Source organism: Natronomonas sp., from assembly GCF_046483325.1.
GTDB lineage: Archaea > Halobacteriota > Halobacteria > Halobacteriales > Haloarculaceae > Natronomonas.
Genome location: NZ_JAWODL010000043.1, coordinates 1 through 56,424, shown reverse-complemented (window position 1 = coordinate 56,424; position 56,424 = coordinate 1). Strand labels below are relative to the sequence as shown.

Below are 56,424 nucleotides of genomic sequence, written 5' to 3'. Positions count from 1 at the left end.
GTCGATAACGCTCATCCCGACCGCCAACGCGATGACGAACGTGCCGTCGACGAGTCGCTCGCCGAACTCCGTCTCCGCCGCGTACGGCTCGTTGAAATGCATCGGATTGAGGTTCATCGTCAAATTGGTGAACCAGACGTTGTCCGTCTCCGTCACCGTCCGACCGTACGGGTGTTTGTACACGTCCCCGACCTCGAAATCCTCGTAGTACCGACCCTCCCAACCGCCGACGATACGCCGCTCGTGATCTGTCTTCGTCATACGGTAAAACCAACGCCCGAGACCGTTCTAAACCTTTCGTGGCGCGCTTCGAACGCCGCTATATCGACCGTGGCTGCTCACGGTTCCTCGGAGACCAACACGCCGCGTTCGATCAGTGATTCGATCTCCTCGTCCGAGTAGCCGTGTTCTTCGAGGATCTCGCGGTTGTGCTGGCCGAGCAGCGGGGCCGGTCGCTCGATCGACGGATCGGATTTCGACATCCGAATCGGCGTATCGGTGAGCGTGAGGTCGCCGTATCGCGGATGCTCGACGTCGACGAAGACGTCCCGCGCTGCGACCTGTTCGAGTTCCGCCGCTTCCTTGACCGAGTTGTGGCGGGCCGCCGGGATGCCGTGATCGAGGAGAACCTCGATGGCCTCATCGGCCGGCTGTGTCGCCAACCATTCCTCGAAGAGGCCGGTCAGATACTCGGCGTCCTCGACCCGTGCGCCATCATCTTGATACTCCGGCTTCCCGTAGAGGTCCGGCCGATTGAGGATGCGACAGAGTCCCTCCCAGACGCGATCCGAGTACAAAAGCAAGGCGACGCAGATCCACTCATCGTCGGCTTTGGCCGCACCGTAGAGCATGTCCGGGTTGAAAAACCCGTTTCGACCGCCTTTGACCGGTTCCTCGCCGAGGTTCGTGTAGTACTCGAACGCGCCGTCCATGTTGTGCATCATCGATTCCAACAGCGAGATGTCGATCTTCTGGCCGCCGTTACCCTTGTCGCGGTAGCGGATCGCACCCATCGTCGCAATGGTCGCGTTGTAGCCGGCGTAGAAATCGGCGAGCGACGACTGCGAACGGATCGGCGGCCGATCGTCGTCGTACCCCAAGAGACTCGAAAAGCCCGAGAGGTGTTGAATGATCGCATCCATCGCCGGCTTGCGTGCGTCGGGGCCCGTCTCTCCGTAGCCCGTCACGTGCACGTAAATGAGTTCCTCCTTATACTCCGTCAACGTCTCGTAGTCGGCGCCCAACTTCTCGGCGACGCCGGGGGGCCAATTCTGCAGGACGACGTCAGCCTTCGAGACGAGATCGTAGAGGAGTTCCCTCCCGTCGTCGGATTTAAGATCGAGGCCGAGCGCTCGCTTGTTCCGGTTGTACAGTTCGAAGGGCGGGTTGAACGGTTTTCCATTGAACTCGCGTCGGTTGATCCGGTAAACGTCACCCGAGGGTCGCTCGATCTTGACCACGTCAGCCCCGAGATCCGCCATGAACGTCGCGCAGATCGGTCCGGCAACGGCCTGGCTCAAATCGACAACACTGATGTCCGACAGAGGCATTGGTCATATCTCCTTTCCGTCCGCTAATAACGTTGTTGATGATTTGAGGTCGTTTTCGGCCTCAGACGCCCTCGACCTCGACCCACCCGTCCCCGTCCACCGACTCGTACGCCGCATCGAGCACCGACAGGACGCGGACCGCATCGTGGATGTCGGCCGGAATCGCCCCGGACTCGCGCCCGTCGAAGTAGTCAGCGAAGAACTTCCAGACGTAGTCACCCCACGCCGGGAACCGCTCGTAGCCGTACTCGAACTCGGTTCGCCGTTTCGGGGCCGTCACCCACCCGTCGCCGTCCGAAACGATGTCGAGCGGGACCGTCGATCGGCGAGAGCGGTTGTGGTGGAGAGGCGTGTCCGCAGTCGCGTTCTCGCCGTAGACGGCAAAGCGCGTGTCCTTTTCGGGCTCACCGAGATAGTAGCCCGTCTGGAAGGTACCCATGATCCCCGAATCGGTCTCGAACTGGACGATGATCCCCTCGTCGATGTCGCCGTCCGAGGGCGTTCTCGACCGTGCACACACCGACGCGATCGGCTCTCCCAACACGTACATGAACAGGTCGATCCAGTGGATGCCGATCCACTGCAGCGAGCCGCCGCGGCTGATCGCGTCGTCGTAAATGTAGTGTGATCGGTTTCGGTAGTCGAGTTTGCTCCCGATGTATCGCCCGTCGACGGACCAGATATCTCCGAAGAACCCGCCGTCTACCCGCTCTTTGAGGGCCTGAGAGGCGGCCGTGTAGCGGTAGATGTAGTTGACGCCGACCGTCACGTCGGCCTCGTCGGCGCGTTCGGCGAGCGGCCGGAGGTCTGCCGCGGTTCGGGCCAGCGGTTTCTCACAGATCACGTCGACGCCGTGCTCGATCGCCGAGTCGATGAATCCCGGCACCTCGTCGTTTCGGTAGGTCACCCAAATGACGTCCACGTCGGCGTCGGCGATCAGTTCCGTCGGATCGGCGTAGATCTCCGCTCGCTCCGCGATCGCGCCGATGTCCGCTCCGTCGGTGGCGATCTCGTCGGGTCGATCGGTGTGCGGTCGGATGTCCGCCGCCGTGTACTCCTTACCCGGCTCACAGAGGGCGACCATCTCCACCGGGAGCTTGGCCGACAGCTGGAGGTACGGATCCCGGTGGTGGTGATCGACGCCGATGTAGCCGACTTTCGTTTGGGACATGGTAGCTCGTCTTCGGCGTCGAAAATAAATCCACCTGTCGGTCGCTCCGAACGTCGGCTTTCCACACCACGCTCGCGTCGTGAGCGCCTCCGACAGTAATCGCTATGATCCTCTGGACCCCACCGAAACATATGTCACTACTCGACCAGTCGTTCGACCTCCGCGGTCCGGAAGCGCTCCGATTCGGCCGCGGACGGGTCGCAGAAGCCGGCGAATGCGCCGCACAGTTCGGTGACCGAGCCTTGCTCGTAACCGACTCCGGCGTTCGAGCCGCGGGACTGGCAGAGCCGGTCGTCGACTCGCTCGAAACCGCGGGGATCGAGGTCGAGATCTTCGACGGGATCGAGTCCGATCCAGCGGTTTCGGTCGCTCAGGCCGCCGCCGAAGCGGCAGACGATCAAGACGCGCTCGTCGGGTTGGGCGGTGGGAGCCCCATGGACGTGACGAAAGCGGCGGCGGCCGTCGTCGGTTCCGGCCGATCGCTCGTCGGGTTGCTCGAATCGGCCGACCCGCTCGTCGACAGCGCGCCGACGATCCTCCTGCCGACGACGTCGGGGACCGGCAGCGAGGTGTCGCCCGCTGCCGTCCTGTTCGACGACGACGGCGAAAAGCGCGGACTCATCGATCCAGCGCTGTTCGCGGACGTCGCGCTCGTCGACCCCGACCTCTCGATGCACCTACCGCCTCGGTTGACGGCCGGTACCGGCCTCGACGCCTTCGCCCACGCGGTCGGATCGTACATCTCGACCGATTCGAACGAACTCGCCGACGCGCTCTGTCTGCGGGCGATGGAACTGGTCGAGACTCATCTCCGGGACGCCACCTTCCGCGGCGACGACGCGCCGGAGGCACGCGTCGGGATGTCGATGGCCGCGACGCTGGCGATGTTGGGTCGCGTCAACGGCGGGAAGTCGGCGATTCACTCGGTCGCCTACGGCGTCGGCGCGACGTGTCACGTCCCGCACGCCGAAGCCATTGCTACCGTCATGCCGGCGGTGCTCGAGTACAACGCGCCCGCGGCGCTCGATCGGTTCGCATCCCTCGGCGACCGGCTGTACGACGCGTCCGGCTCCAGGCGACACCGCGCCGCGACGTTCGTCGCCGGCGTCCGATCACTGCGCGACGATGTCGGCTTCGACGGCGACCTCACGGCGTTCGGCGCGACGGTCGCCGATCTCGACGAACTCGCCGAAGCCTCGCTGGCCTCCCAGCGGCATCTCCGCGCCAACCCTCGTTCCATGGACGCCGACGACGCCCGCGAACTGCTCTCCGATCTGCTCTGATCTCTCGACCTGCTCGGGCTCCGCCGAGTTGCAGGCGAACGTTTATCATCGACGGTGAGCAATCGAGGCCATGTCAGAACTGACCGTTGGAGTCGTCGGTCTGGGTCGGATGGGCGGTGGGATGGCCGGCCATCTCGTCGAATCGGGGGTCGACGTTCGCGGATACGACGTCGTTCCCGAAGCCCGCGAGGGGGCCGCCGAGCGGGGCGTCACGATCGACGGGAGCGCCGCCGAACTCGCGGGCCAAAGCGACGTCGTTGTCACGTCGCTGCCGAACTCCGAGATCGTCCGCGAAAGCTACCTCGGCGAGGGCGGAATCGCGGCGGGAGCCGACGACCTCGTGGCGATCGAGGCCAGCACGATCGATCCGGCGACGACGGAAGCGCTCGCCGAGGAGGTCGCGACGCTGGGGGTGACGCTGGTCGACGCGCCGGTTTCGGGTGGCCCAGAGGGTGCTGCGTCGGGGACGCTAACGCTTTTCATCGGCGGTGACGCGAGCGTGATCGACTCGCCGCCGGCGAGACCGGTGCTCGACGCCATCTCGAAGAAATCGTTTCACGTCGGCGACGTTGGTGCCGGGCACACCACGAAACTGCTCAACAACACGATGTCGATGGGGAACCTCCTGTTGGCGATGGAGGCGGCGTCGCTCGGCGCGGCGCGCGGCCTCGAAGGCGACCGAATCTTCGAGGCGCTCCGGAACGCCGGCGGGTCGTCGAACCAGTTCGAAAAGCGGATGCCGTGTGTGTTGAATCGGAACTTCGAGCCCCGCTTTACCGTCTCCTTCGCGCGAAAGGACCTCGGGTTGGCCCTCGAGGCCGGTTCCGACATCGACCACTCGATGCCGGTCACGGCGCTTATCCACCAGTTGTACACGAAGGCGGTCTCCGAGGGATACGGCGAGGAGGACGCCGTCGCCGTCGCGAAACTCTTTGAACGCGACCAGTTGATCGAAGCCGACGAGCACGTCGACGAGTCCTACGAGGGGTATTGATCGGCGACCTCGACCAATCACGGGTCGTCGACGAAAAGGGTTTTGTCCCCGCACGGAAAGTATCGGGACGTATGCAGATCGCAGTTCTCGGTGCCGGGACCATGGGTCACGGCATCGGCCAAGTCAGCGCGATGGCCGGCCACGAGGTCGTTCTCTACGACATCGAATCCGAATTCGTCGAGAACGGACTCGAACAGATCGAGGCGAACCTCGAGGCTGGGCTCGAACACGGCGTCGAGCAGGAGACGGTGGAGGCAACGCTCGACCGGCTTTCGGGCACGACGGACCTCGAAGAAGCCTGTGGCGGTGCGGACCTCGTCATCGAGGCCGTCCCCGAACGGATGGAACTCAAACGCGACACGTTCTCCGACGTGGAGGCGATCGTCGACGACGACGCGATAATCGCGACGAACACGTCGTCGCTTTCGGTGACCGAGATCGCGTCGGTACTCGATCGCCCCGAGCGCGCCCTCGGTATCCACTTTTTCAATCCCGTCCACATCATGCCTCTCGTCGAGCTCGTCGTCGCGGCCCAAACCGACGACGAAACGCTCGCGACCGCGACGGCGTTCATCGAGGAGATGGACAAAGAGTCGGCCGTCGTCCGCGACTTCCCAGGCTTCGCGTCGTCGCGACTCGGCGTCACGCTCGGCGTCGAGGCGATGCGGATGGTCGAACAGGGCGTCGCCTCGCCCGAGGCCATCGACACCGTGATGGAAATCGGCTACAACCACCCGGTGGGACCGCTGAAGCTCACCGACGTGGTCGGGTTGGACGTTCGACTCGACATCCTCGAGTACCTCTCCGAGGAACTCGGCGATCGGTTCCGGCCGCCGCAGATACTCAAACAGAAGGTTCGAGCCGGCGAGACCGGCAAGAAGTCCGGCGAGGGATTCTACGTCTGGGAGGGCGGCGAGGCCGTCGGCGTGAGCGAGCTCTGGAGCGACGAGTGACGAATCGGGATTTCGATCGGTTTACTCCCCGGCGATCGACTCGAGCGCGGGCAGCAGGTACTTCCGGAACTCCGCGGGGTTTTCGACCATCGGAAAGTGACCCAGTCCGTCCATGATCTCGACGGCCGCGCCGTCGATTTTCTCGCCGATTGATCGGGTGTCTTCCGGGAGCGCGGAGTAGTCGTACTCCCCGGTGAGCAGGTGTACCGAACAGGTGTCGGTGTCGATCTCGGTGATCTTCTCGCGGCCGTCCCAGTCGGTCGCATAGAAGTGAAGATCACCCGTGTAGACGCCCGGGCCGCCCTGTGCGTACACCCACCAACTCTCCCGTGTGAACCGATCAGGGCTGTTCGGGGCCTGTAGACCCTCCGCCCACTCGCCGCGGACCACCTCGGCGTTGATCGAAGGATCGCCGAGATACCCCAGATCGCGCTTCGGGGCGAACGCGGTCGACTCGACGCCGACGACGCCACGGAACCGATCGGCGTGCGCGTAGGCGAGTTCGAGTACGATCGCCCCGCCCATCGAACAGCCGAGGACCACCGGGTCCGGTTCCTCGATACCGAGCGTTCCGACGACGGCGACGATGTGGTCGGCGTACGCCTCCGTCGTCAGCCGGTACGTGTCGTCGCGCCAGTCCGTTTCCTCGTCCATCGGCGGGAACGACCGCCCGTGCCACGGGAGGTCGAACGCGTAGACCGTGAACCGATCCAAAATCTCGGGATCGTTCAGGACGTGTCGCCACTGTCTGGAATCGGCACCCGCGGTGTGCAGACAGACGAGCGGCCGATCACCGGATCCCGCCCGTTCGTAGTAGATGCGGTGAGGGCTGTCGTCCACGTCGATCCAGACGTATCCCCCTTCGATCGGCTCTTCGGTCCCGTGTTCGCGGATCGCGCCGGGATCGTGATCGCTCATCAGTTCTCGACCTCCCCGAAGACAGCGAACACCCGCTTCAGCGGGCGAAGGTGTCGCATCGCGAGCCGAAGGTCCCCTTCGATGACCAGATCCGCCTGCAGCCACGCGCCGATCAGGTCGTGGTGTCTCGGCGGCGGCGTCTCCGCGAGCATCTTTCGCCACGTCCCCTCGGGTGCGCGCATCGCGATGTCCCACGTCTCGTACTCGGGGTCGCCGAGGACGGTCATCTGACCGTCGGAGAACGTCGCGGCCGTGTCCGCACCGTTGACGCCGAACACGATCGTCGCTTCGAACGCGTCGGAGATGCGTCCGAACCCGCTGCTGTCGTTGACCCGCGGTGCCGCGGCCCGTAACCACTCTTCGGATAGTGCCGTCGCCATATCGTCGTCTCGCCGCCCCACGTAATACCTCTTTGGCCGCACGAATGACGGCGTCGGAGGAAGGTTTATCTGCCGTCCAGAACGTCGTTAGGGTATGTCACAGTGGTACGATCTCTCACAGGACTTCTACGAGGGGATGCCGCACTCGGTCGTTCACCCCTCGCCGGCGTTCGAGACGCTCAGCTGCGTCGAGGAGGACACGTTCAACGTCACGCAGTTCACCGCGGTCACCCACGTCGGGACACACATAGACGCGCCGAAACACTTCGTTCCCGGGGGAAAGACGATCGACGAACTGCCGCTGGAGACGTTCGCGGGCGAGGGTGTGGTCGTCGACGTCTCCCGCGAGCACCCGACCGAGATCACGCTGGAGCAGTTCAAAACGGCTCCCGGCGATGTCGAGCACGGAGACATAGTCCTCGTCTACACCGGCTGGTGTCACAAGTACGGCGACGACGACTACGACCCCCATCCGTGGCTGTCGACGGAGGCTGCGGAGTACCTCGTCGAGCGCGACGTCGAGTTGATGGGCCTCGATACGATCACGCCCGATCTCGCCAGCCCGTTCCGCGAGGAGGGGTGGACGGCGTATCCGGTCCACCGGACGCTGCTCGAAAACGACGTGTTGATCGCCGAACACCTCGGCGGCCTCGACGCCGTCGCGGGCGAGCGACTCGAGATCTACGCCTTCCCACTGAAGATCAGAAACGGCGACGGGGCGCAAGCACGATTCGTCGGTCGATTGTAGGCGCTACGCCCGGTCCGGCTCCGGGACGACCAACGCCAACCCGACGCCGAGGACGGCCAACCCGAACGCGTAGCCGAAGGTCGGCAGGTACGCCCCCGTCCGTTCGATGAGCCAGCCGGCGATCGCCGGCGCGCTGAACCCGCCTGTGAACGACGCCATGGTCAGCACGGCGATGGCGCTCCCGGCGACGAAGTCATCGACGAGTTCCCGAACGTGGGTGTAAAAGAGACCGATCCCGAGTTGGACGAAGTACCCCGAAAGCACCATGAGCGCAGCTAGCACGGGCGGGGTTTGGGCAACCGAGACGACGACGACGAGCACCACCGTCACGAGGAACGCTCCGAGCGGAACGGGCCGTCGTCGGCCGTTGAGCCACCGATCGGAGATGACGCCGCCGCTCGTCCGCGCCAACACGCCCATCGCTGGGAACAGGGCGACGAGAACGCCGGATTCCGCGATACTGAAGCCGAGCTCGGCCGAGAGATACGTCGGCATCCAACTGTTGAAAAAGAGGTTCAACGAGTAGGCGACGAAGGACATGAGCGCGACGATCCACACGCCGCGGTGGGTGAAGACGTGTCTGAAATCACTGAGACGCGGTGTGGCTCCGGCTTCCGCAACCGACGCGGTCCGGTACCCAACGATCCCGAAGAGGGCGAACGACGCAGCCACCGCGACGGCGAACAGCCCGAAGTTCGCCTCCCAGTTCCAGTACTCGGCGACGAACGGCGGGACCGCTTGCCCGACGACGTACCCGAGCGGCGCGCTCGCGGTGTAAATCCCGGTCGCCGTCGCAGCGCGCCCCCCGGCGAACGCTCCACTGACGATGGTCGCACCCGCAGTCCACGTCATGGCGATCCCGACGCCGGTCAGCAGCCGGGAGGCCAACAGTTCGGTGTAGGCGCCGCTGAGTGCCGTCTGCCAGCTCCAGATGCCAGACACGGCGACGAGCACCGTTCCGATCAGTAGGATCACGCGGTTGTCCAGCCGGTCGAGCGAGAGTCCGACCGGCAACGCCATGATCGCAGGCGAAAGCAACGTGAGACTCACGAGCCAACTGGCCCGTGTCGGACCGATCCCGAGATCGTCCATAATGAGCGTCAGCACGCTCGCCGGCATGATCTGCAGTGACGACACGAATAGTGACAGGAGAAACGTTCCGAGCAAGACCCCGTGCGGCCCGCCGATCGCGCCGAAACGAGTCCGAGCGCTACCGCTCACGACGTCCCCCCGTCCGTCGGTTCCGGTTCACCGTTCGGTCACTCTCCGACGAACTCCGCCTCGCGCTTCTCGTCGAACGCCTGAATCCCCTCGTGGTGGTCGCGCGTCTCGTGGCAGATCCGTTCGCCGTCGATCGCGTGCGCGAGCGCCGTCTCGATCGACACCTCGAAGGACTCGTTTATCATCCGCTTTGCGGTGCCGATGGCGACGGTCGGGCCCTCGGCGAGGCGTTCTGCGAACTCGAGCGCGGCGGACAGCACCGCTTCGTCGTCGCCGTCGATCGCCTCACGCGCCAATCCGAGTTCCGCCGCCTCCTCGCCGCCGATCGGATCGCCGGTCATGATCAGCTCCTTGGCGCGCGCCTCGCCGATCAACCGGGGCAGGAGATAACAGCCGGCGTCGGGGACCAACCCGACGTTGACGTACTGTTGGGCGAGTTGGGCGTCCCGGCCGACGACCCGGAAGTCACAGGCCAAGGCGAGATCCATCCCGCCGCCGAAGGCGTATCCGGAGACGGCGGCGACGACCGGTAGCTCGACCGCACGAATCGTCTTCACGATCCGGTGGGTCTCGTGGGTCGATTCAAGCAGCGTGTCGACCGAGCCGACCCCCTCCTCGTCGCTCAACTCGAGGTACGTCTCGATGTCCATCCCCGCACAGAAGGCGCGCTCGCCCGTGCCGGCGAACACCGCCGCCCTGGTGTTCGAGTCGGCGTCGAGATCGTCGAAGAGGTCGGCGATCGCCGCCGCCATGGAGGGTGAATACGCGTTGAGCCGATCCGGTCGATCGATCGTCACGATCGCGACGGAGCCGCGATGTTCCAGATCGACGTACGGTGTGTCGGATTTTACCATAACCGCGCTTCCGTCCGGGGGCTATTAAATTCGGCCCTCACACGCCTCCCGGATGGACACCCATCCAAAGGATCATACGATCCCCTGACGTTGGTGTGGTATGGTTTCAGTCGGCTTTATCGGACTCGGAAACATGGGCGGACCGATGGCGAACCACCTGCTGGACGCGGGCCACGATCTGACGGTTTACGACCTCGATCCGGACGCTCGCGCGGCCCTCGAAGACGCCGGGGCTGCCGTCGGGGAGGGTCCGGCGGACGTGGCGACTCACAGCGAGGTCGTCTTCCTCTCGTTACCGACGCCGGAGATCGTGCGGGCGGTCGTGCTGGGCGACGACGGCGTCGAGGCCGGAATCAAGGCCGGAGCAATTCTCGTCGACACGACCACCTCGACGCCGGGGACGACCGAGGACATCGCGGCAACGCTCGCAGATCGGGAGGTAACTGTCCTCGGTGCGCCCGTCTCCGGCGGTGCTTCGGGAGCGCGAGACGGAACGCTCACGACGATGGTCGGCGGCGATCCCGCAGCCTACGAGGCGTGCGAGGAGTTGTTCTCGGCGTACGCCCCCAATCGGTACCACGTGGGTGATTCACCGGGCGACGGTAACGTCGTGAAACTCCTGAACAACTACCTCTCGTTTCTCGGTATGGTCGGCGCGTCCGAGGCGGTCGCGCTGGGCGAGCGCGCGGGGCTCGATCCAGAGACGATGGTCGACATCTTCAGCCGATCGACCGGCCGAAACGCCGCCGTCGAGGACAAGTTCCCGAACCAGATTATTCCCGGTCGCTACGATCTCGGCTTCTCGATGGCCCTCATGCACAAGGACATCCGGCTGTTCTCGCAGTTTGCCGCCGAATCGGACGCCCCCGTCTTACTCGGCGACACCGTCGCGAATATGATCAGCTACGCCAAGGCCGACCTGGGCGGAGACGCCGATATGAGCGAGGTCTACAAGTTCGTACAGCAGTGGATCGAACCGTCTGACGACTGATCGATCCGAGTCATACCGCGTCGAGAACATCCGAAACGCTCCCGCCGTCCGCGAGTCCCTCGATCGCCGCCGCCAACGGCTCGGCGTCGACGTTCGTCGGCGCGACGCAGCTTTCGAACTTGTCCCTGAGTCGCGACTCGCTCGCGGGGTTTTCTGGGCTTCCGGGGGCGGCGGCGGCCGCCTCGAACGTCTCGCCGTCGGTCGTCTCGACGGTCACCCGACCGCCGTACCGCCCGAGCCCCTCGACCGCCGTCTCGTCGTAGACCGCGTCGACGGTTTCCATCGCGTCTCGCGTCTCGGGGTCCGTGACGTACCCGTCGGTGAACTCCCCGAGCCCGGCCTGTCCGGACCGTAACACGGCGGCGAGACAGAACTCGATGGAGAACTTCGCCTCGAGCGCGTCGCCCGGGTCGCTGTGGATCAACACCTCGCGGCCGCCCGGGTGCATCGTCGCGGTCATCGACACGACGCTCTCGGGCGTCAATCCCTCGCGTTCGCGCAACCGCCGCAGCGCCTCCATCGAGCCGTGCGTGATATGCGCAGAGGCGAAGAGCTTCAACGCGATGTCGGGGACGCCGGACAACTCGTCGCCTTCGAGTTCGGACGGATCGAACGCCTCGCCGGCCATCGCCTCCCCATAGCCGCTTTGGCCCCCGAGCGCGTTCGGGTGTGCCGTCGCGCCCTTGCGCGCGAGTAACACGGCCCTGAGCCCGGCACTCGCGGCGAAGCCCGCGTGTAGCGGCTTCGTCGTCGTTCCGAAGTTCTTCCGCAGTCCCCCAGCCGAGGAGGCCGCGATTCCGATCGCGTTCCGGAGCTCGCCGTCGTCGAGACCGAAGACGACTGCTGCCGCTGCCGCCGCGCCGATCGGTCCGACCGCCGCGGTGCTGTGAAATCCCCGGCCGTACTGCGTCGGAAAGACGCTCTTGCCGACGCGGTACAGCACCTCGACGCCGACCGCGTACCCGCGGAGGAACGTCTCGCCGTCGGCGTCGGTCAGTTCACCGGCCGACAGCGCCGCCGGAGCGACGACCGTCGTCGGATGGAGCGGGAACGTCGAGAACGTGTCGTCGAAATCGAGCGTGTGGCCGAACGCGCCGTTGAGCAGACACGCGCGCTCGGGACCCGCGACCGTCCCATCGAACGTCGTTGCGCTTCCGTCGGCGGGCGACGACGCCGAATACGCCCGTAAAACATCCCCCGTGTCGCCGTCCGAGCCGCGGGTCGCGACGCCGATCCAATCGCGCACGGCGCGGATCGATCGCTCCGTGAGCTCCGAGTCGAGATCGTCGGTCGAGACGACGAGGTCGACCAGATCGTCTGTTTCAGTCATCGACCGTGTGTTTTCGGCGCACGGGCTTAAATACGGAGGATCATCAATACTCGGATTCCCACGCAGTCGATCGAAACCGAGCCGTCGCGATTACCCGCCGCCGATCATGCGGTCCTCGTCGTCCCACTCGCGCTGTCTCAGGACGTGTTTTTGCACTTTTCCGGTCGCCGTCGTCGGCAGTTCGTCGACGAACTCGATCGCGGTGGGCGCTTTGTAGCTCGCGAGCACCGACTTACAGTGGGCGATCACGTCCTTTTCTGTCAGTTCGGCTCCCGGCTGGAGGACGACGAGCGCCTTCGGCGTCTCTCCCCACTCGTCGTGCGGGACAGGAATGACTGTCGCCTTCGAGACGCCGTCGAGATCGTAGATCGCGTCCTCGATCTCGATCGAGGAGATGTTCTCGCCGCCGGAGATGATAACGTCCTTCTTGCGGTCTTTGATGGTCACGAAGCCGTTCTCGTCGACCGTGCCGAGATCGCCGCTGTGGAACCACCCCTCGACTCGCTCGGAGAACGCCTGCTCGGTCTCCTCGGGTTTGTTCCAGTAGCGATCGAAAACGAGGTTACCCTTCAGGATGACTTCACCCATCGTTTCGTCGTCGCGGGGGACGTCCTCGCCACTTTCGTCGACGACGCGCATGTAGTTGCCCATGGCCGGGATCCCCTGTTTCGGTTTGATTTTCATTCGGCCCTTCTCGGCGATCCGTCTGGGCGAGTGGCTCGTCGTGTACGGCCCCGATTCCGTGTGGCCGAAGAAGTGGAACAGTTCCCAGCCGAAGTCGTCCTCGACGGCCTCGATAGTCGCGGCCGGCGGGGGTGCACCCGCGGTCGAGATCGTCACCGGGTTCGCACCCGACGTGATCAGATCGTCCCTCTCGCGGTTGTATTCGAGCAACCGATTCAGCACAGTCGGCGCGCCCGACAGATACGAGACGTCGTATTCCCGGATTCGATCGAAGGCTTTCTCCGCGGAGAAACTCCGCAGACAGACGTGGGTCCCGCCCGTACCGGTGACCATATACAGCGCACCCCAGCCGTGGACGTGGAACATCGGGAGCGTCCAGAGGTACACGCCGTCGTCCTTGAAATCGGCGTTGTACGCGTGGTTGACGGCGTTCAGGAAGTCGGTCCGATGCGACCGAACGACCCCCTTCGGATCGCCGGTCGTCCCCGAGGTGTAGTTGATCGCCGCCGGGTCGGTCTCCTCGATGTCGGGGCGGTCGGGCTGCTCCGGATCGTGCTCTGCGAGAAGCGTCTCGTAGTCGAGCCACTCGCCCTCCGCTCGGTCCGCCTCGTAGCAGACGAAGGCGTCGGTCGGCACGTCCTCGCGGATGTCAGCGATCAGGTCGGCGTACTCGTAATCCACCACGGCGACCGTCGCGCCGCTATCGGAGAGCAGGTACTCGTAGTCGTCCGGGACGAGTCGGTAGTTCAGCGGTGCGACGATGGCGCCGAGCTGTTGGGTCGCGAACACCGTCTCGATGTACCAGTGGGTGTTCGGGCTGACCGCCGCGACCCGGTCGCCCTGCTCGACGCCCAACTCGGCGAGGGCGTTCGAGAGACGATCGACGCGCTCCGTGAGTTCGCCGTAGGTGTACTCGGTGCCGTCGTCGGCCACGACGCCGATCACGTCCGAGTAGTACTCCTCCGCGCGGTCCAGACAGGACGGGGTGACGTTGGGGACGTTCATGTGCGGGTGTGTGTCTGTGTATGGTGATATGTTCGTACTTGACTATTCCGATGGTCGAATCCGGGCGCAGTCGCCGGGTTACTCCCCATCGTAGGCCCACTCGGGATCGCGCTTTTCGAGTTGCGCCTCGACGCCCTCGCGCATCCACGGCCCATCGCCGGTCTCGTGGGCGACGCGTTCGGCGTGGGTCAGCGCGGCCGACGGCGACATCTCCGTGCCCTGGTAGACGACGGATTTGATCCGCGAGAGGATCTCCGGACTGTGTGATTTCAGCACCGAGAGCACTGACTCGACCTCCTCGTCGAGGTCGTCGGCCGGGACGGCGCGGGCGACGAGTCCGAGTTCGGCGGCCCGCTTTCCGGTGATCGGTTCCCCGGTTAAAAGCAGATCGAGCGTCTTGTTCAGCCCGACGGTTCCCGGCAGCAAGGCGGGGCTGAAGTGGTTGACAATGCCGAGGTTGACCTCGGGCTGGCCGATCTGTGCCTCCTCAGCCGCAACGACTATATCCGTGTGCAAGATGAGATCGAAGCCGCCGCCGAAGGTGAATCCGTCGACCTTGGCGACCGTCGGCGTATCGAGGGTGACCATTCGCGTGAACAATCGATCCCAACTCTCGGTGAACGGTTCGAGTTCGTACTCGAGATCCACGACTTCCTTGAGATCGCCGCCCGCCGTGAACGCTCGGTCGCCAGCGGTTTCGAAGAGGACCGCCCGCACGTCCTCGTCGTCCTCGTAGTCGGACAGGGTCTCGATGATCGCCTCCTTCGTCTCGAGGTCGATCGAGTTGAGCGCTTCCTCGCGTTCGATCAGAACGCGTCCGATACCGTCTGCGACGCTGAATGTGGCGTTAACCATACCCAGGGGTTAGCCGGCGACGATAAAAAGCCACCTCTACCGCTCTCGTCCGTCGGTCTCCCGCGCCGAATCGGCTATTGATCCGGCTCGGTCGTCACGCCGTCTTCGAACATCGACTCGATCGTCTCGCCGTCGATGTCCAACTCCGCGAGCAGCTCCGCCGACTGTTCGCCCAGTCCCGGGTGCTCCGAGCGAACGTAGTCGTAGTCGCCCTCGGGCCGGATCGGCGTGTTGACGACCGGGACCGACCCGTCCTCGGTATCCATCTGCGTCACCATCTCGCGGTGTCGGATCTGTGGGTCCTCCCAGACCTCGCCGACGTCGTTCACCGGGGCGACCGGGATCGCCTCGGGGTCGAGCCGATCGAGCCACTCCTCGCGGCTCCGTTCGGCGAACGTCTCGGCCAACGTCGAGCGAATCTCGGCGCTCCGCTTCCCCTCGGGGAAGTGGTCGTCGGGGTTCGCGTACTCGTCTAATCCGAGTTCCTCGCAGGTTGCCTCCCAGAACTTGTACTCCATCGCGCCGAGCGTGACGTGACCACCATCGGCGGTCGCGTACACGGCGTAGCAGGGGTACTTTCCGGCTGGCATCGTCCCGCCTCGCTCGGGCGGCGTGGAAGCGTCGTCGAAGACGTGGGGGGCGTACAGCGTGAGCCACGAGACGATGATGTCGGTCATGGCGAGGTCGAAGTACTCGCCCTCCCCGGTCGCCTCGGCGCTTCGAAGCCCGACCATGGCGGCGATCGTCGTCATCATCCCGCCCGCGAAGTCGGCCACCGGCATGCCGGGGATGACCGGATCCTCGTCGGGTTCGCCGGTCATGTGGAGCAACCCGCCGATCCCGATGTAGTTCACGTCGTGGCCGGCCCACTGTTCGTAGGGGCCGTTCTGTCCGTACCCAGATAGCGAGCAGTAGACGATCGATTCGTTGCGCTCGCTGACGGACTCGTAGTCGATGTTCAGTCGACCAACGACCCCCGGTCGGAACCCCTCGACGATCACGTCGGCGGTCTCGGCGAGTTGCATGAACGCCTCGTGGCCGCGCTCGTCCTTCAGATCGAGCGCGAGGCTTCGTTTGTTGCGGTTGAGCATCGCGAAGATTCGGCTGTTGCCGTCGGCGAGTTTCGGCTCCTCCTCGCGGTAGTAATCGCCCATTCGGGGCTCTTCGATCTTGATCACGTCCGCGCCGAGATCGCCGAGAAGTTGGGTCGCGTACGGACCGGGCAGCAACCGCGTGAGATCCAACACGCGAACGCCCTCCAATGGTAGTCGTGTCATCGATCGCCTCTTTTGTGCGATGGGTAATTAAGACCTCGCTAGGCCGGACGTTGTCGATCCCTGTGAGCTGTCCGCGAGCGAGACGTTCGCCGGTAGGAACGTCTCACGAGTCCGTATGTGCCTCAAAACCACTGATGAATACGTTTTCTACTCACGCGACGCAAACGGTACTCACTTAAATCAACCCCCGCTATTGTGGGATATGACGACGGCAGATCGGCTCGTTTATCGTGGCTGCACGCCGGTTCTCGACATGGAGTACGGCGAAGCGGACAACCGACCGCCATCGGAGGTCATCGTCGACGCGGTCGCAACCGCCGCCGGTGTCGATCCGCTCGACCTTCCGCCGCTGTACGAGTTCGTCGACCCCGACGCGCTCAACAATCTCTTCGGTACCCACGACGGGGCTACGGACGTAGTTCTCGGTTTTACGATGGACAGGTGGAAGGTTTTCGTTCGCGGCGACGGGAGGATCCGCGTCTGCGATTCGACCCGACGTACCGATCCGGAGCCGATCTTCGACGGCACCCCGCTCTGAGCGGTCTCACGAATCACCGATGTCGTTTCTTCGCGAAAAGCGGCGAGAGCGTCCCTACTTCAGACTGAAGCCGCCGTCGATCAGCAGCGTCTCGCCTGTGATGAACGATGCGGCCGGCGAGACCAGATACAACGCGCTCACGGCGACCTCGTCGAGGTTCGCATAGCGTGACAGCGGCGTCCGACCGTGGATCGCCGCTTTGGTGTCGGGGTCGTTCAGCGCCTCCTCGTTCTGTCGGGTCTCGACGTAACCGGGACCGATCGCGTTCACGCGGATGTCGTCACCTGCGTACTCGAGCGCGAAGTTCTGCGTGAGCCCCTTCACCCCGAACTTGCTCGCGACGTACGCCGTCAGTCCCTTTACCGCTTGGTCCCCGTTCATCGAACTGATGTTCAAGATCGCGCGGTTGCCCTCGTCGGGCATGTACTCGGGAATCAACTGCGAGCCGACGAACACGCCGTAGAGGTTCGTATCGAGGATCAGTTCCCACTCCTCGTCAGTGAGGGCCGAAACCGGCTGGGCCTCCTGAATGACGCCCGCGCTGTTGATCAAAATATTGATCGGGCCGACTTCGCCCTCGACGCGCTCGAAGAACTCCTCGACGCTCTCTCTGTCGGTCACGTCCGTCGGGCAGACGACGTCACAGTCGACGGCTTCGGCGGCCTCGCGGACGCTCGATTCCGTTCGACTCGTCGGGACGACGTCGGCACCGGCCTCCGAGAGCGCCTCCGATATCGCCCGCCCGATACCGGTTGTGCCGCCGACGACCGCCGCGACCTGTCCGTTCAGATCGGCCGTGATTCCGAGATCCGCGATCGTCATCGCTTCCCCCCCTCCTCGTCATCGGTCGGACCCGTCGATACCGCCTCGGTCGCTGATCGGATGGACATGGCCGAGGCTACTCCATGGAATCTCATATAACCCGATGCTCGGTCGCCGAAAACGGGTCGACTCGTGATCCCGTCGGTCCGCTCAATCGAGCACTTTGTCCGCGAGGATGTTCCGCTGGATCTCGCTCGTTCCCTCGTAGATCTCGAGTCCCTTGGCGTCGCGGTACAGCATCTCTACGGGAAAATCGCGCGTGTAGCCGTAGCCACCGTGGACCTGGACCGCCTGGTTCGATACTCTGCGGGCCGCCTCGGAGGTGTACAGTTTCGCCATCGACGCCTCGGTCTCGCAGGGCTCACCAGCGTCGCACAGTCGCGCGGCGTTGTAGACGAGGTGTTTGCAGTTCTCGACTTCGAGTGCCATGTCTGCGATCTTGTGGCGGATGGCCTGGAACTCGGAGATCTTCTGCCCGAACTGCTCACGCTCGTCGACGTACCGTTTCGCCGCCTCGAAGGCACCGGCCGCGACGCCGAGTCCGCGTGCGGCGACGGCGATCCGGTTCTCCTCGAGCATCTCCATGGTGTGATAGAATCCCCTGTTCTCCTCCCCCAAGAGGTTCTCCTCGGGGACGAACACGTCGTTCAACACGACCTCGTGGGTGTTCGACGCCCGATACCCCATCAGATCCTCCGGTTCCTGTACGTCGAATCCCTCGCTGCCGGTTGGGACGACGAAGACGCTCATGCCTCGGTGGCGCTCGCCGGGGTCGGTCTTTACCAACACCGCGACCAGATCGGCTGCACCCGCTCCCGTTACCCACATCTTGTTGCCGTTGAGGACGTAGCCGTCGCCGTCGCGCTCGGCGGTCGAGGAGATGCCGGCCAGATCGGAGCCGTTTGCGGGTTCCGACAGCGAGATGGCGTCGACCAGTTCGCCCGAACACAACCCCGGAAGCCACCGCTGTTTTTGCTCGTCGGTGCCGAAAAGCCGAATGAACCGCAGCAGCCCCTCGTCGAGTTTCATGCCGGCCGAGGGCCACACCTTCGAGATCTCCTCCATGACGACGGCGTGACTCAGCATGTCCATGCCGCCGCCGCCGTACTCGAAATCGACCTGTGCGCCGCGCATGTCGTACTCCGCGAGGCCCTTCAGGACCTCCTTCGGGAACTCGCCTTTGTCCTCCCATTCGTCGACGATCGGTCGAAGCTCGTTTTCGGCGAAATCGCGCGCTGTCCGTCGTACGGCACGGTACTCTGAGTCGAGTGGAACCGTCATACCTACGGATTGGGACCTCCAGATAATAAAGTCGCTGTCCTGCCGTGCTCGCTGGCGCTCTGCCGTCGGTCGCTCGGCTACCGGACGACCGGATCGACACCCAGTTTGTCGGCGATGTCCTCGCGGAGTTTGTACCGCTGAACCTTGCCGCTCGCAGTCATCGGGAGTTCGTCGACCACTTCGAGCCGTTCGGGGAGTTTCTGCATCGCGATACCCTTCGATTCGAGGTACTCGACCATCTCGTCGAAGGTCAGCGGATCGTCGTGATCCGCCGAGATGACGTACGCACAGCCGCGTTCTTGCAGCCGTTCGTCCGGCATCGCGACGATCGCGCCGTCGGCGACCTTCGGATGCTCGTGGAGGTACTCCTCGATCTCCCGCACCGGGATGTTCTCCCCGCCGCGGATGATGATGTCCTTGATGCGACCCTTGATCGTCACGTGGCCGCCGTCGTCGACGATCGCCTTATCGCCCGTTTTGAACCACTCGTCTTCAGTGAACGAGGCGGCGGTGCGTTCGGGGTCTTCGAGATAGCCTAAAAAGAGGAACGGCCCGCGAACCTGCAGTTCGCCCTCCTCGCCCGGCAGCGCATCCTCCAACTCGCCGGGCTTTCGGATTCGGACTTCCATGCCACCGTAGGGTTTCCCGTCCGTCGTCTCCAGTTTCTCCGCGGGCGCGTCCGGCGAATTGACGGTCGGAAGCGTGTTCTCGGTCTGTCCCCAGCCGCGACAGACGGTGACGTTCTCGAAGTTCTCGTGGGCCTGTCGGACGACCTCCGCGGGACACGGCGCGCCGGCGGTCATGATGCGACGGAGGCTCGACGTGTCGTACGAGTCGAGATCGTCGTACAACGAGAGGTCCCTGACGAACGGGGTCGCGCCGGCCATGTACGTACAAGACTCCGCTTCGATCCACTCGAGTCCGGTTTCGGCGCCCCACTTCTCCTGGAAGACGCAGGTCGTTCCGAGCATGAACGCGAGTCGGTAGCCGTGTTGGATCCCGGTGAGGTGGCCGATCGGTGAGGGGGTGAAGATGACGTCGTCCGATTCGAGATCGAGTCGATCGATCTGGCCGTTCTGTGAGGCCAAAAGCGTGTTCTCGGTGTGCATCGCCGCTTTCGGCTGACCGGTCGTCCCCGACGTGAACTGGATGAGCGCGAGGTCGTTCGGTCCCAGCGCATCTGACGCCGCGATTGAATCAGCGTCGACCCCCCGCGCCCGGATCGATTCGAAACTCCTCACGCGGTCGTCCTCGACCTCGCCGCCGACGCTTACGACCTGTTCGAGCGAGTCGTGTTCGTCGGCCAACTCCACTCCCATCTCGACGTACTCGAAGCCGCTGAACTCGGCTGGGGCCGCATAGACCGTAGTCTCCAACTTCTCGATCATGTAGTTGACCTCGCTTTCGCGGTAGATCGAGACGATCGGGTTGTACACCGCACCCAGTTTGAGCGCGGCGAGGTGGAGGATCGCCCCTTCCGCGCGGTTCGGGATCTGCGAGGCGATCACGTCGTCGGGGCCGACCCCGAGCGCGGCGAGCCCTTGGGCGAGTTCGTCGGCGGCCTCGACCATCTCCGCGTAGGTGTACGTTCCACGCTTGTCGACGATGGCGGGTCGATCCGGCCTCGTCTCGACGGCCGCCTCGACGTACTCGAGAAGCGTCCGGTCGACCCAGTGTCCCGCCTCGGTGAACTGTTCGTGTAGCTGCTCGGACCAGCGATCGGGTCGCATACGGGATGCTCGGCGAGGACGGACTAAAACTCTTGCTTCGTCGGCGTGGCCGCCGGGCTATGCGGTGGAAAAATAGTGGATAACGGGTGGTGTCGCTTCGGTTAGAAGCCGCTCGTGTCGCAGGTGATCTCGGTCTCCTCGCCGACGGAGATCGGGATCGTGCCGACGATCTCCTCGGTGAAGCCGTCGTTGTCGAAGATGTACTGCTCCAGCATACACTGGTTGTCCTCTCGGTAGTACTTATCACCCTGCGGGAACTGCAGCGACCCTTCCATCTCGAAGCCGCGCCACGTGTCGACGAAGTCCCGCGACTGGCTCGGGCCGGTGTAGTCGATCTCTTCGGCGATCGCCTTGAACAGCCAGATAGCCTCCCAACCCGTCGAACTCGCTCGAGTCGGGGCGGGTTCCTCGGCGTACTCCGAGTAGATCTCGTGGAACTCGCGGTTCGCGTCGTTGTCGAGGGGACCGCTGAGCACCTTCGGATAGTAGTTGATGCCGTACAGCGAGTCGGCGACCTCCTCGTCGACACCACCCTCTTCGAGGAACTCACCGACACCGGCACCGACGGTGACGATGCGGTCGAACTCGTCCTGCAGACCGAATGAGCCGACGTCCTGCAGGAGGTTGATCGAGTCGCCACCGGCCTGGATGAACACCATGACATCCGCGTCGGTGTCGACGTTCGTCAGGTACTGGCTGAAGTCGGAGGTCCCGGCCGGAACCGCGACCTCGCTCAGAATCTCTCCGCCGCCGACGTCACCGAAGTACTGCTGGAAGAACTCGAGCTCGGATTGGCCCCACGCGTAGTCGGCGTACAGCATCGAAGCGGATTCCCAGCCCTCGTCCGTGAGGTACGGGCCGAGACCCGCCCACTGCATCGGCGGGTTGTTCCGCGTGCCGCGGAACGAGAACGGGGTGCAGTCCTCACCGGTCAGCCGGTCGGTCGCACAGTAGCCGCCGGAGTAGGGAAGCTCGTTTCGGGCCGCGAGCGGTGCGAGCGCCAGGCAAACACTGCTCGAGAACGTCCCACAGAGGAGTTCGATGTTTTCGTTTTGGATCAGCCGCTGAACCTTCGTCGTCGCGACACCGGGGTCGGCCTCGGAGTCCTCGACGTGCAGTTCGATCTGTCGACCGTTGATACCGCCTTCCTCGTTTACCATGTCGACGGCCGCTTCCGTCCCCCATAGACGCCGTTCGCCGGGCGCGGCGAACGGTCCGGTCAGCGCTTCGATGAAGCCGACGTGGATGGTGTCACCGCCGTCGCCGCCGCCGTTGCCGTTGCCGTTGCCGTTACCATTGCCACCGCCGTTACCACCGTTGCCGTTACCATTGCCATCACCGTTTCCAGTGCAGCCGGCCAGGGTAATCGCCCCTGCCGCGCCTGCTCCTTTCAAGAATGTTCGACGGTTTGTAGGACGCATCGTACCACTTTAGTCATTAACTATGCTTAAACATTTCGCAAAAAGGGCCGATACCGTGAAAATAATACTGAGACACGGCCTCGATCGATCGATCCGTCGGCAGGCGAACTCCGCTTATATTCCGAAAACACCAGGACGATCGATCCCCTGATCGCGCCGCGAGCGAGGCCTACACCGCCAGGTGCTTGTCGATGATCTCTTCGTTCGCGCGCAGTTCCTCGGGCGTTCCGGTGAACTGTCTCTCACCGTGGCTCATCACGTAGACCCGATCGGCGTTGTCGAGGACGAGATCGATGTTCTGCTCGACGAGGAGGATCGTCTGTCCGTCCTCGTTGAGTTGGGTGACGACCTCGGAGATCTTATCGACGAGTGTGGGCATGAGTCCCTCCGTTGGCTCGTCGATCAACAGGACCTCCGGGTCCGAAACCAGGACTCGACCGATCGCGAGCATCTGCTGTTCGCCACCCGAGAGGGTTCCGGCCTTCTGCCCCAGTCGCTCTTCGAGCCGTGGGAAGTACTCGAAGATCTCGTCGAACTCGGGGTCCTGTCCCGACGCCAATCCGACGATCAGGTTCTCACGGACCGTGAGCTTCGGGAAGATGCTTCGATCCTCCGCGATGTAGCCGATCCCCTTCCGGTAGATGTCCTCGGGAGCCATCCCGCTGATCTGTTCGTCTTTGAACGAGATCGTTCCTGTTCGGGGCGGTTCGAGACCGATGATCGATTTGAGCGTCGTCGTCTTCCCGGCACCGTTTCGACCCACGAGGCCGACGACTTCGCCTTCCCCGACTTCCAGCGAGAGATCGTGGATGACGTGTGCGTCCCCGTAGTACGTGTTGATCGAGTTGACGTCGAGGAACTGATTACTCACCGAGATACACCTCCTTGACAGTTTCGTCGCTCTGAATCGTCTCGGGCGACCCCTGCGCGAGCACGCGACCGTTGTGCAGAACGGTGATGGTCTCGGCCAGTCCCATCACGAGGTTCATATCGTGTTCGACGAGCAGGATCGTCCGGTTCTCGCCGAGCTCCCGAATGAGGTCCATCAGTTCTTCGGTCTCGGCCGTCGTCAGCCCGGCCGCGGGTTCGTCCAGGAGCAACACGTCCGCTCCCGTACTCAGTGCGACGCCGATCTCCAGGTTTCGCTTCTTTCCGTGGGCGAGGGAACTGACTTCCTTGTCGGCTTCGTCTCCGAGTCTGACACGTTCGACGATATCGTACGCCTCCTGTTTCAGCTCCTCGTCGTTTTCGATGTTCGAAAACAGGAATTTGAATACCGAGTCACGCTCTCTGGCACCCAACAGCGCGAGGCGGATGTTCTCCATGACGGTGAGACCGTTGAACAGCTGTGAGATCTGGAACGAACGGGCGAGCCCCTGTTTGACGATTTCTTTCGGTTCCTTTCCGACGATGTTCTCGCCACTGAGGTAGACGGCACCGTCGGTCGGTTTGAGGCCGCCCGTAATTAGATTAAAAAACGTCGTTTTTCCAGCCCCGTTCGGGCCGATAATGCAGTGGAGTTCGTTCTCCTCGAGTTCGAAGTCAACGTCCTCGACCGCGGTGAGTCCGCCGAACTCCTTTGTCAAGCCTTCCGTGCGCAGTACCGCGCTCATGTCTCTCCCGGATGAGGGGGAGCGATATAAAACTACATGCATGGATCGCCGACCGGCGACACAAAACGAGGGGTTCGGCGACCACACGCCGGTTTAGGCGTCGGTGTTTCGGATACGTTCGAGCCCGATCTTGACCAGTCCCGCCACACCGTCCGGCAGGAAGATCACGACGAGGATGAAGAGGATCCCGACGGGGATCAGCCACCACGTGATGATGCCGCTTGCGATCTCCTCGATGGCGTAGACGGCCGCACCGCCGAACAGCGGGCCGACCAGCGTCCCCTTGCCGCCCAGGATCGTCCAGACGATGACCTCACCGGAGACGATGACCTCCAGGGCCTCGGCGCCGATGAAGCTCAGGTCGATCGCGTACAGCGCACCCGCGAGTCCGGAGATCGCACCGGAGATACTGAACGCCGCGATCCGGTAGCGTCGTTCGTCGATGCCGATGTACTCCAGTCGTTCGATGTTCTCGCGAACGCCGCGCAAAATCGTCCCCATCGGCGAGTTCGCCAGTCGACGGAGGGTGAAGTACGATCCCGCGACCAATGCGATGATCATGTAGTAGTACGTGCCCGCCTCGTACAGCGAGACTTCCATGACGCCGGGGATGACGGTCAGCTGTGGCAGGAGGATGGTCATACCGTCGAAACCACCCGTGAGGCTCGTGAAGTTGATCACGAGAATGTAGATCATTTCGGCGAACGCGAGCGTCAAGATCGCGAAGTAGACCTCGCGCGTTCGGATCGCGATCGTCCCCACGACGAGCGCGTACACGCTGGAGACCAACATCGCCAGTATCAGCAGCGCCCAGATACTGACTTCGCCGAACTCGCGAAGCGGAATCGCCACGGAGTACGCGCCGAGGCCGAACAGGGCGGCGTGACCGAAACTCACCATCCCACTGTATCCGTACATGAAATCGTACGCCATCGCGAACAGCCCCCAGATGAGCATCCGGTTCAGGAGGTTGATCCGGGACTCCGGAAGGATGGCTGGCACCACGAAGACGAAGAACACGCCGAGGAGCAGGTAGACCGCGAGCCGCTGGGGGTTTTCCTTCACCGCTGCAACGTTCGCCGAGAGTCGTTTTTTCATTGACATGGTATCACTGTCCGAAGAGACCGGTCGGTTTGACAAGCAACACGATAACCAAAAGTCCCAGCGCGATGATCTGAGACATGTACGGGGGCAACACGAGCACGGTCATCGACTGCGTGAGACCGATTATCAGTGCCGCCACGATCGCCCCGATCACGCTTCCCAGTCCGCCGACGATGACGACGATGAACGCGTCGATGATGACGCCGACGCCCATCGTCGGAGCGACGCCGCGGATGGGTGCCATGAACCCGGCCGCGATCGCGGCCAGCGCGGTACTGATCGCGAAACTCATCGAGAAGACGCGGTCGGATCGGACGCCGAGCGTTCGGGCCGCGTCGAGGTCCTGTGCGGAAGCGCGCATGTGGATCCCGAGTCGGGTCTTCGAGAGGAACGCGAAGAGCGCCCCGAGTACGACCGTCGCCCCGACGATCGCGACGATCCGAACCCACGGGTACGTGATACCTGCGACGTTGATCGTACCGCTGATCGGCGTCGGCATTCCTCGGGGCGAGCCTCCGAAGATCTCCAAAATGAGCTGTTGGAGTATCAGAATGAACCCGAACGTGACGATGAGTGACTGGAGCGGATCCCGTTCACGGATCGGCTTGAGCGTCAGCCGTTCGAGCGCCGCCCCGAACAGTCCGACACCGATCGCGACGAGGGCGAGTCCGATCCAGAAGTTCCCGATGAACGGCAGCACCACGATGGTCCCGTACGCGCCGAGCATGTAGAACTCACCGTGGGCGAAGTTGACGATGTCCATCACACCGAATATGAGTGTCAGGCCCGCAGCGATCAACGCGATCGACAGGCCTATGGATATACCATTGAGGAGTTGGACCAGTATCTGACCTGCTGTAACCGGCATACAAAGCCAATCAGCCGGTCCCTATATGAATCTAACTCTGCAGTCCCGCGAAAACCGGGGTGTGAGAACGGGTCGGGGGCACCATGTCATAACCTATTTATCGACAGATATCGAATCTCGCACCATGCGAGGCATTACCGATAACGTTGCGTTAGTCACTGGTTCAGGACGCGGCATCGGGCGTGGAATCGCCACTAGACTGGCCGAAGAGGGCGCGACGGTCGCAATCAACGACGTCGACGTCGAACGCGCCGAAACGACCGCCGCCGAACTTCACGAGGAGGGCCACGACGTGATCGCGGCCCCCGCCGACGTGACCGATCTCGAGGACATGCAGTCGACCGTCGACGACATCGTCGAGGAGGCCGGCAGCATCGATATCCTCGTCAACAACGCCGGCTGGGACCGCGTCGAACTGTTCAAGGACAACGACCCAGAGGTGTGGGACCGGATCATCGACATCAACTACAAGGGCCAAGTCAATTCCGCCCGCGCCGTCATCGACTACATGATGGAGCAAGGGAGCGGCAAGATAATCGGCATCTCCTCCGATGCGGGCCGCGTCGGCAGCACGGGGGAGGCCGTCTACGCCGGGACGAAAGCCGGCGTCATCGGGTTTACCAAGACGCTCGCACGCGAACTGGCTCGCTTCGACATCCAGTGTAACGTCATCGCGCCCGGACCGACCGACACGCCGCTGCTCGAGGAGATGCAACACGAGACCGAGATCGCACGCAAGATCCACGAGGGCATGGAGAACGCGGTCCCACTCGGCCGGAAGGCCCAGCCCGAGGACATCGCCGCCGGTGTCGCTTTCTTCGCCAGCGGCGACGCCGATTACATCACCGGACAGGTCCTCAGCGTTAGCGGCGGCCTAACGATGTGCTGAAGCGGTACCCGGAACGACTCGCCTTCTTTACCGCGCGAAAAGCCGCCCGAGCGGCATCGTCGACCGATCGATGCCGAGCTGGTGAATCGCGTCCCAGAGCGTCGCCTGATTCGAGGTGACGACGGGAACGCCGGTGTCGGCTTCGATCCGTTCGATCGCCTCGAAGGTCCGGTAGTTCGTACACGAGATGAACAGCGCGTCGGCGTCTGTCCCCGATTCGTCGATCGTGCCCACCGCCTGTCTGTAGGCCTCTTCGGGCGTCAGCGCGCCGATTCGCGTGTTCCGTTCGATCCCGTGTCCCGAGATGGATTCGACCTCGAAGCCCCCATCCTCGAGGAACCGCCGCTCGCGTTCGTTGATGTCGTCGATGTAGGGGGTCACGACGGCTACCGACTCCGCGTCGAGCGTTTCGAGGGCGCGCTCGACCGACAGCGCCGTCGCCACGGCCGGAACGCCGGCCACGGATTCGAGTTTCGCTTCGAGCTCTTCAGCGTAGCCGTGGCCCTTCACCAGACTGCCGGTGGTACAGCCGTAACAGATCACGTCGACGGCCGCGTGTTTCAGCCGCTCGCCGATCCGCTCTGCGGTCCCCGCCATCCGTTCGAGCTCGTCGGCGTTGACGTCTTCGAGCGGGAGCCGGGCGGTGTGGAGGCTCACGCCCTCCGGGAGCACCCGCTGGAACTCCGGTTCGTTGGTAGTGTTCGAGGAGGGAACCAACAGTCCGATCCGCGCCCGCCAGCCGTACATTACAGCACCCCCGAGGCGTCCATCGCGGCCTCGATCGACGCTTTCTCCTCGTCGTCGATCGGTGCGGTCGGTGGCCGTGGGGCGGCGCTGTCGATCGTCCCCCGAAGCTCGAGTGCGATCTTCAAGCGCGTGTGTGAATCGCTGACCGGTGGCTCGTACATCGCGTTGATGAACGGTTCCATCCGATCGTACGCCTCTCGGCCCCGCTCGATGTCGCTGTCTTGGATCGCCTCGAACAACTCCGAGATCAACTCGGGGATCACCGCCGCGAGTTCGAGGATCGTTCCGTCGCCGCCGAGCGCGAACGAGGGCAGGAGGTGTTCGTCGTTGGCGACGAGCACCTGTACGTCCGCATCCCGGATCGCGCGCAGGTCATCCTGGAAGTGGTCGACGTCCCAGACGGCGTCTTTGACCGCGGCGACGCCGTCGATTCGGGCGAGTCTTCCGAGCAGTTCGGAGGGGTAGTTCCCGCCGGCCCAGTGTGGGTGTTGGAAGATCACGAGCGGGAGGTCGGTGCCCGCCGACAGGTCCTCGAAGAAGCCGATCGTGGCGTCCTCGCGGGTGTGGATCGGCGTGTGCGGCGGGACGACGAGCAGGCCGTCCGCGCCCGCCGTCTCCATTCGATCGGCCGCCTCTATTACGTCGGTCGTCGAGCCGCCGACGACGCCGGAGACCACTGGAGTGTCGTCGTCGGTCGCCTCGTCGGCCATCTCGGTGACGCGGGCGCGCTCCTGGAGGTTGAGCGCGTAGACTTCCCCCGCGTGGCCGTTGGTCACGATGCCGTTGACGCAGTCGAGCGCGGCGAGTTCCTCGAGGTGTCGTCGCAGCCCCGATTCGTCGATCGCCGAGCCGTCGGCAGTCATCGGGACGACGTTCGCCGGATTGACGCCGGATAGATCGATCGTCATGTCCTATCACACCGGGCGAGGGCTAATAGATATTCTCCCGAAACGGACGGGCGCTCGATGACGGGTTATGTACTGAGCAGATCGAGCGCGCTCCTCGCGGCGATCCGTCCGCTCACGAGCCCGACCGCCAGCCCGCCCACATACCGCCGTCTGTGTATCGCCCCGACGTCCGATCCGGCTGCGAACAGCCCCTCGATCGTTCCGCCCTCGGCGCCCTCGGCTCCGATCGCCATTCCGGACGGCGATGCGGAGCGGCGCTTGACAGCCATCGACTCGTCGACGGCGACGCCGCCCATAGTGAACGTGATGCTCGGTTGGACCTCGACGAGTCGGAACGGCGGGTCGTCGAGTTCGATCCGCTCGTTCTCGCGGGAGGGATGGAGGCGGTCGTCGTTCCCGATCGCGTCGTTGTACGATTCGATCGTTTCGATCGCGCGGTCGCCGTCGACGCCCCACTCGTCGAGCGTCGAGCCGAGTTGGTTTAGCGTCTCGACGCGCGCGGTTCGCCCGCCCAACTCCCCGGCGGTCTCGAAGATCTCGTCGGCGGTTCTGGACCCGAATACCCGATCCGCGATCGTCTCGTCGAAGACGTAGTAAGCCCGGCCGTCGGTTTCGGTCGCGATGTCTTGAGTGAGCGTCTCCTCCAGCGCCGATTCGGACTCGTCGGTGAATCGCTCACCCGTCCGATCGAGCGCGACCGCCGCAAAGCCGTAGTACTGCGTCGCGTCCGCGAACCGATTCGGTGAGATCTCGGCTGGCGGTGCCGCCATCGTGTGCCCGTAAAACGTGCCGAGTCCGCCCGTCGTCTTTCCGCCGACCTCGGTCGCCGCGAGCAGGCCGTCGCCGGTGCTCCAGGGGTTCGAGCGCAGATAGAGGTTCTCCGTCGCGTCGGTGACGTGCTGTTCGACGAGCTTTTCGTTCCCCTGGAAGCCGCCGGTCGCGATGAGGACCGCGTCGGCGTCGATCCGTACGCGCTCGCTGTCGGGGCCGGTCACCTCCACACCGACGACGGTACCGTCCTCGACCACCAGCGAGTCGAGCGGCGTTTCGAGTCGAACCGACCCGCCTCCGTCCTCGATGCGTTCGACCATGTGTTCGGTGAACGCGGGCGGATCGATCGTCTTCCCCGGGCCGGGCACGTCGAAATCGGGCGTCACGAGATCCGCACCGGTCGATTCAAGCCACGCGAGGTCGTCCTCGATGCGGTCGACGAGCAGCCGCTGGAGCGCCGGTTCCCCGCCGGGTGAGCGATCCCGTAGCTCCTCGAAGGTGCCGTACGTCCAGACGATGCCGTTCGAGATGCGCATCGAGCCGCCCGGTATCGGCGCTTTCTCCAGTACGGTCACGTCGGCTCCCGATTCGGCCAGTTCGACCCCGGCGACGAGCCCGGCCATACCGGCACCGACGACTACCGCCTCGGCTGTTTCTGATCCTGCCATGCTCGGGTCTCCCGTCGGAAATGGCTTAAATTGTCTCCTCGCTCGTGGCGCGGGATTCGGTCCACAGCGTCGGCTCGTCGCTCACTTCGAGAGCGCTGTAAAGACTTAAGAAGCTGTCCGGACGATTTCCGAGCGATGGCTGACAACCAGTACGACAAGGTCTCCGTCGAGTATTCGGACGACCGGACGATCTGTTACATCCGCATCGACAACGAAGAAAAGAACAACGTCCTCGACCTCGAGGCGATCCTCGACCTGAACGAGGCGCTCCGTACGGCCGACCGCGACGACGAGGTCGACGGCATCATCCTCGGCAGCGTCGGCGACATCTTCTGCTCCGGCGCCGACCTCGGCGAGATCGCCGGCAGCGACCTCGAAACGGGGACGCGCTGGCTCAACGCCTACTACGACAACCTCGAAGTGCTGAAGGACACCGGCAAGCCGACGATCGCCGCCGTCACCGGCCCCTGCGTCGCGGGCGGGCAGGAGCTCATCATGGGCTGCGATCTCATCGTTGCCGGCGAGTCCTCGAAGTTCGGCCAGCCCGAGGTCCTCGTGGGCTCGACGGCCGGTAGCGGCGGCCTTCAGATGCTTCCGCTCATGGTTGGCGAGCGTCGCGCCCGCGAAATCCTCCTCACCGGCCGCCTGATCGACGGGCAGGAGGCCTACGACATCGGCCTCATCAACCGGCTGGTCGACGACGGCGAGGTCGAGGACGAGACGACCGAACTCATGCTCGACGTCGTCGAAAACAGCAGCCCGCAGGCCTACCGCGTGATGAAGTCCATCATGAAACAATGGAGTAACATCGCGATGCTCGGCTGGGAGTCCCAGCGCGAACTCACCGCCTCCGTCTGGCGGTCGAAGGAGTTCCAAGAACGCGCCGAGGCGTTCATGGCCAAAGAGGACATGGAGCAGCTCCCGTTCATGGGTTCGTCGCCCGACCGCGACAACGCATAAAAGTGGCGGTGGGCCCGTGGGCCGAGCGTCGAACGTGCTTGAGAGCTGTGCGGCGTGGACGAATCGCTCCGCGAGCGGTTCACACACCAGAACTCTTCGATTTCTGGGGACGCTGTATCCCCTCCCTACTCGCTCACTTCGCTCGCTCGTTGAGAAAGGGGCCTTAGCGCCTCAAGTCGGGTAACTCTGCGTTTCGATCCGATTTCTCCGGCCTATCGATCCGCGAACTCGGCGATGCGCTCGCTCGTCTCTTCGTCGAAACTGGCGAACGTGTTGCAAACGAGCTCGTAGCTGAGCCCGGTTTCCAGCGGACTCTCCGCGCCTGTCTCGACGGCATCGAGCAGGTACGGCAGGATGTGGTCGGGTTTTTGGGCGAGCGTCTCCCGGTACTCGGCCAGTTCGTCGCCGACCTCCTCGTCGTCGACGACGCGATCGACGATACCGAGCTCGAACGCCTCGCCGGCGTCGACGTGTCTGCCCGTCACGAGTAGTTCCTTCGCCGTGCTCTCGCCGACCACACGGGGCAGACGCTGGGTGCCGCCCCAGCCGGGGATCATGCCGAGATCGACCTCCGGGAAACCGACCGTCGCCGACTCGCCCGCGATGCGGATGTCACAGGCGAGTCCGAGTTCCAGTCCGCCGCCGAGCGCGTAGCCGTTGATCCCGGCGATCGTGACGACCTCGAGATCGGCTATCCGGCTCATGAGTTCCTGCCCGGCACGGAAGAAGCCGATGAGTTCGTCCCACTCGCCGCTTTCGAACCACTCGTTCATGCGCGCGATGTCCGCGCCGACGGCGAAGTGTTCCCCCGCGCTCGCGACCGTGAGCACCTTCGCCTCGTCATCGGCTTCGACGTCGTCGAGGACGGCACCGATTTCGGCCTGTAGCTGATCGTTGATCGGGTTCGGCTTGTCCGGGTTCGCGAGATCGATGTGGTACTGGCCGTTTTTCACGCTCGTCTCGATGAGTTCGAATCCCATACCCAGAGGTCCGCAAAGCCACGAATAAAGGTTTACGGTACTTTTATTCACGCAGGTCCTCGGTCGCCTCCCGATCGACCTCGAGCGTCTCCTCGTCGAGGACGACGCCGTACGCCTCGCGCGCGGCCGCGAGGCTCACGTAGCCGTTCCGAACGTCCTCGGCCACTCCTTCGGCGGGGCGGTCGGTCGGATCGCCGAAGCCCCCGCCCCCGGCGGGCTGGAAGTGAACACGAGCGCCGGGTGCCACTTCGCGGGTCACCTTCGACGGGAGTGTTTCCTCCTCACCGTCGGGGTGGATCAGCCGATGGACGGCCGAAGCGCCGTCTTCACCGCCGTCGACGCCGAACGGCTGCGTCTTCGCTCGCTCGCCGGTAGTGACGACCATCGTCGGGTCGTCGAACCGGAGGATTCGGCGAACCGTGCAGCCGCCCCGATTCCGGCCGGGGCCGCCCGTGTCAGCGACGATCGAGAACTCCTCGACGGTGACGAAGTCGTAGGTCTCCTCGACGCGCTCGATCATCTGGATTCCGGTGTTGCCGACCCCAGAGCGGATCGCGTTGATCCCATCGCGGCCGGGACACGCGCCCATCCCCCCGCCCATGCAGGTGTAGTTGAGCGCGCCGCTTTCGAGCGAACTGTAATTGAACACGTTCGAACTCCCGTCGCCGGCCCCGAAGCCGAGTTCGGGATCGATCTCGACGATCGCTCTTAACACCGCGTCGTGAACGCGTGTAGCGGTCTCGTGATTGCCGGCGACGACCGGGGCCGGATACTCGGGGTTGACGACCGACCCCGACGGCGCGGTGACGGAGATCGGGCGGTAGGAGCCGGTCGTCCCCGGCTTCCCCGGATCAAGTGTTACCTTCACCGCGTAGTACGTCGCCGTTCGCGTACACGCGATCGGCGAGTTGACGCCCCCGGAGACCTGGTCGTCGCTACCGGCGAAGTCGACCGAGATCTCGTCACCGTCGACCCGAAGGGCTGTCTGGATCCGGATCAACTCGTCGGTCATCCCGTCGCCGTCGAGGTAATCGACCGCCTCGTAGGTCCCGTCCGGAAGTTCCGAAATGCGGTTCCGCATCAACCGCTCGTCGTTGCTCAACACGGTGTTCATCGCCGCTGCGAGCGACTCGACACCGTGTTTCTCGGCGAGTTCGAGGAGGCGATCGTGGCCCCGACGAACGCCCGATATCTGGGCGTGCATGTCGCCCACCCGCTCGTCGCGGTCGCGGGTGTTCGCGAGGATCACGCTCCGGAGCCCGTCGTTTAGCTTGCCGGCCTCGTAGAGCTTCGCCGGCGGTACCCGGAGCCCTTCCTTGATTATCTCGCCGGTCTGCGTCGAGTAACTCGTCGGCGACGAACCACCGATATCTACCCAGTGGGCCCTGACCGCGGCGAACCCGAGGAGTGCGTCCGCCACGAAGATCGGCCGTGCCATCACGAAGTCTGGAAGGTGGTTGTTGCCCGAGTAGGGATCGTTCTGCAGCAGCATGTCGCCCGGTTCGAGGGCGTCGTGGCCGCCGGTTCCCTCGATCGCGGCGCGAATCGAGGAGGTCATCGTCGCGATGTGAATCGGAACGACGCGCTCGGACTGGCCGACGATCTCCGCGGAGGGCGTGACGACTGCACACGAGAGGTCGCCGGCCTCCTGCCACAGCGGGGAGTACGCCGAGTTCATCACCGACGCCTGCATCTCCTCGGCCACGTCGTGGAGTTGATTCCGGACGATCTCGACCAGTGCCGGGTCGGGGTCCACCTTCGAGATATCGACGGTGCCGGGGATGTCGAAGCCGGCGGGGTTCGCTTCCATATCGCCCTCGCTATCGCTCATTGTCGCACCTCCCGCGTCGCCACCAGGTTACCGAATCTGTCGATTGATCCGTCGAACGACGGGGGGATCCAGATCGTCGTGTTGTCCGACTCGACCACGGCCGGCCCCGTGAGTTCGTGTCCGGTTCCGAGATCGTCTCGATTGTAGTAGGGCGTCTCGACGCGTTCGTCCGCCCCGAGGACGACCTCGCGGTGCCCGAGCGGCGTCGGCGGTTCGGTCGCCGTTCCCTCGCGCTCCGTCGAGGGGGGCGTCGGTGTCGCGCCGACAGCCGTCACCCGAAGGTTGACCAACTCGACCGGGTTTCGGTCGTCGACGAACCCGTACTGGTGGTCGTGGGCGGATTCGAACGCCGCCGCCAGCCCGGGGAGGTCGGTGTCGGTGATGGTCCGTTTCGGGTACGGAACGTTTAGATAGTGCGCCTGTCCTTCGTACATCGCGTCGAAGGAGATCTCGAACGCTCGATCGTCGGGAGCGACGCCCTCCGATTCGAGTTCGCGGTCGGCCCGTTCGGTCAGTTCGTCGATCCCTGCTTCGATTCGGTCCGGGTCCACACTCTCGACTGTTTCAACCAGGGACATGGCGTACTCGTGGCGGATATCGGAGACGAGCAGTCCGAGCGCCGAGAGCACGCCCGGCCGGTTCGGGAAGACGACCTCGTCGATGTCGAGTTCCGCCGCGACGTTGCAGGTGTGGACGGGCCCGGCACCGCCGAATCCGACGAGTGCGAACTCGCGAGGGTCGAGCCCCTCGTTGACCGCGGTGACGCGCGTCGCGCTCGCCATCTTCGTGTCGATCACGTCTCGGATCGCGGCCGCGGCGGCCTCGACCGACACTCCCATCGGTTCGGCGACGTGCTCTCGAATGCTGCCCTCGGCGGCGTCGGAGTCGAGCGTTACCGTACCACCGGCGAACGTCTCCGGGTTCAAGATACCGAGCACGAGGTCGGCGTCGGTCACCGTCGGCAGTTCGCCGCCGCGCCCGTAGCACGCCGGACCTGGATCCGCCCCCGCGCTGTCCGGGCCCACCCGGAGCGCGCCGACCTCGTCGAGTCGGGCGATCGAGCCGCCCCCGGCCCCGACGGTCTCGACGTGGGTGAACGGACCGTTGATCTTCAGTCCCTGGATCTCCCGATGAGCCACCCCGATCGACTCCCCGTCAGCCACGGCGGCGACGTCGCAGGAGGTTCCGCCCATATCGAACGTGAGGATGTTTTCGAGGCCACGCTGCCCGGCGAGGTACCTGGCTGCGTTTACCCCCGCAACCGGCCCGGAGATCACCTGGGTGACGGGTCGGCTCGCGGCTATTTCAGGGCGTGCGAGGCCGCCGTCCGATTTCATGATCGCGACCGGGGCCTCGATACCGGCGTTGTCGAGTTCGTCCTCCAATCGGTTCAAATACGCCGACAGTTCGGGTTTGAGATACGCGTCGGCGACCGTGGTCGCGGTTCTCGAATATTCTCGAATCTCCGGGGAAACCATCGAGGATCGACTCACGTCGAGTTGGGGCGTGCGTTCCTCGAATCGCTCCACGATCGCCCGTTCGTGTTCGGGGTTTCGGTACGCGTGGAGCAGACAGACGGCGACGGCCTCGAGGTCGGCCGCGAGGATTTCGTCGATTACGCGGTCGAGATCGTCCACGTTGAGCGGCGTGACGACCTCGCCGTCGGCGTCGATCCGCTCTTCGACGCCGAATCGATGTCGTCTCGGAATCAGCGGCGTCGATCGGTCGTTGCAGGGCGCGTATAGGAGATCGGCCCCGCGGTATCCTTCCCCGATCTCTAGTACGTCGCTGAATCCGGCCGTCGTGACGATCGCCGTCTTTGCGCCGGTCCGTTCGATGAGCGCGTTGACCGCGATTGTACTTCCGTGGTTAAACCCGGTCACGTCACTCGGATCGATCCCGGCTACCTCACAGACGGCGTCGATACCGGTCGAAAGTCCACCGATGAAATCGGCCGTACTGGACGTTTTGATCGCGTGGACGTCGTCGTCACCGACGAGGACCGTATCGGTAAACGTCCCGCCTATATCAACTCCTATCGCACGCATGTTGGTGGGTCTCGACATGGCCTGAATAAATAGATGCCGACCGGTGTCGTCGACGGTGATTCGATCGGCCACCGGAAACACAATCTTCAAATAATCGCCGTCGGTCCCTACACGCATGTCAGAGTTTGCGGACCGTTGGCAAGAGACGTGGGTAAACATTAACGGCGAGTTCGTCAAGGGACCGGAAGCCACCGTCTCGGTGCTCGATTGGTCGTTCGTCTACGGCGACGGGGTTTTCGAGGGTGTCAGCGTCGTCGACGGACGGATCCTCAAACTCCACCAGCACGTCGACCGGCTCTACCGGTCGGCCAAACGCGCCCGATTCGGGCTCGAAGACGCGATATCGAAGGGGGAGATGGCGGAGCTGTGGCTCGACACGGCGCGGAAAAACGACATCGAGACCGGCTATCTGCGCCCGCTCGTCTCCCGCGGGGAGGGGCCGATGGGTATCTCGAGCCACGGCGAGGTCGAGGGCCCGAACGTCTACGTGATTCCACAACTGCATCGCTCCAGCGGCTTCAAGGAGCTCTCATCGGCGCGCGCCCGGCTCTCGTCGATCCGGTCACCCTCCCCCGTGGTCCGCGATCCACGCGTGAAGGCGAACCACTACATGCCGAACATCCTCGCGAAGATGGAAATCGCCGACACGGACGCGTCGGTTCCCATCCGTCTCGACGACGACGGCTACGTGACCGAGGCCGCCGCGGCGAACGTCTTCGTCGTGAGGGACGACACTATCCGCACGCCGGACGAACAACAGATCCTCTCGGGGACGACGCGAGGGGCGCTCCTCGACTTGCTCGAAGCCGACGACCGATGGGAGCCGGAGGTCATGGGCCTCACGCCGTACGATCTGTACACGGCCGACGAGTGTTTCGTGACCGGCTCGATCGGCGGGGTGAAGGCGATTACCCACCTCAACGGCGACCCGATCGGCACCGGCGAGATCGGTCCGGTCACGGAAACGATGAACGAGATGCTGGTCGAGTCTTTGATAGAGAACGGGACTCCCGTCGAGTGATCGACTCGCCCGGTCGCGGCTACCACGTACTCGATCGAGAGCGCAACTGATTTATCGCCCCACACCGCGGTGTGGGTATGGCTCGCATTCCGTTCCCGGAGGACGTAGCTCCGGATCTCGTCGAATCGCAGCGCCCCGACTCGCTGCCCGAAAAGTATAGCCACATCAATCAGGAGGACGCCCGGAACGTCTACCGGTCGATCGCCCACGACCCCGAGGTCGTCGAGACGCTGCGCGCGCACATCGGCGCGACGTGGGAGCACTGCGGACTCAGCGATCGCGACCGCGAACTGGTCCTGTTGTCGGTGGCTCGCGAGATCGACTCGGCCTACGAGTGGCACCAACACGTCCGGATCGCCATCCTCGAAGGGATCTCGCCCGGGGAGATCCGGAAACTCTCGGCTGGCGACCACGGGGACTTCGACGACACCGAGACGTTGTTGATGGAGTTCGCGGCCGCGGCCGCGAGCAACGGCGTCACCGACGATGACGTCGAGTCCCTCCGAGCGGAGTTCGCCGACGACGACGTCGCCGGGATCGTCGCCCTCGTTGGTGTCTACGTCGATCTGAACGTCATCCTGAGCGCGTTCGACGTGGAGACCGAGGAGCCGTTCGTCGGCTGGGATCTGGAGAACCTCGAACGGGACTGATCGACCGCGATCGCTCGGACGCGCCCGCCGTCGCAAACGTTTTGCTATCGTCGCCCCGACCTCAGAACGTCAATGAGCAACAACGCATCCGTCGACGCGGACAGCATGGCGGCCGTCGGCTTCCACGAACACGGCGACATCGACAAACTCGAACTGCTGGACGTTCCGATCCCCGATATCGACGACGACGAGGTACTCGTCGACGTGAAGGCGACGGCGCTGAACCACCAGGACCTCTTTGCCGTCCGCGAACTCGACCACTACATCACCGACTACCCCTTCTGGGGCGGCGGCGACACCGCCGGCGTGATCGCGGCGCTGGGCGAGGACGTCGAGGGCTGGAACGTCGGCGATCGGGTGCTCGTCAACTCCCGGATCGCCTGCGGGGAGTGCGATCTGTGTCTCGCTGGCGAGCAGTCGATGTGCCGGAACTTCCAGGTGTACGGCGAACACCGACACGGCGGCTACGCCGAGTATCTGGACGTCCCCGAGCGGAACCTCCACCCGATTCCCGACGACTACGACTTCACGAGAGCCGCCGCAGTTCCCATCGCCGCCGGGTGTGCCTGGCGAGCACTCGCTACCCGCGCGGAACTGCACCCCTCCGACGAACTGCTCATCGTCGGGGCGACCGGCGGTGTCGGGACCTACGCCGTCCAGATCGCTCGGAACGTCTTCGACGTCGAGACGCTCTACGCGACGACGAGTTCCGAGGAGAAAGCCGAGGTGCTCCGCGGATTGGGCGTCGACCACGTGATCAACTACGCCGAGGAGTCCTTCGACAGCAAGGTCTGGGAACTCACAGACGGACAGGGAGTAGACGCGGTGTTCAACACCGTCGGCGGCGACACGTGGGTGCCGTCGATGCGCGCGCTCAGAAACGGTGGCCGACTCATCGTCTCCGGGGCGACTGCAGGGCCGAACCCCGAGACTGAGCTCCGGCTCATCTTCATGCGGCAACTCGAAGTCATCGGCAGCACGTCCCATAGCCACACGGACTTCACGCAGATGCTCGAGAAAGTGTGGGCGGGCGACCTCGAACCGGTCATCGAGGAGACGTACCCGCTGGAGGGGTACGCCGAGGCTTTCGAGAAAATGGCCAACCGTGGCGTTTACGGCAAACTCGTGCTCACTCAAGGGTAACGCTCAGCCGCTGTACCGGCTCTCTTTCGTTTGACTCCGTTAGCGGAGGTGTGTGCCGGCGATTTTCACGTCGCGGTCGTCGGTATTGGTTTACTACGACGGCCCGCATGTGGTTCGCCTTCGGTCGCCGATCGTGGCTCGATCGTTGCGACCACCATCCCGTCGTTCCGGTCGGTACTCGACCGAGCCAGACGGACCACACGATTTATTATTTAAAATTATATACGAATAAAATTATTAGACAATATTTAACTAAGCATCAAAATAAATTTTAATTACTGCTATATTTACCAAATTAAGAATACTAATAACAAATTCAAACGAGATATTTTCATGTTCTAAATAAAACACTATATTTATAAGTTACATTATTATATGGTACTTATTCACGTTTGTTTTTCCCCTTGCGGACAGGTAACTCTTGGCGTCGACCCAAAAACACATTAGAGACGCCGCAGTACGGTGGCGGCATGCATCCAAAGATTCGGATGAGCGACGAGGAGCGGGAGGCGTTTCTCGAACGAAACAAGACGCTGCGCGTGGCGACGAACTCCTCGGACGGCTATCCGCACAACGTCCCAGTGGGGTATCACTACCGCGACGGGCGGATCTACTTCCCCTCCGACGAGCGCTCGAAAAAGACCGCGAACATCCGTCACGACGATAAGGTCTGTTGCATCGTCGACGAGGGGACCGCCGGCGACGACTACGAGACCCTCAGCGGCGTGATGATACAGGGACGGGCGACGATCTACGACGAGGACGAACACGAAACGATGACCCACGACGCGCTCATGGGCGAGATCTTCGAGGGGGAAATCAAAGATCAAGAGCGCTACGAGCGCGTCGACCGCGTCGTCGTCGAGGTCGACCCGGAGAACGTCGCGGCTTGGGACTTCAGCAAGGTGAACTGATCGCCCACCGACGCGCCGCGACGACTGCGCGCATCTGTCCGCGTATTTCGGACGATATCTACCACGATAAACGATATCGAGAGAGGCGCACTGCGGGCAGCTGGACGGAACGCCGGCCGCGAATCTCGGTTAATCGTCCCGTCCTCCGATTTTAATAACAGAGTTATTTTTGTTATGTCCGATCACGGCTGCCCGTGCTTCCGTCCGGTATATGCGGATTGCAGACCGCAACGGCCGTCCAGCGAACCTGCACACCGATCGACCGACTCGTGGCTGTGTGAACCAAAGACGATATACCTCGACGTGCCGAGTCCACGGCATGAGCCACAACGAAGGGGTAATCGTAGGAGCGCTTCGCACGCCGCAGGGCAAACACGGGGGCGTCTTCGCCGACATCCACAGCGAACGGCTCTCGGTTCCCCTCGTTGATCGGCTGCTCCAAGACACCGGACTCACCGGTGACGACGTCGACGACGTCGTCTGGGGCTGCGCAAAGCAGGTCAAAGAGCAGACCAACAACATCGCGCGCGTCATCGCACTCACCTCGGGACTCGGCGAGCGCGTCCCGGGGACGACGATCGATCGGCTCTGCGGTTCCTCCGCGCAAGCGATCATCACCGGCAGGGACTCGATCGTCGCCGGCCAACGCGAGTGCATCATCGCGGGCGGCGTCGAGAACATGTCCCGCGTCGAGCGCGACTACGGCATCGGGTCGTTTCCGGGCATCGCTGAGCGGTACGATCCCGACGCCATCGCAATGGGGACGACTGCCGAGGAGGTCGCCAGCAGGTTCGATGTCTCCCGTGAGGCCCAAGACGAGTACGGGGCCAGAAGCCAACAGCGCGCCGTCGACGCGACCGAATCGGGACGGTTCCGCGACGAGATCCTCCCGATCGAGACCGACGCCGGGAGAGTCGAGCGCGACGAGGGGCTCCGCCCGGGCACGACAGCCGAAAAACTCTCGAAACTCCCGCCGGCCTTCGAGGATGGCGGGACGGTCCACGCCGGCAACGCCTCGCAGGTCTCCGATGGGGCCGCAGCCGTGATGCTCACCTCGCGGGCGTTCGCCGACGCGCGCGGCCTGGAGGTGCTGGCGACCGTCGGCGACCACAGCGTCGCGGGCGTCGATCCGACGATCATGGGAATCGGTCCCGTGCCCGCGGTGTGCGAACTCAACGAACGCACCGGCTGCGACGCCGACGACTACGATCTGGTCGAGCTCAACGAGGCGTTCGCGAGCCAGACGCTGTACTGCCAGCGCGAGTTGGGCTTCGATGACGACGTGTTCAACGTCAACGGCGGCGCGATCGCGATCGGCCACCCGCTCGGAGCGTCGGGTGCTCGTCTTCCGGTCACGCTGATCCACGAGCTCGGCCGGCGCGGCGGCGGCCTCGGCCTCTCGACGATGTGTGTCGGCTACGGGCAGGGCGTGGCGATCCAGTTCCACGTCGAGTAGGGGCTTCGACGGTCCATCGACCGATCCGTTCGACCGGTATCTCTACTACTTTCCCTCCGCTATTTTGTGCACATGACAGTTCCGGTCAGCCAGGAGTACGAAGCCGTGCGGAAAACCGCGCGCGGGTACGCCGAAAACGAGCTCAAACCGATCTACCACGAGTACAACGCCAAGGGCGAGTTCCCCTACGACCTCCTCGAGGACATGGCCGAGGTCGGCCTCCGCGGGATCATGGTGCCAATCGAGTACGGCGGCGTCGGGATGGACATGCTGAGCCACGCCGTCGTGATGGAGGAGATCTCCGCCGTCTGGCCCTCCGCGGGCATCAAGATGGACGAGGGGCTGATGCGGTATCTCCGGATGTTCGGAACCGAGGAGCAAAAGGAACGATATCTCCCACAACTCTGCTCGGGCGAGTACATCGACGCGATAGCCCTCTCGGAGCCCGATTACGGCTCCGACTTCGCCGGTATCGAGACGACCGCCGAGAAAGACGGCGACGAGTACGTCCTCAACGGAAGCAAGACGTGGGTGACGAACGCCGGTAAATCCGATCTCATGGTCGTCACCGCGAAGACGGACTCGTCGGAGCGCCACCGCGGGATCAGCCTCTTTTTGATCGAGACGCAGCACACCGACGGCTGCACCGTCGAACCCGGCATCGACATGATGGGCTTCGACGCCTCCGAGTCCCACGAGGTCGTCCTTGACGACTGTCGCGTCCCGGAGGAGAACCTCTTGGGCGAGGAGAACGAGGGCTTTTATCACACGATGAAGATGCTCGAGGAGAACCGCGTCTCCGTCGCCGCACGCGGACTCGGTATCGCCGTCGGCGCGTACAACGCCTCGAAACAATACGTCACCGAACGCGAACAGTTCGGGCAGAAGATCGGCGAGTTCCAGGCAATTCAGCACAAGATCGCCGACATGGCCGTCCAAATCGAGAACTCGAAGCACCTCGTCTACAACGCCGCGCGACTGTGCGAGGAGGGCGAGCGGTTCGACACCGAGGCGTCGATGGCAAAGCTGTACGCCTCCGAGGCCGCCCACGACGTCGCGAGCGAGGCCGTCCAGATCCACGGCGGCTACGGCTACACGAAGGAGTTCCCCGTCGAGATGTTCTTCCGCGACGCCAAGGGACTCGAGATCTACGAGGGAACGAGCGAGATCCAAAAGAACGTCATCGCGAAGAACGTCATGGAGTAGTCGCGGGACCGATCCCCACGAATCAGTCCGGTCGGTATTTGAACCGTTGTTTCTTCCCGGTCGCCGTCCGTTCGAGCTCGTCGGTGAACTCCCAGCGTCGCGGGCGCTTGTAGCTCGCGAGGTCACCCGAGCCGTTGCAGTACTCGATGAGGTCGTCCTCGGTCACGCCGTCGTCGGCGACGACGAACGCTTTCACGCGCTCGCCCCACTACCTCGTCGGGCACGCCGACGACGATGGCCGCATCGATGCCGTCGTGTGACTCCAGGGCGTCCTCGATCTCGACGGGCGAGACCAACTCGCCGCCGCTGAGGATCATGTCGTCGGCGCGGCCGGTGATCGTGAGGTAGCCGTCCCGGCCGACGACCTCGACGAGGAGGTCGACACGGTCCTCGAGACGTTAACATCGAAACCGCCGCGGATCATGAAGCAGCTGAAGGAGTCGATCTACGCGAGCCTCGAGATGTCGCCGAGCAGCGGCCGCGACCACATCGAGCGGATCGCCGTCGAGCGCGTCCGGGAGGATCCGGACCACCCTGAGGGCGTCGATGCCCAACTCGAGGGACGCGAGCCGAACTGGCCGAAATAAATCTCCGTCGAAGGCTTTTCAGATGAAGCCGCCGTTCACGCTGAGCACCTGTCCCGTGATCCAATCGGAGGCGTCGCTCGCGAGAAAGACCGCGGCGTTGGCGTGGTCCTCGGGGTATCCGAGCCGTCCGAGGGGGTAGTTCTCGGCGACCTTGTCGCCGTACTCGTCGAGCCACTCCTGGGTCGACGGCGTCCACGTCGTGCTCGGGGAGATGCAGTTGACGCGAACGTCGAACTCGCCGACCTCCTTCGCCAGTGATTTCGTGAAGGTGACGACGCCGGCCTTCGCGGTCGCGTACATCGTCAGGTTGGGGTCTTGACCCTGATAGGAGTCCGAGGCGAAGTTGATGATCGCCCCCCCGCCCTGCTCTTTCATGACCGGGAGGGCGTTGTGCGTCATGTTGATCGGGCCCTTGAGTGTCACGTGAACGTGTGGCGCCCAGTTCTCGGGCGTCTCCTCGATGAACGGTTGGTTCAGGTCCTTCGCGTTCTGGAGTCCGCCGGCGGCGACGTTCACGAGGACATCGAGGCCCCCGAACGCGTCGACGGTGTCGGAGACCGTCTCGCCGCAGGAGTCGTGATCGCTCACGTCCGTGTAAATGAACTCCGCGTCGACGCCGCGTTCGTCGGCGATCTCCTCGGCGACCGACGGGCCGCGATCCTCGTCGATGTCGGCGATGACGACGTTCGCTCCCTCCGCCGCGAACTCCTCGGCGACGCCCTGCCCGATACCCGATGCCGACCCGGTGACGATAACGGAATCCCCGGTAAAATCTATCTGTTCACGCATCACACGAGGCTTTCCCACAGCCGATAATAAAGCTTCGGCTCCGCCGTCAGCTCCGCTCTCTGTCTCGGACCGTACCCAACGGTCATATGCCTCCGGTGTCACCCGTGAACAGCGAGCACGTCTCGACGACCAAACCGCCGTGGTCATCGGCGGAACGATCGGGATCGGCCGAACGATCTCCGGGGAACTGCACGCGGCGGGCGCGAGGGTCGTGCCGACGAGCCGAACCGAAGCGAGCGTCCGCGGGGCAGCGAAAGTGGTCGACTGTGACGTGGTACGATCCACCGACGTCACCGACTCGGACCAACTCGAATCGCTCTTCGAGGCGATCTCAGAGACGTACGGCGACGTCGATACGCTGGTGAACTGCGCGGGATACGTCCCCAACGCCAAGCCGGTGTTGGACGTCGGGGACGACGAGTGGGCAACGATCCTCGGTGTCAACCTGACCGGCGTGTTCAACGCCGTCCGCCTCGCACCGACGTATCTGACGGGCGAGAATCGATCGATCGTGAAGGTGGGATCGATCTCGGAGGACACGGTGATGCCCGGTCTCGGCCCGTACGCCGCGAGCAAGGCGGCGGTCGGAACGCTCGGGGAGTCCCTCGCCGTCGAGTACGCCCGCCACGACATCCGCGTGGACACCGTCGCCCCCGGGTACGTCATGACCCGCCAGGACCGAACGGAACTGGAAACCCCGAAGATTCGGGAGGCGATGGAAAAGGGACGCCGCTGTCGCGGTACGCCGAACGTGGGGAAGTCGCCGGCGCGGTCGTCTTCCTCGCCTCACCGGAGGCGTCGTTCATCACCGGGGAGACTATCCGGATCGACGGGGGGGGTTCCGCTGTAGCTCCCAGTCGCCGCCCCACCGCTGGACGGATTCAGTGGCCGTACTGGTAGCCCACCATTATCGTGTTCGCGGCCTCGCGGACGCCCTTGAGTAGCTCCGCACGGTAATCGTCGTCCTCGACTCGGCCGGTCGGCCCGGAGACCGAGATCGAGCCGACGAGGTCATCCTCGATCACGATCGGCACTGACACCGTGCCCATCCCGAGGATCTGTTCGTCCCAGTCGGCCGCGTACCCCTGTTCGCGAATCGCCGACAGCTCCCGCTTCATTCGATTCACGTCCGTGATCGTGTGGTCGGTGACCGCCGCCAGCCCGTCCGAGAATATCGTCTCCTCGGCGTATGCCTCCGGAAGATGCGCGAGCAAGACCTTCCCGGTCGCGTGTGCGTGCAATGGAACCCGAAGCCCCGGATAGATCCCCAACTCCAGCGATTTTTCGCCGCGCATCGCGTGAAGGATCACGCACTCACCGTCCTCCTCGACTCCGATGCTCGCGACCTCTCCGGTCTCGTCTGCCAATCGCCGAACCACGGGGCGGGCCGTCTGGAAGAACCGACTCCGGTTCCGAAGGCGGCCTCCGGTCGTCAAGAACCGATAACTCAACTGGTACGTCTCTCCGATCCGCGTTATGTAGCCGACCATCTCTAGCGTCCTGAGGTAGTCGTGGACGGTGCTTTTGGGAAGATCCATCCGGCGGGTGACTTCGGCGAGCGTCGCCCCATTCAACTCCCAGAGCAGTTCGATCACCTCGAAGGCGCGCGCCACCGTCCGAAGCGGGGGGGACGTCCGTTCCATGGACTCTGTGGGCCTCGCTCGAACAAAAGCGTTCGGATATATCGGATGATCTGCGAGTCGCGGTTCGATCCCTGTGTCCTGTGTCGGATCGACGGTTCGATCAGTAGCTTACCACAAGAAGTACACATATTTGACATTTATGCGCGCGGATGACACACCGTTCACCGGAACGTATTTCAAACGCCGTGTACGAGCACTTTGCATGGCGTTTCAGCTATCGGACGAACACCGTGCGATCCGACAGGCCGTCCGCGAGTTCGGCGCGAACGAGATCGAACCGGTCGCCAGCGAGCACGATCAGGCGGGGAGATATCCCGAGGAACTCCGGCGGAAGGCGGCGACGTTCGATCTCGTCGCGCCGCACATCCCCGCGAAGTACGGCGGCGCGGGGATGGATCTGCTCTCGTCGGTCATCGTCGTCGAGGAGTTGTGGCGGGCCGATCCCGGGATCGGCAGCGCCGTCGGCAGCGCCGGCTTCGGGACGAACATGATCGTCGAGTACGGCGACGAGTGGATGAAATCGGCGTGGTTGCCGAGGATCGCTGACGGCGAGGCTGCCTCGTACTCGGCGATCTCCGAGCCGGCACACGGCTCGAACGTCGCCGGGATGGAAACCCGCGCGGAGAAAGCGGGCGACGAGTACGTCATCAACGGCAACAAGATGTGGATCACCAACGGGACCATCGCGGACGTGGGAGTCTTGATGGCCAAAACCACGCCCGATGCAGGACACGAAGGAATTACCGCCTTCCTCGTTCCGACGGACACCGATGGCTTCCGTACCGAGAAAATCGACAACAAACTCGGCATTCGGGCGTCGGACCTCGCGGAAGTGGTCATCGACGACGTGCGCGTTTCCGAGGAGAACGTCATCGGCGAGGTCGATCAGGGGTTCTACCAGCTGATGGACTTCTTCGCGCACGGCCGGACTCGCGTTGCCGCCCAGGCCGTCGGTGCCGCCCAAGCCGCCTTCGACGCATCGCTCGAGTACGCCCAACAGCGCGAGCAGTTCGACCAGCCGATCGGCGAGTTCCAGGCGATCCGGCACAAGCTCGCCGAAATGGCGACGGACATCGAGGCCGCTCGCGCGTTGACCTACCGGGCCGCCTCGACCGTCGAGAACGGCGACGATCAGGTGGCCGCGAAGTTCGCGAGCATGGCGAAACTGTTCGCCTCCGAGCACGCCGTCGGCGTGACCGACGAGGCGATTCAGGTCCACGGCGGCGCGGGCTACGTCTCGGACCACCCCGTCGAACGCTACTACCGCGACGCTCGGATCACGAAGATCTACGAGGGAACGAGCGAGATCCAAAAGGACATCATCGCCGATCGGTTGTTGTAAACACCGTGTCGAACTGGCGTCTCGGACGCTCGGCGAGCACTGCCCTACCGCTTCCCGTGTGATCGTCTGTCAGGTATATTTATGTGGCATTGATAGCTATTCACACCCGTGATTTCCCACAGAACGTACCTCGAGCGGAATGCGACGTGGCGTGGTCACGAGACCGCACTCGAAGTCATCGACGCCGGCGAATCGTACTCCTATGGGGAGTTCGACACCCGTGTCAATCGGGTAGCGAACGCGTTGGCCGAGCGCGGAATCCGAAAGGGCGACCGCGTCGCCATGGTTCTGTTCAATACGGCCGAATTCCCGATAACGCTGTACGCGTGCTACAAGATCGGCGCCGTTCCCGTCCCGATCAACTTTATGCTCGCGCGCGACAACTTCGCGTACATCTTCGACGACGTCGCGCCGAAGGCGGCCGTCTACGACGAAGCCGTCGCCGAGGACGTCGAAGCGTCGCTGGAACGCGTGGACGTTCCGGCCCACCGTATCGGCGTTGGCGCGTGCCCGGGTGCGGACGAGGGGTTCGATATCTTCGCGTCGGCGGGTGCGAATGAGGCACCGCCGAAGGTCCCAGTTCGCGCCGACGATCCGGCCTACATCCTCTACACGAGCGGAACCACGGGCGCACCGAAGGGCGTGACGTTCACCACCGAAACGGCGTCGAACCGGGCACAAGAGGGGTCGCGGTGTCTCGGCCTGTCGAAAAACAGCGTCGCCCTGCAGGTTTCCCCGTGGTTCCACGCCGGCGGAGTCGACTTGACCGTCCACCCGACGATCGAAGCGGGTGGCACGCTCACCGTGACGGAAGATTGGGAACCCGAATCCGTCGCGGATCTCGTAGACGAAAAAGGGATAACCCACATCGTCGGGGTTCCGACCGTCGCCCAGCGAATGGCGGAGTTGGACGACATCGACGAGCGCGATCTGTCGAGCCTCGAGTGTCTCATGTGCATGGGATCGCCGCTGTCGAAACGGCTCGCGGAGACGCTCCTCGACGTCATCACGCCGAACGTGTTCAACGGCTACGGGACGACCGAGACGCTGCTCGACAGCGTCCTCAGACCCGAGGACCTCCCCGAAAAAGCGGGCACGGCGGGACAGCCGACCCACGACACGGAGATGCGACTCATCGAGCACCGTCTGGACGGGTCCGCGGACCCGGACGCCACGGTTCCCCACGGGGAAGAGGGTGAGATCATCGTCTCGGGGGCCTCCGTGACGGATTATTATTTCGGCAGCGAGGCGAAGACCAAAGACTCGATTCAGGATGGCTGGTACTATACCAGCGACCTCGGCGTCGTCGATGGGGACGGCTACCTCACGATCACCGGCCGCGCCGACGACATGATCCTCAGCGGGGGAGAACTGGTCTCCCCGATCGAAGTCGAAGAGGTTTTAGAGGAGTATCCGGCCGTCGAGGGGGCCGTCGTCGTCGGCGAGGACGACGAGGAGTGGGGACAACTCGTCACGGCCTACGTCGTCGCCCCGGACGCGTCGGCCGAGGAACTCGACGCGTACTGTACGGACCACGAGGCGCTGGCCGATTACAAGCGACCGCGACGGTACCACTTCGTCGACGAACTCGAACGGACGGCGACCGGGAAGAAACAGCGGTATCAGTATCGCGATTGAAACCGAGGGTCCGTTCAGTCACCCATTCTATCCGCAGTGTGGCCTTCCGTTTGTTCGTTGTCGTCGCGCCCGAACCGGCTCCAACCGTCATCCCGTCAGTACGGGAGGTACTCCGCTCCGAACGTTTCGCGGGCCACGATCAACTTCTGTACGTGTGGCGTCCCGTCGCCGATCTCCAGGCCGATCGTATCGCGCAGCCGCTTTTCGATGCCGAAATCCTTCGAATACCCGTAGTGACCGTGCAACACGAGACATTCGTGGATCGTCCGCGTGGAGACGTGTGGCGCGTACCACTTGACCATCGCGGCGTCCTTCGTGTGGGGTTTCCCTTCGCGAGCCCGCCACAGTGCCTCGTAGGCTTTCAAACGCGCCGAATCGAGATGCGTTTCGAGTTCGGCCAGCTGGAACTGCGGCCCCTCGTAGCCCGCGAGGGGTTTCCCGAAGGCTTCGCGCTCTGTGAGATACTGCTGGGTCTCCTCTAAGGTTTGCCGCGCGGCCCCGAGACAGTAGAGACCGATCCACGCGCGTGATCTGTCGAACGTCTGCATCGCCATCTTGAACCCGTCGTCCTCGGAGATCAATGCAGTATCGTCGACGCGGACACCGTCGAGGTGGATCCGTCCCCACCCGCTCACCGCACAGCCAAGGGCGGGATACGGGTTACACTCGACGGCGTCGGCGTCGGTCGGCACCACGAACGCGCGGATTCCGTCGGACTCGGTCTCCCGCGCGTAGGTGAGAACGTGATCGGCAGTCGTCGCCCCGGTAATCGCCGCCTTCTCGCCCGTGAGAACCCAGCCGTCCCCGTCTTGTTCGGCCGTCGTCTCGATGGCCTGCGCGTCCGAACCGTGATCGGGTTCGGTCAGCGCGAACGCGAGGTGGACGTCGCCGTTCGCATTCAGCGTTGCCATCTCCCGGTGTCGCTCGCGTCCGTACTCCGCGAGGAGGTGATTGACGAGATTCTCGGCCAACACGAGCGTGGCGAACCCCACGTCTCCGCGACCCAGTTCCTCATAAACGACGCCCGCCGTGATCGGATCGAGGCCCTCGCCCCCGAACTCATCGGGGATCGACATCCCGACGACGCCCAACTCACAGAGGTCGGCCCAGACGTCGCTCGGGAAATTATCGTCGTCGTCCCACGCCGCGTTCTCGCCGAGGACGTTGTCACGGACGTACGCCCGTAACTGATCGCGGTACATACGCTGTATCCGATTCAGGCCGAACTCCATACCGGGTCGATGGTCGATTTCGACTTAACACTTTTCGGGGGTCGACTACAGTTCCGAGTAGCCGACATCGACCCCGATAACGTCCCCCGCCTGCAACAGAGCGTTTTTGGCCCGTTCGAACGCCGCCTCCGCTCGTAACCGCCCGATCGGACCACAGACGAGACCGGCGGGAACGCCTCTATGTGTTCTCCCTCGAGTCGCTCGCGTACGGTTTTTCCGACACCCTTCGTAGACTGCGCCGCCACCTGGCGGTATCATCACGATATAACAAACATAATTCCGTTATCTCACATTATACGGGTTTTATTCGGATGATGTCGAACACCGTGCTCCGTCGGAACATCGTCTCGGATGGCGGTAGCGGTAGTCGGTATATTTCAAATAAATTCAGTCTTTTATATAAATAAATTTGCATATTAGACGGCCACACGATTTTATATATAAGTACACCTAGTCTTGCGATACCCTTCCGCAAGTTTCCCCTCGTGTATTGAAATTATATCAGCAAAGCGCGTATTTATCTAAATTATTGATTTATAACGCAAAAATCTGAGTTAAAACGAATTATGGGTGCGCGTGCGCTTAATACACCGCCTCAAGTATTCTCTCGGATCAATACGACCAGCAATACATTAATGATGGTCTTTTTATTATTCTAGTAAAATTTTATTGACTGGTATACGGATATCGCTCGGCACGACCGATCCGTGGTCGGTTCGCAATCGGAGTTCACTGGGGCGTGGTCGTCGAAAAAGGGCGATCCCGAGTTGGCCCACTCGTACGGACCGGTGTCGTTCCGGAGCGATCATCGACGAGCCGTCACCGCCGATGGCCGGTCCTTCGGTAAACAGTCCTGTATCAGAAGGGGGCCTGCGGGCCTTCGTCGTCATCGTCGCTGCCGCCTTCGCCGGGGAACGACGGCGATACCTGTCCGTCGGTCATGCCCTCGCTGCCGCCGCCCATGCCGGTGTCGGCGTGGACGGTGTCGATCTCGGGGATCTCTTGGGTCATTCGGCTCTTTATCGCCTGGATTGTCATCGGGGAGATGCCGCAGCCGGAGCAAGCGCCGCCCAGCATGACCGTCACTTCGCCCTTCTCGCGGTCGAGGTTTCGGATCGCTGCGCTGCCACCGTGCATCTGGATCTGCGGGAAGTTCCGGCGGAGGAAGTTGCTGATTCGCTCGCGGAGTTCGTCTTCGCCGTCGGCGGTTTCTGTGCTCATAGGGGTGGCTACGTGGTGCACCCGTATGAACATTTGGCTCCGGATCGAACGGTCGCGCTGCCTCGTTCGCCCCCGTCTCCGGATCTATCCCGAGCGGAAAGGAAACGTAAAGTGACGACAGCCGCAATCACACGCATGGACTTCACCTTTACGAGCGAGCAAAAGCAGATTACCGAGATGGTCGCCGAGTTCGTCGACGAGGAAATCGTCCCGCGCGCGGCCGAGATCGACAAGACCGACGAGTTCCCGGCCGACATCGTCGACGAACTCGGCGAACTCGGCCTGATGGGGATGCCGTTCCCGGAGGAGTACGGCGGGGCAGGACTCGACTACCACGCCTACCCGGCCGCCCTCGAGGAGATCGCACGGGGATCGGGTGGACTCGGGACGATCGTCGCCGCGCACATCTCGCTCGCCGGAAACATGCTTTACCAGTTCGGCAACGAGGAGCAAAAGGAAGAGTACCTCACGCCGGTGGCCGAGGGGACGGACATCGGCGCGTTCGCGCTTTCGGAAGCGGGTGCGGGAAGCGACGTCCCGGCGATGGGAACGACGGCCGAAAAGGACGGCGACGAGTACGTCATCAACGGCGGCAAGCTCTGGATCTCTAACGGGTCCGTCGCCGACACCGTGACCGTCTTCGCGAAGACCGATCCCGACGCCGGCAACAAGGGGATCTCGTCGTTCGTCGTCCGCCCCGAGGAGGACGACGGCTTCGTGGTCGAGGGGACCGAGGACAAGCTCGGCGACAAGGGCTGTCCGACCGCGGAACTCCGATTCGACAACGTCCGCGTCCACGAGTCGCGGCGCATCGGCGAGGAGGGTCGCGGCTTCGTGCAGGCGCTGAAGACGCTCAACGGTGGCCGGATCACCATCGCCGCCCGCTCGGTCGGGATCGCCCAGGCCGCCCTCGACGAGGCGACCGACTACGCCCAACAGCGCGAGCAGTTCGGCAATCCGATCAGCGAGTTCCAGGCGATCCAGCACAAGATCGCCGACATGGACACGAAGACGCGCGCGGCGCGGCTGCTCATGCACTCGGCCGCGGACAAGAAGATGCGCGGCGAGAACTTCGTCAAGGAGGCCGCACAGGCGAAACTCTACGCCTCGGAGGTCTCCAGCGAGGTCGCAAACGAGGGGATCCAGATCCACGGCGGCTACGGCTACACCAAGGACTTTCCGGCCGAACGGTTCTACCGCGACGCCAAACTCAACGAGATCTACGAGGGAACGAGCGAAGTGTTACGGAACACGATCGCGAACGAACTGTTCGGCTGATCGTTCGGCTGCCCGGCGGGGATCGTCACCTCCTCTCTTTATATCTCCGTAATCTTCGCTCGCATCCACTCGAACTGCGCCTCGACGCGCTCTCGACCCGCGTCGGTCAGCGAGTAGACGTCCTCGAGCCCGTCGACGCGCTTTCGAACGAACCCCTTCGATTCGAGCGCGTCGAGGGCCCCGTAGAACCGATCCGGTTTGAGCCGCCGATCGTAGTGCGACTCCATCGCGGATTTCAGCGCCTGTGCGCGTCGTTCCTCACTGTACAGCAGAACGCATACGTCACGTCGGAGGCCGCTCGTGAGCCACTCCATACTCGCGTTCGGTGTGGCGACGCGAAAGAGCCACCGGATCTACGATCGAGATCGGTAGTTTAGCAACCGACCGCCCCTTACCGGCGATCATGTCGACGGCCGAATCGGATGGAATATCCGCCAGCTACGAGGAACGGAACGGAGAACGACTGCTGGAGTTCGAACGCGACGGGAGCACCGCCGCCATCGCACAGAACATCGAGGGCTACGCGATGTTGAAGGTGCGCGACCGAGCCGAGGGAGACGAACTCGAACGCTACTACGGCTTCGATATGGCGCTCGATCACGCCGCTGAACTGCTCGGGGTCGACCCCACGGTACTCCCGATCCCCGAGGCCGCCGCCGACATGGGGATGTAAGCGCGACGGCTCGGCGTCCCCAATCGGTCGGTAGCTATATGTCCGTCCTGTGGCTTTCCGTGCGTATGGACGCCCACTCCGTTGTCGACGACTGGGACGCCGCGCCGTTCGACGGTGGGTTCGCGGGACTCGACGAACTGACCTCACGGGGATTCAGCGGCGCGATCGAATCCCGCGGGACGTGGCTCTTCCTCAGCGAGGGGGAGCCACTCGCGGTCGTCTCAGACCTCGATATCGAGCCCCGTCCCGGTGATCTCGACGCCTTCGACGGGGGCGCGGGTCAGCGCCACGAGGCTCCGAACGCGACCGTCGCGACGCTCGCGGCGATGTTGGCCCTCGACGGCGACGTTCGCGGGAAGTATTTCACCGATGACACTCCCCTCGCAGCCGTAGACGAAACGCTGTCGGACGGTGGATTCACCGGATACGTCGAACTCTCAGAGAACGTTCTCAGCGGCGATTATTTCTTCGTCTACGTCGACGGCGAGGTCGATCACGTCGGCTTCGTCGGCTCCTCACAGTTGCTCCTCGGCGAGGACGCCGAGGCGCGAGCCAACGGTGAGGTCGGGATCTACGCCGTCACGGCGGTGAGATTGCCGCGTCCCGATCTGCCCGCTCCTCCTGAGCCCGAACCGGAGCCAGAGCCAGAGCCGGAGCCAACCCCCGAACCGGAGCCCGAAACGGATGAGGCCGGGGGCGCTCCAGGTTTATTCCCAGGGAAGAACGTCAGGGATTCGACTACTGGAGAGCTCTCGAATGCACCCACGACTACAATCATTCATCGTATTACGGTGACTCACCCGAACGCTTCTTCTGGGAGGGCTATGATGCGTTGGCTCAGACACGGCATGCAGAACGGTATATCAGGAGTCATGACCCCGGAAATCCATTCCTGCTCGTGCTGTCCTGGGGACCTCCTCATGCTCCCTATGGGACAGCTCCTGAAGAATACCGAAAGAAGTACGATCCACGGAAGATTGTTCTGCGCCAGAACGTGCCCGATGGTGAGGTCGAGTGCGCACGCCAAGAACTTGCCGGCTACTATGCCCATATCACCGCACTGGACCGGTGCATCGGGAACCTGCTTGAAACACTGAAACAGGAGAACCTCGCCGACGACACGATATTTGTTTTCACGTCCGACCACGGCGATATGCTCCGATCCCACGGACTCCTGAAAAAGCAGCACCCGTACGACGAATCGATCATCGTGCCTTTTCTGGTTCGCTATCCCGGAAACCTCAAGCCCTTCCGGACCGATCATCCGATCAATACGCCTGACATCATGCCCACTCTCCTTGCTCTCGCAGGAATTGATATTCCCGAGTCCTGTGAGGGAGAGGATCTGTCCGGCTTTCTCACCCGGCATCGAGTCCCGGAACAGAAAGCGGCACTCATCATGTGTCCCTCGCCGTTCGGTCAGGTATCCCGGAGCAACGGTGGACGGGAATACCGGGGTGTGCGCACCGCCCGGTATACGTATGTCCGGGATCTCCACGGTCCCTGGCTTCTCTTTGATAGCAAAAACGATCCATGGCAGATGGAGAATCTCGTCAACAGAGATACCAGCAGGTCGTTGCAGGATGAACTTGATGCCGAACTTCACACTCTTCTTCACCGGACCAACGATGAATTCCTCCCCGGCGAGTCTCTGATCGAGACCTGGGGATATAAAGTCAATGAACATGGGACGGTGGATTACACAGAATAGCCGTTCCCGGTTCTTCCCTCCCCTTCGTGACATATCATGAAATGATCAGGTGAGACGGGTACTCATCCAATGCTCACACAAAACTGACTTTGATATAATATGAGAATTCTCAGTATGTTAGAAGTTGGTGAGGACTTCAGATTGTCTTGTCGGCACATGTTTTTCGGTGGTACTATCGGTCGTGATTCCCACGAGTGGAGGTATTTATGATCGGCAGACCGGGGAAAAGGATTCTCGTCGTTGAGGATGAAGAGGACATTCTGGAACTGGTTGAATACAACCTGTCCAGGGAGGGATACAACACAGAAGGCGTTACGTCGGGGGAAGCGGCCCTCAAGAAATTCAAGATCTCTTCACCTGATCTTATCATCCTTGACCTTATGCTCCCGGGACTTGACGGATTCGAGGTATGTAAGCTGATCAGAAAGGATCCGAAGACGGAGCATATCCCCATCATCATGTTGACGGCGAAAGGAGAGGAAGCCGATATAGTAACCGGTCTGGAGCTGGGCGCCGACGACTACATCACGAAACCTTTCAGTCCGCGAATTCTCCTGGCGCGAGTAAAGACGGTACTGCGTCGGAAGGCAAAAGAGGAAGTGAGCGAGGACTCGATTCTCGAGATTCATGATGTTCTGATTCATCCCGGGAGACATGAAGTCCAAGTCGGTAGCCGGAAAATTGATCTCACATCAACCGAATTCAAGATACTCCATCTCCTGGCCCGCCGTCCCGGATGGGTCTTTACCAGAAAACAGATAGTGGATTCTGTTCATGGCGATGACTATCCGGTGACGGATCGTTCCGTCGATGTCCAGGTTGTGGGACTGCGCAAGAAACTTAAGGGCGCAGAAGATTTGATCGAGACGGTTCGGGGAGTTGGATACCGCTTCAAGGAGTAACAAATGCCGCGAAAACGGCTGTTATGGCGCCTGTACCGGTCTTATCTCATAGTTACTGTCCTCTCCCTGATCATCGCCGGGTGGTACGGCTCACGATCACTGAAAGATTTTTTCTACAGCGCAACCGAGTCTGACCTGAAATCGAGAGTTCACCTCATTGAGGGTCCTGTATTTCAAGTTCTCCGCAAAGGGGAACTTGCGGCCATTGACAGTCTGGTCGATTCTCTGGCCCGGAAATCAAATACCAGAATCACAGTCATTCTTCCTGACGGCCAGGTAATCGGTGAGAGCGAGGAAGAGATCGCCACCATGAAGAGCCATTCCCAGCGGCCTGAGTTTCTTCGAGCCATGGATGGCGAGATTGGGGTGGATATCCGGAAAAGTCAGACCCTCCAACGACAGACCATGTATGTGGCCATTCCCCTCATGGATGCAGAAGACCGAATGCATGGGGTACTGAGGACCTCCTTACCGGTGGAGGCCATTGATGACGCATTGGCAGACGCTCGATTCAAAATCGCCATGGGAGGCCTTGTCGTTATCGTATTTGCGGCAATAACGACGCTCCTTCTGTCATGGAGAATAAGCCGACCTCTGGAGGAGATGAAACGTGTTGCCCAGCGCTTTGCGCGAGGTGACTTCAATGTGAGAATGCCGGTTTCCGATTCGGAAGAGATTGGAGGACTTGCCGAGGCGATGAACCAGATGGCCGAAGAACTCGAACGGCGGATTGGCACCATGGACCGCAGGCGGGACGAAGAACGCGCTGTCCTCACAAGCATGGTGGAAGGTGTTGTTGCTGTGGATGAAGAGGAACGAGTGATCAACATGAATAAGGCAGCCGGAGATCTCTTCGGTGTTTCTCCCAATGACGTTCGCGGCCGAAGCATCCAGGAGATCGTGCGGAACACGGATCTTGAGGAATTCATCACCAGAACTCTTCAGTCTCATGAGCCCGTCGAGGAGCAAATTGTCATTCATAGTGAACAACCCCATTTTCTCCACGTTCGGGGATCGGTTCTGAAGAATCCCTCGGGACGCTCGCTCGGCGCTCTCGTGGTGCTCAATGATGTGACCTATCTGCGAAGGCTGGAAAATGTGCGTCGTGATTTTGTGGCCAACGTCTCCCACGAACTAAAAACACCCATTACTTCGATTAAAGGCTTTGTGGAGACGCTGCTCGAAGGAGCGTTCAAACGCGAAGAGGCCGAAAGATTCCTTCGAATCATTGCACGACATGCCGACCGTCTTCAGGCTATCGTAGAGGATCTGTTGAGCCTGTCACGCATTGAGCAGGAATCTGATAAGGAGGAACTTCCTCTCGAACGAACTGTGATCAAAGAAGTCCTTTCCAACGTGATGCAGCTCTGCGAGCCTCATGCCGAAGCGAAACACATTGATCTGAAAATGGACTGCGCTGAGAATGTCACGGCATCTGTCAATGTCCCCTTGATAGAACAGGCTATCCTCAACTTGATCGACAACGCTATCAAGTACAGTGATGATGGCAGTATGATCGAGGTTCGCGCTCATCCAGTCGATTTGGAGGTAGCCATATCAGTCAAAGATTACGGTTGCGGCATTCCGGCTGAAAATCTCCCCCGTCTTTTTGAGCGATTTTATCG

At 62.9% G+C, this 56,424-nt stretch carries 53 protein-coding genes and 1 pseudogene (1 of these 54 only partly in view); 23 read left to right on the top strand and 31 right to left on the bottom strand.

Annotated elements, in window-relative coordinates; genetic code table 11:
• From R6U53_RS13225 to R6U53_RS13215, 3 genes are all read right to left on the bottom strand, one after another.
• Window positions 1-261: the 5' portion of a MaoC family dehydratase gene (locus R6U53_RS13225; protein ID WP_410322841.1), read on the bottom strand. 294 nt of this gene lie to the left of the window's left edge; 261 of the gene's 555 nt are visible here — the first part of the coding sequence; the start codon lies at window positions 259-261; its stop codon lies off the left edge, out of view.
• Between the two features lie 77 nt (window positions 262-338).
• Entirely contained in the window at window positions 339-1,550 is a 1,212-nt protein-coding gene (locus tag R6U53_RS13220; RefSeq protein ID WP_410322840.1) for a CaiB/BaiF CoA transferase family protein, read from the bottom strand.
• Between the two features lie 61 nt (window positions 1,551-1,611).
• On the bottom strand, window positions 1,612-2,721 hold the full coding sequence (locus tag R6U53_RS13215) for a Gfo/Idh/MocA family protein (RefSeq protein WP_410322839.1): 1,110 nt from the start codon (window positions 2,719-2,721) through the stop codon (window positions 1,612-1,614).
• A gap of 131 nt (window positions 2,722-2,852) precedes the next feature.
• Here R6U53_RS13215 and R6U53_RS13210 point away from each other — a divergent pair, with 131 nt between their 5' ends.
• The 3 genes from R6U53_RS13210 (at window position 2,853) to R6U53_RS13200 (ending at window position 5,951) form a co-directional block, all read left to right on the top strand.
• Entirely contained in the window at window positions 2,853-4,004 is a 1,152-nt protein-coding gene (locus tag R6U53_RS13210) for an iron-containing alcohol dehydrogenase family protein (RefSeq protein WP_410322838.1), read from the top strand.
• 70 nt (window positions 4,005-4,074) lie between these two features.
• Entirely contained in the window at window positions 4,075-4,998 is a 924-nt protein-coding gene (locus R6U53_RS13205; protein WP_410322837.1) for an NAD(P)-dependent oxidoreductase, read from the top strand.
• A gap of 71 nt (window positions 4,999-5,069) precedes the next feature.
• The gene (locus R6U53_RS13200) at window positions 5,070-5,951 is read left to right on the top strand and encodes a 3-hydroxyacyl-CoA dehydrogenase family protein (protein ID WP_410322836.1); all 882 of its coding nucleotides are present in this window, start codon (window positions 5,070-5,072) and stop codon (window positions 5,949-5,951) included.
• Window positions 5,952-5,972: 21 nt separating this feature from the next.
• Here the strand turns inward: R6U53_RS13200 and R6U53_RS13195 are convergent, their stop codons facing one another.
• Window positions 5,973-6,869: an alpha/beta fold hydrolase gene (locus tag R6U53_RS13195; protein ID WP_410322835.1), complete on the bottom strand. Its 897-nt coding sequence runs from the start codon at window positions 6,867-6,869 to the stop codon at window positions 5,973-5,975.
• The gene (locus R6U53_RS13190; RefSeq protein ID WP_410322834.1) at window positions 6,869-7,249 is read right to left on the bottom strand and encodes an SCP2 sterol-binding domain-containing protein; all 381 of its coding nucleotides are present in this window, start codon (window positions 7,247-7,249) and stop codon (window positions 6,869-6,871) included. Before R6U53_RS13190 ends, R6U53_RS13195 begins: the two co-directional genes overlap by 1 nt.
• Window positions 7,250-7,343: 94 nt before the next feature.
• Between R6U53_RS13190 and R6U53_RS13185 the strand changes: the two genes are divergently transcribed.
• Window positions 7,344-7,997: a cyclase family protein gene (locus tag R6U53_RS13185; RefSeq protein WP_410322833.1), complete on the top strand. Its 654-nt coding sequence runs from the start codon at window positions 7,344-7,346 to the stop codon at window positions 7,995-7,997.
• A 3-nt stretch (window positions 7,998-8,000) separates the two neighbouring features.
• On the opposite strand, the gene R6U53_RS13180 is transcribed toward R6U53_RS13185, so the two are convergent.
• Together R6U53_RS13180 and R6U53_RS13175 are read right to left on the bottom strand one after the other, a co-directional pair.
• A complete protein-coding gene (locus R6U53_RS13180) occupies window positions 8,001-9,218 on the bottom strand; it encodes an MFS transporter (RefSeq protein WP_410322832.1) in 1,218 nt (405 codons plus the stop codon).
• Between the two features lie 38 nt (window positions 9,219-9,256).
• Window positions 9,257-10,072: an enoyl-CoA hydratase/isomerase family protein gene (locus R6U53_RS13175; protein WP_410322831.1), complete on the bottom strand. Its 816-nt coding sequence runs from the start codon at window positions 10,070-10,072 to the stop codon at window positions 9,257-9,259.
• Between the two features lie 100 nt (window positions 10,073-10,172).
• Here R6U53_RS13175 and R6U53_RS13170 point away from each other — a divergent pair, with 100 nt between their 5' ends.
• A complete protein-coding gene (locus R6U53_RS13170; protein ID WP_410322830.1) occupies window positions 10,173-11,063 on the top strand; it encodes an NAD(P)-dependent oxidoreductase in 891 nt (296 codons plus the stop codon).
• 10 nt (window positions 11,064-11,073) lie between these two features.
• On the opposite strand, the gene R6U53_RS13165 is transcribed toward R6U53_RS13170, so the two are convergent.
• The 4 genes from R6U53_RS13165 to R6U53_RS13150 all read right to left on the bottom strand — a co-directional run bounded on the left by R6U53_RS13165 (window position 11,074) and on the right by R6U53_RS13150 (window position 16,214).
• Window positions 11,074-12,393, bottom strand: coding sequence for an MmgE/PrpD family protein (locus R6U53_RS13165; RefSeq protein ID WP_410322829.1), 1,320 nt, complete (start codon window positions 12,391-12,393; stop codon window positions 11,074-11,076).
• A gap of 90 nt (window positions 12,394-12,483) precedes the next feature.
• Entirely contained in the window at window positions 12,484-14,082 is a 1,599-nt protein-coding gene (locus tag R6U53_RS13160) for a long-chain-fatty-acid--CoA ligase (protein WP_410322828.1), read from the bottom strand.
• Window positions 14,083-14,160: 78 nt separating this feature from the next.
• Window positions 14,161-14,937, bottom strand: a complete 777-nt coding sequence (locus R6U53_RS13155) for an enoyl-CoA hydratase/isomerase family protein (protein ID WP_410322827.1) — start codon at window positions 14,935-14,937, stop codon at window positions 14,161-14,163.
• A gap of 74 nt (window positions 14,938-15,011) precedes the next feature.
• Window positions 15,012-16,214 carry a CaiB/BaiF CoA transferase family protein gene (locus R6U53_RS13150; protein ID WP_410322826.1) on the bottom strand — a complete coding sequence of 401 codons (1,203 nt, stop codon included), beginning with the start codon at window positions 16,212-16,214 and terminating at the stop codon, window positions 15,012-15,014.
• Window positions 16,215-16,416: 202 nt separating this feature from the next.
• On the opposite strand from R6U53_RS13150, the gene R6U53_RS13145 reads away from it, so the two are divergent.
• Entirely contained in the window at window positions 16,417-16,752 is a 336-nt protein-coding gene (locus tag R6U53_RS13145; protein WP_410322825.1) for a HalOD1 output domain-containing protein, read from the top strand.
• Between the two features lie 54 nt (window positions 16,753-16,806).
• On the opposite strand, the gene R6U53_RS13140 is transcribed toward R6U53_RS13145, so the two are convergent.
• From R6U53_RS13140 to R6U53_RS13105, 8 genes are all read right to left on the bottom strand, one after another.
• Window positions 16,807-17,574, bottom strand: a complete 768-nt coding sequence (locus tag R6U53_RS13140) for an SDR family NAD(P)-dependent oxidoreductase (RefSeq protein WP_410322824.1) — start codon at window positions 17,572-17,574, stop codon at window positions 16,807-16,809.
• 150 nt (window positions 17,575-17,724) lie between these two features.
• Window positions 17,725-18,855: an acyl-CoA dehydrogenase family protein gene (locus R6U53_RS13135; protein WP_410322823.1), complete on the bottom strand. Its 1,131-nt coding sequence runs from the start codon at window positions 18,853-18,855 to the stop codon at window positions 17,725-17,727.
• A gap of 77 nt (window positions 18,856-18,932) precedes the next feature.
• Window positions 18,933-20,585, bottom strand: a complete 1,653-nt coding sequence (locus tag R6U53_RS13130; RefSeq protein WP_410322822.1) for an AMP-binding protein — start codon at window positions 20,583-20,585, stop codon at window positions 18,933-18,935.
• A gap of 101 nt (window positions 20,586-20,686) precedes the next feature.
• A complete protein-coding gene (locus R6U53_RS13125) occupies window positions 20,687-22,006 on the bottom strand; it encodes an ABC transporter substrate-binding protein (protein ID WP_410322821.1) in 1,320 nt (439 codons plus the stop codon).
• 169 nt (window positions 22,007-22,175) lie between these two features.
• Window positions 22,176-22,877 carry an ABC transporter ATP-binding protein gene (locus R6U53_RS13120; RefSeq protein ID WP_410322820.1) on the bottom strand — a complete coding sequence of 234 codons (702 nt, stop codon included), beginning with the start codon at window positions 22,875-22,877 and terminating at the stop codon, window positions 22,176-22,178.
• On the bottom strand, window positions 22,870-23,619 hold the full coding sequence (locus R6U53_RS13115) for an ABC transporter ATP-binding protein (RefSeq protein WP_410322819.1): 750 nt from the start codon (window positions 23,617-23,619) through the stop codon (window positions 22,870-22,872). The genes R6U53_RS13120 and R6U53_RS13115 overlap by 8 nt, the downstream gene beginning before the upstream one ends.
• A gap of 93 nt (window positions 23,620-23,712) precedes the next feature.
• Window positions 23,713-24,723 carry a branched-chain amino acid ABC transporter permease gene (locus tag R6U53_RS13110; RefSeq protein ID WP_410322818.1) on the bottom strand — a complete coding sequence of 337 codons (1,011 nt, stop codon included), beginning with the start codon at window positions 24,721-24,723 and terminating at the stop codon, window positions 23,713-23,715.
• Between the two features lie 4 nt (window positions 24,724-24,727).
• Window positions 24,728-25,591, bottom strand: a complete 864-nt coding sequence (locus tag R6U53_RS13105) for a branched-chain amino acid ABC transporter permease (protein WP_410322817.1) — start codon at window positions 25,589-25,591, stop codon at window positions 24,728-24,730.
• A 124-nt stretch (window positions 25,592-25,715) separates the two neighbouring features.
• Here R6U53_RS13105 and R6U53_RS13100 point away from each other — a divergent pair, with 124 nt between their 5' ends.
• The gene (locus tag R6U53_RS13100; protein WP_410322816.1) at window positions 25,716-26,480 is read left to right on the top strand and encodes an SDR family NAD(P)-dependent oxidoreductase; all 765 of its coding nucleotides are present in this window, start codon (window positions 25,716-25,718) and stop codon (window positions 26,478-26,480) included.
• A 27-nt stretch (window positions 26,481-26,507) separates the two neighbouring features.
• Here the strand turns inward: R6U53_RS13100 and R6U53_RS13095 are convergent, their stop codons facing one another.
• The 3 genes from R6U53_RS13095 to R6U53_RS13085 form a co-directional block, all read right to left on the bottom strand.
• Window positions 26,508-27,227, bottom strand: coding sequence for an aspartate/glutamate racemase family protein (locus R6U53_RS13095; protein ID WP_410322815.1), 720 nt, complete (start codon window positions 27,225-27,227; stop codon window positions 26,508-26,510).
• A complete protein-coding gene (locus R6U53_RS13090) occupies window positions 27,227-28,135 on the bottom strand; it encodes a dihydrodipicolinate synthase family protein (protein ID WP_410322814.1) in 909 nt (302 codons plus the stop codon). Before R6U53_RS13090 ends, R6U53_RS13095 begins: the two co-directional genes overlap by 1 nt.
• Before the next feature lie 65 nt (window positions 28,136-28,200).
• Window positions 28,201-29,574 carry an FAD-dependent oxidoreductase gene (locus R6U53_RS13085; protein ID WP_410322813.1) on the bottom strand — a complete coding sequence of 458 codons (1,374 nt, stop codon included), beginning with the start codon at window positions 29,572-29,574 and terminating at the stop codon, window positions 28,201-28,203.
• A gap of 135 nt (window positions 29,575-29,709) precedes the next feature.
• Between R6U53_RS13085 and R6U53_RS13080 the strand changes: the two genes are divergently transcribed.
• Complete coding sequence (locus R6U53_RS13080) at window positions 29,710-30,534, top strand: enoyl-CoA hydratase/isomerase family protein (protein WP_410322812.1); 825 nt, start codon at window positions 29,710-29,712, stop codon at window positions 30,532-30,534.
• A 212-nt stretch (window positions 30,535-30,746) separates the two neighbouring features.
• On the opposite strand, the gene R6U53_RS13075 is transcribed toward R6U53_RS13080, so the two are convergent.
• The 3 genes from R6U53_RS13075 to R6U53_RS13065 are packed head-to-tail and all read right to left on the bottom strand — an operon-like array spanning window position 30,747 to window position 35,393.
• Window positions 30,747-31,514 (bottom strand): enoyl-CoA hydratase/isomerase family protein, encoded by a 768-nt coding sequence (locus R6U53_RS13075; protein WP_410322811.1) that lies wholly within the window; start codon window positions 31,512-31,514, stop codon window positions 30,747-30,749.
• 43 nt (window positions 31,515-31,557) lie between these two features.
• Complete coding sequence (locus R6U53_RS13070; RefSeq protein WP_410322810.1) at window positions 31,558-33,345, bottom strand: hydantoinase B/oxoprolinase family protein; 1,788 nt, start codon at window positions 33,343-33,345, stop codon at window positions 31,558-31,560.
• Window positions 33,342-35,393, bottom strand: coding sequence for a hydantoinase/oxoprolinase family protein (locus tag R6U53_RS13065; protein ID WP_410322809.1), 2,052 nt, complete (start codon window positions 35,391-35,393; stop codon window positions 33,342-33,344). The genes R6U53_RS13070 and R6U53_RS13065 overlap by 4 nt, the downstream gene beginning before the upstream one ends.
• Window positions 35,394-35,508: 115 nt before the next feature.
• Here R6U53_RS13065 and R6U53_RS13060 point away from each other — a divergent pair, with 115 nt between their 5' ends.
• The 6 genes from R6U53_RS13060 to R6U53_RS13035 all read left to right on the top strand — a co-directional run bounded on the left by R6U53_RS13060 (window position 35,509) and on the right by R6U53_RS13035 (window position 41,783).
• Window positions 35,509-36,414, top strand: a complete 906-nt coding sequence (locus tag R6U53_RS13060) for an aminotransferase class IV (protein ID WP_410322808.1) — start codon at window positions 35,509-35,511, stop codon at window positions 36,412-36,414.
• A 77-nt stretch (window positions 36,415-36,491) separates the two neighbouring features.
• Entirely contained in the window at window positions 36,492-37,064 is a 573-nt protein-coding gene (locus R6U53_RS13055; RefSeq protein WP_410322807.1) for a carboxymuconolactone decarboxylase family protein, read from the top strand.
• Between the two features lie 72 nt (window positions 37,065-37,136).
• A complete protein-coding gene (locus R6U53_RS13050) occupies window positions 37,137-38,207 on the top strand; it encodes a zinc-binding dehydrogenase (RefSeq protein ID WP_410322806.1) in 1,071 nt (356 codons plus the stop codon).
• A 470-nt stretch (window positions 38,208-38,677) separates the two neighbouring features.
• A complete protein-coding gene (locus tag R6U53_RS13045) occupies window positions 38,678-39,121 on the top strand; it encodes a pyridoxamine 5'-phosphate oxidase family protein (RefSeq protein ID WP_410322805.1) in 444 nt (147 codons plus the stop codon).
• Window positions 39,122-39,440: 319 nt separating this feature from the next.
• A complete protein-coding gene (locus R6U53_RS13040; protein WP_410322804.1) occupies window positions 39,441-40,577 on the top strand; it encodes a thiolase family protein in 1,137 nt (378 codons plus the stop codon).
• A 72-nt stretch (window positions 40,578-40,649) separates the two neighbouring features.
• A complete protein-coding gene (locus tag R6U53_RS13035) occupies window positions 40,650-41,783 on the top strand; it encodes an acyl-CoA dehydrogenase family protein (RefSeq protein ID WP_410322803.1) in 1,134 nt (377 codons plus the stop codon).
• A 22-nt stretch (window positions 41,784-41,805) separates the two neighbouring features.
• Here the strand turns inward: R6U53_RS13035 and R6U53_RS13030 are convergent, their stop codons facing one another.
• Window positions 41,806-41,979, bottom strand: a complete 174-nt coding sequence (locus tag R6U53_RS13030) for an AMP-binding enzyme (RefSeq protein WP_410322802.1) — start codon at window positions 41,977-41,979, stop codon at window positions 41,806-41,808.
• 226 nt (window positions 41,980-42,205) lie between these two features.
• On the opposite strand from R6U53_RS13030, the gene R6U53_RS13025 reads away from it, so the two are divergent.
• The gene (locus tag R6U53_RS13025; RefSeq protein ID WP_410322801.1) at window positions 42,206-42,370 is read left to right on the top strand and encodes a hypothetical protein; all 165 of its coding nucleotides are present in this window, start codon (window positions 42,206-42,208) and stop codon (window positions 42,368-42,370) included.
• Between the two features lie 18 nt (window positions 42,371-42,388).
• On the opposite strand, the gene R6U53_RS13020 is transcribed toward R6U53_RS13025, so the two are convergent.
• On the bottom strand, window positions 42,389-43,159 hold the full coding sequence (locus R6U53_RS13020; RefSeq protein WP_410322800.1) for an SDR family NAD(P)-dependent oxidoreductase: 771 nt from the start codon (window positions 43,157-43,159) through the stop codon (window positions 42,389-42,391).
• Between R6U53_RS13020 and R6U53_RS13015 the strand changes: the two are divergent.
• Window positions 43,047-44,059: pseudogene (locus R6U53_RS13015) on the top strand (SDR family NAD(P)-dependent oxidoreductase). The gene R6U53_RS13020 and the pseudogene R6U53_RS13015 overlap by 113 nt on opposite strands.
• Here the strand turns inward: R6U53_RS13015 and R6U53_RS13010 are convergent.
• Complete coding sequence (locus R6U53_RS13010) at window positions 44,041-44,802, bottom strand: IclR family transcriptional regulator (RefSeq protein WP_410322799.1); 762 nt, start codon at window positions 44,800-44,802, stop codon at window positions 44,041-44,043. The pseudogene R6U53_RS13015 and the gene R6U53_RS13010 sit on opposite strands and share 19 nt — an antisense overlap.
• Before the next feature lie 202 nt (window positions 44,803-45,004).
• On the opposite strand from R6U53_RS13010, the gene R6U53_RS13005 reads away from it, so the two are divergent.
• Together R6U53_RS13005 and R6U53_RS13000 are read left to right on the top strand one after the other, a co-directional pair.
• Window positions 45,005-46,144 (top strand): acyl-CoA dehydrogenase family protein, encoded by a 1,140-nt coding sequence (locus R6U53_RS13005; RefSeq protein WP_410322798.1) that lies wholly within the window; start codon window positions 45,005-45,007, stop codon window positions 46,142-46,144.
• 108 nt (window positions 46,145-46,252) lie between these two features.
• Window positions 46,253-47,782 carry a class I adenylate-forming enzyme family protein gene (locus tag R6U53_RS13000; RefSeq protein ID WP_410322797.1) on the top strand — a complete coding sequence of 510 codons (1,530 nt, stop codon included), beginning with the start codon at window positions 46,253-46,255 and terminating at the stop codon, window positions 47,780-47,782.
• A 95-nt stretch (window positions 47,783-47,877) separates the two neighbouring features.
• Here the strand turns inward: R6U53_RS13000 and R6U53_RS12995 are convergent, their stop codons facing one another.
• Both R6U53_RS12995 and R6U53_RS12990 read right to left on the bottom strand, forming a co-directional pair.
• The gene (locus R6U53_RS12995) at window positions 47,878-49,014 is read right to left on the bottom strand and encodes an acyl-CoA dehydrogenase family protein (protein ID WP_410322796.1); all 1,137 of its coding nucleotides are present in this window, start codon (window positions 49,012-49,014) and stop codon (window positions 47,878-47,880) included.
• Window positions 49,015-49,872: 858 nt separating this feature from the next.
• Entirely contained in the window at window positions 49,873-50,235 is a 363-nt protein-coding gene (locus R6U53_RS12990) for a NifU family protein (RefSeq protein ID WP_410322795.1), read from the bottom strand.
• A gap of 135 nt (window positions 50,236-50,370) precedes the next feature.
• Here R6U53_RS12990 and R6U53_RS12985 point away from each other — a divergent pair, with 135 nt between their 5' ends.
• A complete protein-coding gene (locus tag R6U53_RS12985; RefSeq protein WP_410322794.1) occupies window positions 50,371-51,513 on the top strand; it encodes an acyl-CoA dehydrogenase in 1,143 nt (380 codons plus the stop codon).
• A gap of 38 nt (window positions 51,514-51,551) precedes the next feature.
• Here the strand turns inward: R6U53_RS12985 and R6U53_RS12980 are convergent, their stop codons facing one another.
• A complete protein-coding gene (locus R6U53_RS12980; protein ID WP_410322793.1) occupies window positions 51,552-51,827 on the bottom strand; it encodes a PadR family transcriptional regulator in 276 nt (91 codons plus the stop codon).
• An 89-nt stretch (window positions 51,828-51,916) separates the two neighbouring features.
• Here R6U53_RS12980 and R6U53_RS12975 point away from each other — a divergent pair, with 89 nt between their 5' ends.
• The 4 genes from R6U53_RS12975 to R6U53_RS12960 all read left to right on the top strand — a co-directional run.
• The gene (locus R6U53_RS12975) at window positions 51,917-52,186 is read left to right on the top strand and encodes a hypothetical protein (RefSeq protein WP_410322792.1); all 270 of its coding nucleotides are present in this window, start codon (window positions 51,917-51,919) and stop codon (window positions 52,184-52,186) included.
• A 709-nt stretch (window positions 52,187-52,895) separates the two neighbouring features.
• On the top strand, window positions 52,896-53,897 hold the full coding sequence (locus tag R6U53_RS12970; protein ID WP_410322898.1) for a sulfatase-like hydrolase/transferase: 1,002 nt from the start codon (window positions 52,896-52,898) through the stop codon (window positions 53,895-53,897).
• 206 nt (window positions 53,898-54,103) lie between these two features.
• Window positions 54,104-54,799: a response regulator gene (locus tag R6U53_RS12965; protein WP_410322791.1), complete on the top strand. Its 696-nt coding sequence runs from the start codon at window positions 54,104-54,106 to the stop codon at window positions 54,797-54,799.
• 3 nt (window positions 54,800-54,802) lie between these two features.
• Window positions 54,803-56,424 (top strand): histidine kinase dimerization/phospho-acceptor domain-containing protein (locus tag R6U53_RS12960; protein ID WP_410322790.1); only part of this gene is annotated, 1,622 nt, incomplete at its 3' end.

Excerpts from the sequence above, each read along its gene's own strand:
- R6U53_RS13220 (WP_410322840.1), bottom strand. The coding sequence starts at position 1,550 with ATGCCTCTGTCGGACATCAGTGTTGTCGATTTGAGCCAGGCCGTTGCC.
- R6U53_RS13215 (WP_410322839.1), bottom strand. The coding sequence starts at position 2,721 with ATGTCCCAAACGAAAGTCGGCTACATCGGCGTCGATCACCACCACCGG.
- R6U53_RS13210 (WP_410322838.1), top strand. The coding sequence starts at position 2,853 with ATGTCACTACTCGACCAGTCGTTCGACCTCCGCGGTCCGGAAGCGCTC.
- R6U53_RS13205 (WP_410322837.1), top strand. The coding sequence starts at position 4,075 with ATGTCAGAACTGACCGTTGGAGTCGTCGGTCTGGGTCGGATGGGCGGT.
- R6U53_RS13200 (WP_410322836.1), top strand. The coding sequence starts at position 5,070 with ATGCAGATCGCAGTTCTCGGTGCCGGGACCATGGGTCACGGCATCGGC.
- R6U53_RS13195 (WP_410322835.1), bottom strand. The coding sequence starts at position 6,869 with ATGAGCGATCACGATCCCGGCGCGATCCGCGAACACGGGACCGAAGAG.
- R6U53_RS13190 (WP_410322834.1), bottom strand. The coding sequence starts at position 7,249 with ATGGCGACGGCACTATCCGAAGAGTGGTTACGGGCCGCGGCACCGCGG.
- R6U53_RS13185 (WP_410322833.1), top strand. The coding sequence starts at position 7,344 with ATGTCACAGTGGTACGATCTCTCACAGGACTTCTACGAGGGGATGCCG.
- R6U53_RS13175 (WP_410322831.1), bottom strand. The coding sequence starts at position 10,072 with ATGGTAAAATCCGACACACCGTACGTCGATCTGGAACATCGCGGCTCC.
- R6U53_RS13170 (WP_410322830.1), top strand. The coding sequence starts at position 10,173 with ATGGTTTCAGTCGGCTTTATCGGACTCGGAAACATGGGCGGACCGATG.
- R6U53_RS13165 (WP_410322829.1), bottom strand. The coding sequence starts at position 12,393 with ATGACTGAAACAGACGATCTGGTCGACCTCGTCGTCTCGACCGACGAT.
- R6U53_RS13160 (WP_410322828.1), bottom strand. The coding sequence starts at position 14,082 with ATGAACGTCCCCAACGTCACCCCGTCCTGTCTGGACCGCGCGGAGGAG.
- R6U53_RS13155 (WP_410322827.1), bottom strand. The coding sequence starts at position 14,937 with ATGGTTAACGCCACATTCAGCGTCGCAGACGGTATCGGACGCGTTCTG.
- R6U53_RS13150 (WP_410322826.1), bottom strand. The coding sequence starts at position 16,214 with ATGACACGACTACCATTGGAGGGCGTTCGCGTGTTGGATCTCACGCGG.
- R6U53_RS13145 (WP_410322825.1), top strand. The coding sequence starts at position 16,417 with ATGACGACGGCAGATCGGCTCGTTTATCGTGGCTGCACGCCGGTTCTC.
- R6U53_RS13140 (WP_410322824.1), bottom strand. The coding sequence starts at position 17,574 with ATGACGATCGCGGATCTCGGAATCACGGCCGATCTGAACGGACAGGTC.
- R6U53_RS13135 (WP_410322823.1), bottom strand. The coding sequence starts at position 18,855 with ATGACGGTTCCACTCGACTCAGAGTACCGTGCCGTACGACGGACAGCG.
- R6U53_RS13130 (WP_410322822.1), bottom strand. The coding sequence starts at position 20,585 with ATGCGACCCGATCGCTGGTCCGAGCAGCTACACGAACAGTTCACCGAG.
- R6U53_RS13125 (WP_410322821.1), bottom strand. The coding sequence starts at position 22,006 with ATGCGTCCTACAAACCGTCGAACATTCTTGAAAGGAGCAGGCGCGGCA.
- R6U53_RS13115 (WP_410322819.1), bottom strand. The coding sequence starts at position 23,619 with ATGAGCGCGGTACTGCGCACGGAAGGCTTGACAAAGGAGTTCGGCGGA.
- R6U53_RS13110 (WP_410322818.1), bottom strand. The coding sequence starts at position 24,723 with ATGTCAATGAAAAAACGACTCTCGGCGAACGTTGCAGCGGTGAAGGAA.
- R6U53_RS13105 (WP_410322817.1), bottom strand. The coding sequence starts at position 25,591 with ATGCCGGTTACAGCAGGTCAGATACTGGTCCAACTCCTCAATGGTATA.
- R6U53_RS13100 (WP_410322816.1), top strand. The coding sequence starts at position 25,716 with ATGCGAGGCATTACCGATAACGTTGCGTTAGTCACTGGTTCAGGACGC.
- R6U53_RS13095 (WP_410322815.1), bottom strand. The coding sequence starts at position 27,227 with ATGTACGGCTGGCGGGCGCGGATCGGACTGTTGGTTCCCTCCTCGAAC.
- R6U53_RS13090 (WP_410322814.1), bottom strand. The coding sequence starts at position 28,135 with ATGACGATCGATCTATCCGGCGTCAATCCGGCGAACGTCGTCCCGATG.
- R6U53_RS13085 (WP_410322813.1), bottom strand. The coding sequence starts at position 29,574 with ATGGCAGGATCAGAAACAGCCGAGGCGGTAGTCGTCGGTGCCGGTATG.
- R6U53_RS13080 (WP_410322812.1), top strand. The coding sequence starts at position 29,710 with ATGGCTGACAACCAGTACGACAAGGTCTCCGTCGAGTATTCGGACGAC.
- R6U53_RS13075 (WP_410322811.1), bottom strand. The coding sequence starts at position 31,514 with ATGGGATTCGAACTCATCGAGACGAGCGTGAAAAACGGCCAGTACCAC.
- R6U53_RS13070 (WP_410322810.1), bottom strand. The coding sequence starts at position 33,345 with ATGAGCGATAGCGAGGGCGATATGGAAGCGAACCCCGCCGGCTTCGAC.
- R6U53_RS13065 (WP_410322809.1), bottom strand. The coding sequence starts at position 35,393 with ATGCGTGCGATAGGAGTTGATATAGGCGGGACGTTTACCGATACGGTC.
- R6U53_RS13060 (WP_410322808.1), top strand. The coding sequence starts at position 35,509 with ATGTCAGAGTTTGCGGACCGTTGGCAAGAGACGTGGGTAAACATTAAC.
- R6U53_RS13055 (WP_410322807.1), top strand. The coding sequence starts at position 36,492 with ATGGCTCGCATTCCGTTCCCGGAGGACGTAGCTCCGGATCTCGTCGAA.
- R6U53_RS13050 (WP_410322806.1), top strand. The coding sequence starts at position 37,137 with ATGAGCAACAACGCATCCGTCGACGCGGACAGCATGGCGGCCGTCGGC.
- R6U53_RS13045 (WP_410322805.1), top strand. The coding sequence starts at position 38,678 with ATGCATCCAAAGATTCGGATGAGCGACGAGGAGCGGGAGGCGTTTCTC.
- R6U53_RS13040 (WP_410322804.1), top strand. The coding sequence starts at position 39,441 with ATGAGCCACAACGAAGGGGTAATCGTAGGAGCGCTTCGCACGCCGCAG.
- R6U53_RS13035 (WP_410322803.1), top strand. The coding sequence starts at position 40,650 with ATGACAGTTCCGGTCAGCCAGGAGTACGAAGCCGTGCGGAAAACCGCG.
- R6U53_RS13025 (WP_410322801.1), top strand. The coding sequence starts at position 42,206 with ATGAAGCAGCTGAAGGAGTCGATCTACGCGAGCCTCGAGATGTCGCCG.
- R6U53_RS13020 (WP_410322800.1), bottom strand. The coding sequence starts at position 43,159 with ATGCGTGAACAGATAGATTTTACCGGGGATTCCGTTATCGTCACCGGG.
- R6U53_RS13010 (WP_410322799.1), bottom strand. The coding sequence starts at position 44,802 with ATGGAACGGACGTCCCCCCCGCTTCGGACGGTGGCGCGCGCCTTCGAG.
- R6U53_RS13005 (WP_410322798.1), top strand. The coding sequence starts at position 45,005 with ATGGCGTTTCAGCTATCGGACGAACACCGTGCGATCCGACAGGCCGTC.
- R6U53_RS12995 (WP_410322796.1), bottom strand. The coding sequence starts at position 49,014 with ATGGAGTTCGGCCTGAATCGGATACAGCGTATGTACCGCGATCAGTTA.
- R6U53_RS12990 (WP_410322795.1), bottom strand. The coding sequence starts at position 50,235 with ATGAGCACAGAAACCGCCGACGGCGAAGACGAACTCCGCGAGCGAATC.
- R6U53_RS12985 (WP_410322794.1), top strand. The coding sequence starts at position 50,371 with ATGGACTTCACCTTTACGAGCGAGCAAAAGCAGATTACCGAGATGGTC.
- R6U53_RS12980 (WP_410322793.1), bottom strand. The coding sequence starts at position 51,827 with ATGGAGTGGCTCACGAGCGGCCTCCGACGTGACGTATGCGTTCTGCTG.
- R6U53_RS12975 (WP_410322792.1), top strand. The coding sequence starts at position 51,917 with ATGTCGACGGCCGAATCGGATGGAATATCCGCCAGCTACGAGGAACGG.
- R6U53_RS12965 (WP_410322791.1), top strand. The coding sequence starts at position 54,104 with ATGATCGGCAGACCGGGGAAAAGGATTCTCGTCGTTGAGGATGAAGAG.